Origin of the sequence: Galbibacter sp. (genome assembly GCF_048266365.1) — a bacterium.
Lineage (GTDB): Bacteria > Bacteroidota > Bacteroidia > Flavobacteriales > Flavobacteriaceae > Galbibacter.
Genome location: NZ_JBLWZP010000007.1, coordinates 115344 through 173014, shown reverse-complemented (window position 1 = coordinate 173014; position 57671 = coordinate 115344). Strand labels below are relative to the sequence as shown.

53 protein-coding genes and 1 tRNA gene (2 of these 54 cut by a window edge) are annotated in these 57671 nt (G+C 38.8%); 21 read left to right on the top strand and 33 right to left on the bottom strand.

Annotation, left to right across the window (positions count from 1 at the left end; genetic code table 11):
• The 3 genes from ACN0TV_RS11895 to ACN0TV_RS11885 form a co-directional block, all read right to left on the bottom strand.
• Positions 1-2145, bottom strand: the 5' portion of a protein-coding gene (locus tag ACN0TV_RS11895) for a DPP IV N-terminal domain-containing protein (protein ID WP_417363137.1). Its footprint begins 39 nt before the window's first position; 2145 of the gene's 2184 nt are visible here — the first part of the coding sequence; it begins with the start codon at positions 2143-2145; the stop codon falls past the left edge of the window.
• Positions 2146-2229: 84 nt separating this feature from the next.
• Positions 2230-3621: an aminopeptidase P family protein gene (locus ACN0TV_RS11890; RefSeq protein WP_417363136.1), complete on the bottom strand. Its 1392-nt coding sequence runs from the start codon at positions 3619-3621 to the stop codon at positions 2230-2232.
• Positions 3622-3785: 164 nt separating this feature from the next.
• Positions 3786-5174 (bottom strand): dipeptidase, encoded by a 1389-nt coding sequence (locus ACN0TV_RS11885; RefSeq protein ID WP_417363135.1) that lies wholly within the window; start codon positions 5172-5174, stop codon positions 3786-3788.
• Between the two features lie 108 nt (positions 5175-5282).
• Here ACN0TV_RS11885 and ACN0TV_RS11880 point away from each other — a divergent pair.
• Positions 5283-5364: transfer RNA gene (locus ACN0TV_RS11880), tRNA-Leu, on the top strand.
• A 234-nt stretch (positions 5365-5598) separates the two neighbouring features.
• On the opposite strand, the gene ACN0TV_RS11875 is transcribed toward ACN0TV_RS11880, so the two are convergent.
• The 5 genes from ACN0TV_RS11875 to ACN0TV_RS11855 all read right to left on the bottom strand — a co-directional run bounded on the left by ACN0TV_RS11875 (position 5599) and on the right by ACN0TV_RS11855 (position 9827).
• Positions 5599-6378, bottom strand: coding sequence for a nucleotidyl transferase AbiEii/AbiGii toxin family protein (locus tag ACN0TV_RS11875; protein WP_417363134.1), 780 nt, complete (start codon positions 6376-6378; stop codon positions 5599-5601).
• Between the two features lie 105 nt (positions 6379-6483).
• Positions 6484-7248 (bottom strand): type IV toxin-antitoxin system AbiEi family antitoxin domain-containing protein, encoded by a 765-nt coding sequence (locus tag ACN0TV_RS11870; protein WP_417363133.1) that lies wholly within the window; start codon positions 7246-7248, stop codon positions 6484-6486.
• A 485-nt stretch (positions 7249-7733) separates the two neighbouring features.
• Positions 7734-8606 carry a pirin family protein gene (locus ACN0TV_RS11865; protein ID WP_417363132.1) on the bottom strand — a complete coding sequence of 291 codons (873 nt, stop codon included), beginning with the start codon at positions 8604-8606 and terminating at the stop codon, positions 7734-7736.
• Between the two features lie 20 nt (positions 8607-8626).
• The gene (locus ACN0TV_RS11860) at positions 8627-8980 is read right to left on the bottom strand and encodes a hypothetical protein (RefSeq protein WP_417363131.1); all 354 of its coding nucleotides are present in this window, start codon (positions 8978-8980) and stop codon (positions 8627-8629) included.
• Positions 8981-9239: 259 nt separating this feature from the next.
• A complete protein-coding gene (locus ACN0TV_RS11855) occupies positions 9240-9827 on the bottom strand; it encodes a Crp/Fnr family transcriptional regulator (RefSeq protein ID WP_417363130.1) in 588 nt (195 codons plus the stop codon).
• 503 nt (positions 9828-10330) lie between these two features.
• Between ACN0TV_RS11855 and ACN0TV_RS11850 the strand changes: the two genes are divergently transcribed.
• The 8 genes from ACN0TV_RS11850 (at position 10331) to ACN0TV_RS11815 (ending at position 17481) form a co-directional block, all read left to right on the top strand.
• On the top strand, positions 10331-11596 hold the full coding sequence (locus tag ACN0TV_RS11850; protein WP_417363129.1) for a chloride channel protein: 1266 nt from the start codon (positions 10331-10333) through the stop codon (positions 11594-11596).
• Positions 11597-11666: 70 nt separating this feature from the next.
• Positions 11667-12494 (top strand): helix-turn-helix domain-containing protein, encoded by an 828-nt coding sequence (locus ACN0TV_RS11845; protein WP_417363128.1) that lies wholly within the window; start codon positions 11667-11669, stop codon positions 12492-12494.
• 142 nt (positions 12495-12636) lie between these two features.
• Positions 12637-13035 carry an OsmC family protein gene (locus ACN0TV_RS11840; protein ID WP_417363127.1) on the top strand — a complete coding sequence of 133 codons (399 nt, stop codon included), beginning with the start codon at positions 12637-12639 and terminating at the stop codon, positions 13033-13035.
• Positions 13036-13048: 13 nt separating this feature from the next.
• The gene (locus ACN0TV_RS11835; protein WP_417363126.1) at positions 13049-13621 is read left to right on the top strand and encodes a DUF417 family protein; all 573 of its coding nucleotides are present in this window, start codon (positions 13049-13051) and stop codon (positions 13619-13621) included.
• A gap of 23 nt (positions 13622-13644) precedes the next feature.
• Positions 13645-14472, top strand: a complete 828-nt coding sequence (ygiD, locus tag ACN0TV_RS11830; RefSeq protein ID WP_417363125.1) for a 4,5-DOPA dioxygenase extradiol — start codon at positions 13645-13647, stop codon at positions 14470-14472.
• A 22-nt stretch (positions 14473-14494) separates the two neighbouring features.
• Positions 14495-15127, top strand: coding sequence for a trimeric intracellular cation channel family protein (locus tag ACN0TV_RS11825; protein ID WP_417363124.1), 633 nt, complete (start codon positions 14495-14497; stop codon positions 15125-15127).
• 114 nt (positions 15128-15241) lie between these two features.
• The gene (gene glpK, locus ACN0TV_RS11820; RefSeq protein WP_417363123.1) at positions 15242-16735 is read left to right on the top strand and encodes a glycerol kinase GlpK; all 1494 of its coding nucleotides are present in this window, start codon (positions 15242-15244) and stop codon (positions 16733-16735) included.
• Between the two features lie 11 nt (positions 16736-16746).
• Positions 16747-17481, top strand: coding sequence for an MIP/aquaporin family protein (locus ACN0TV_RS11815; protein WP_417363122.1), 735 nt, complete (start codon positions 16747-16749; stop codon positions 17479-17481).
• On the opposite strand, the gene ACN0TV_RS11810 is transcribed toward ACN0TV_RS11815, so the two are convergent.
• The 10 genes from ACN0TV_RS11810 to ACN0TV_RS11765 form a co-directional block, all read right to left on the bottom strand.
• Positions 17476-18090 (bottom strand): nucleotidyltransferase family protein, encoded by a 615-nt coding sequence (locus tag ACN0TV_RS11810; RefSeq protein WP_417363121.1) that lies wholly within the window; start codon positions 18088-18090, stop codon positions 17476-17478. The two genes, ACN0TV_RS11815 and ACN0TV_RS11810, sit on opposite strands and share 6 nt — an antisense overlap.
• 28 nt (positions 18091-18118) lie before the next feature.
• Positions 18119-19153 carry an XdhC family protein gene (locus tag ACN0TV_RS11805; protein WP_417363120.1) on the bottom strand — a complete coding sequence of 345 codons (1035 nt, stop codon included), beginning with the start codon at positions 19151-19153 and terminating at the stop codon, positions 18119-18121.
• A 20-nt stretch (positions 19154-19173) separates the two neighbouring features.
• Positions 19174-20364 carry a molybdopterin molybdotransferase MoeA gene (locus ACN0TV_RS11800; RefSeq protein ID WP_417363119.1) on the bottom strand — a complete coding sequence of 397 codons (1191 nt, stop codon included), beginning with the start codon at positions 20362-20364 and terminating at the stop codon, positions 19174-19176.
• 11 nt (positions 20365-20375) lie between these two features.
• On the bottom strand, positions 20376-21164 hold the full coding sequence (locus ACN0TV_RS11795) for a sulfite exporter TauE/SafE family protein (protein ID WP_417363118.1): 789 nt from the start codon (positions 21162-21164) through the stop codon (positions 20376-20378).
• On the bottom strand, positions 21148-22221 hold the full coding sequence (locus tag ACN0TV_RS11790) for a ThiF family adenylyltransferase (RefSeq protein ID WP_417363117.1): 1074 nt from the start codon (positions 22219-22221) through the stop codon (positions 21148-21150). The genes ACN0TV_RS11795 and ACN0TV_RS11790 overlap by 17 nt, the downstream gene beginning before the upstream one ends.
• Position 22222: 1 nt before the next feature.
• On the bottom strand, positions 22223-22828 hold the full coding sequence (locus ACN0TV_RS11785) for an NTP transferase domain-containing protein (protein ID WP_417363116.1): 606 nt from the start codon (positions 22826-22828) through the stop codon (positions 22223-22225).
• Complete coding sequence (gene moaC, locus ACN0TV_RS11780; protein WP_417363115.1) at positions 22812-23285, bottom strand: cyclic pyranopterin monophosphate synthase MoaC; 474 nt, start codon at positions 23283-23285, stop codon at positions 22812-22814. The genes ACN0TV_RS11785 and moaC overlap by 17 nt, the downstream gene beginning before the upstream one ends.
• A 42-nt stretch (positions 23286-23327) precedes the next feature.
• Positions 23328-24311 (bottom strand): GTP 3',8-cyclase MoaA, encoded by a 984-nt coding sequence (gene moaA, locus ACN0TV_RS11775; protein WP_417363114.1) that lies wholly within the window; start codon positions 24309-24311, stop codon positions 23328-23330.
• A 54-nt stretch (positions 24312-24365) separates the two neighbouring features.
• On the bottom strand, positions 24366-24605 hold the full coding sequence (locus tag ACN0TV_RS11770) for a MoaD/ThiS family protein (RefSeq protein ID WP_417363113.1): 240 nt from the start codon (positions 24603-24605) through the stop codon (positions 24366-24368).
• 97 nt (positions 24606-24702) lie between these two features.
• Positions 24703-25482 carry an HAD-IIA family hydrolase gene (locus ACN0TV_RS11765; RefSeq protein ID WP_417363112.1) on the bottom strand — a complete coding sequence of 260 codons (780 nt, stop codon included), beginning with the start codon at positions 25480-25482 and terminating at the stop codon, positions 24703-24705.
• Between the two features lie 132 nt (positions 25483-25614).
• Here ACN0TV_RS11765 and ACN0TV_RS11760 point away from each other — a divergent pair, with 132 nt between their 5' ends.
• The 11 genes from ACN0TV_RS11760 to ACN0TV_RS11710 all read left to right on the top strand — a co-directional run bounded on the left by ACN0TV_RS11760 (position 25615) and on the right by ACN0TV_RS11710 (position 36677).
• Positions 25615-25950 carry an arsenosugar biosynthesis-associated peroxidase-like protein gene (locus ACN0TV_RS11760; RefSeq protein WP_417363111.1) on the top strand — a complete coding sequence of 112 codons (336 nt, stop codon included), beginning with the start codon at positions 25615-25617 and terminating at the stop codon, positions 25948-25950.
• A 32-nt stretch (positions 25951-25982) separates the two neighbouring features.
• Complete coding sequence (gene arsS, locus ACN0TV_RS11755) at positions 25983-27044, top strand: arsenosugar biosynthesis radical SAM (seleno)protein ArsS (RefSeq protein WP_417363110.1); 1062 nt, start codon at positions 25983-25985, stop codon at positions 27042-27044.
• A gap of 4 nt (positions 27045-27048) precedes the next feature.
• Complete coding sequence (locus ACN0TV_RS11750; RefSeq protein WP_417363109.1) at positions 27049-27657, top strand: TIGR04282 family arsenosugar biosynthesis glycosyltransferase; 609 nt, start codon at positions 27049-27051, stop codon at positions 27655-27657.
• A gap of 2 nt (positions 27658-27659) precedes the next feature.
• Positions 27660-28475, top strand: a complete 816-nt coding sequence (locus tag ACN0TV_RS11745) for a purine-nucleoside phosphorylase (protein WP_417363108.1) — start codon at positions 27660-27662, stop codon at positions 28473-28475.
• A gap of 28 nt (positions 28476-28503) precedes the next feature.
• Positions 28504-29403, top strand: a complete 900-nt coding sequence (locus ACN0TV_RS11740; RefSeq protein ID WP_417363107.1) for a sterol desaturase family protein — start codon at positions 28504-28506, stop codon at positions 29401-29403.
• A gap of 30 nt (positions 29404-29433) precedes the next feature.
• Complete coding sequence (locus ACN0TV_RS11735) at positions 29434-29976, top strand: ClpP family protease (protein WP_417363106.1); 543 nt, start codon at positions 29434-29436, stop codon at positions 29974-29976.
• A gap of 181 nt (positions 29977-30157) precedes the next feature.
• Positions 30158-31453, top strand: coding sequence for an NAD(P)/FAD-dependent oxidoreductase (locus ACN0TV_RS11730; protein WP_417363105.1), 1296 nt, complete (start codon positions 30158-30160; stop codon positions 31451-31453).
• Positions 31450-33045: a 4Fe-4S binding protein gene (locus ACN0TV_RS11725; protein WP_417363104.1), complete on the top strand. Its 1596-nt coding sequence runs from the start codon at positions 31450-31452 to the stop codon at positions 33043-33045. Before ACN0TV_RS11730 ends, ACN0TV_RS11725 begins: the two co-directional genes overlap by 4 nt.
• 69 nt (positions 33046-33114) lie before the next feature.
• A complete protein-coding gene (locus tag ACN0TV_RS11720) occupies positions 33115-33807 on the top strand; it encodes a glycosyltransferase family 2 protein (RefSeq protein WP_417363103.1) in 693 nt (230 codons plus the stop codon).
• Complete coding sequence (locus tag ACN0TV_RS11715; protein WP_417363102.1) at positions 33804-35288, top strand: cellulose synthase family protein; 1485 nt, start codon at positions 33804-33806, stop codon at positions 35286-35288. Before ACN0TV_RS11720 ends, ACN0TV_RS11715 begins: the two co-directional genes overlap by 4 nt.
• A 3-nt stretch (positions 35289-35291) precedes the next feature.
• On the top strand, positions 35292-36677 hold the full coding sequence (locus tag ACN0TV_RS11710; RefSeq protein WP_417363101.1) for a glycosyltransferase 87 family protein: 1386 nt from the start codon (positions 35292-35294) through the stop codon (positions 36675-36677).
• A 15-nt stretch (positions 36678-36692) separates the two neighbouring features.
• Here ACN0TV_RS11710 and ACN0TV_RS11705 read toward each other — a convergent pair whose 3' ends face one another.
• From ACN0TV_RS11705 to ACN0TV_RS11680, 6 genes are all read right to left on the bottom strand, one after another.
• The gene (locus ACN0TV_RS11705) at positions 36693-39839 is read right to left on the bottom strand and encodes a DUF3427 domain-containing protein (RefSeq protein ID WP_417363100.1); all 3147 of its coding nucleotides are present in this window, start codon (positions 39837-39839) and stop codon (positions 36693-36695) included.
• Positions 39836-40216: a (deoxy)nucleoside triphosphate pyrophosphohydrolase gene (locus tag ACN0TV_RS11700; protein ID WP_417363099.1), complete on the bottom strand. Its 381-nt coding sequence runs from the start codon at positions 40214-40216 to the stop codon at positions 39836-39838. The genes ACN0TV_RS11705 and ACN0TV_RS11700 overlap by 4 nt, the downstream gene beginning before the upstream one ends.
• A 236-nt stretch (positions 40217-40452) precedes the next feature.
• The gene (locus ACN0TV_RS11695; protein WP_417363098.1) at positions 40453-41328 is read right to left on the bottom strand and encodes a pseudouridine synthase; all 876 of its coding nucleotides are present in this window, start codon (positions 41326-41328) and stop codon (positions 40453-40455) included.
• 120 nt (positions 41329-41448) lie between these two features.
• A complete protein-coding gene (locus tag ACN0TV_RS11690) occupies positions 41449-42354 on the bottom strand; it encodes a geranylgeranylglycerol-phosphate geranylgeranyltransferase (RefSeq protein WP_417363187.1) in 906 nt (301 codons plus the stop codon).
• A gap of 14 nt (positions 42355-42368) precedes the next feature.
• Positions 42369-43304, bottom strand: coding sequence for a mevalonate kinase (locus ACN0TV_RS11685; RefSeq protein WP_417363097.1), 936 nt, complete (start codon positions 43302-43304; stop codon positions 42369-42371).
• A 32-nt stretch (positions 43305-43336) separates the two neighbouring features.
• Entirely contained in the window at positions 43337-44419 is a 1083-nt protein-coding gene (locus ACN0TV_RS11680) for a diphosphomevalonate/mevalonate 3,5-bisphosphate decarboxylase family protein (RefSeq protein ID WP_417363096.1), read from the bottom strand.
• 117 nt (positions 44420-44536) lie between these two features.
• Between ACN0TV_RS11680 and ACN0TV_RS11675 the strand changes: the two genes are divergently transcribed.
• Complete coding sequence (locus ACN0TV_RS11675; protein WP_417363095.1) at positions 44537-45010, top strand: TspO/MBR family protein; 474 nt, start codon at positions 44537-44539, stop codon at positions 45008-45010.
• A gap of 17 nt (positions 45011-45027) precedes the next feature.
• Here ACN0TV_RS11675 and ACN0TV_RS11670 read toward each other — a convergent pair whose 3' ends face one another.
• From ACN0TV_RS11670 to ACN0TV_RS11630, 9 genes are all read right to left on the bottom strand, one after another.
• On the bottom strand, positions 45028-46305 hold the full coding sequence (locus ACN0TV_RS11670) for an NAD(P)/FAD-dependent oxidoreductase (RefSeq protein ID WP_417363094.1): 1278 nt from the start codon (positions 46303-46305) through the stop codon (positions 45028-45030).
• Between the two features lie 29 nt (positions 46306-46334).
• The gene (locus ACN0TV_RS11665) at positions 46335-47087 is read right to left on the bottom strand and encodes a glycerophosphodiester phosphodiesterase (protein ID WP_417363093.1); all 753 of its coding nucleotides are present in this window, start codon (positions 47085-47087) and stop codon (positions 46335-46337) included.
• Positions 47088-47117: 30 nt separating this feature from the next.
• Complete coding sequence (locus ACN0TV_RS11660; RefSeq protein WP_417363092.1) at positions 47118-49001, bottom strand: alpha-amylase family protein; 1884 nt, start codon at positions 48999-49001, stop codon at positions 47118-47120.
• An 18-nt stretch (positions 49002-49019) separates the two neighbouring features.
• Positions 49020-50861, bottom strand: coding sequence for a glycoside hydrolase family 13 protein (locus ACN0TV_RS11655; protein WP_417363091.1), 1842 nt, complete (start codon positions 50859-50861; stop codon positions 49020-49022).
• A 2-nt stretch (positions 50862-50863) separates the two neighbouring features.
• The gene (locus ACN0TV_RS11650) at positions 50864-52972 is read right to left on the bottom strand and encodes a glycoside hydrolase family 97 protein (protein ID WP_417363090.1); all 2109 of its coding nucleotides are present in this window, start codon (positions 52970-52972) and stop codon (positions 50864-50866) included.
• A 1-nt stretch (position 52973) separates the two neighbouring features.
• A complete protein-coding gene (locus ACN0TV_RS11645; RefSeq protein ID WP_417363089.1) occupies positions 52974-55280 on the bottom strand; it encodes a glycoside hydrolase family 65 protein in 2307 nt (768 codons plus the stop codon).
• A 1-nt stretch (position 55281) separates the two neighbouring features.
• Complete coding sequence (gene pgmB / locus ACN0TV_RS11640) at positions 55282-55941, bottom strand: beta-phosphoglucomutase (RefSeq protein WP_417363088.1); 660 nt, start codon at positions 55939-55941, stop codon at positions 55282-55284.
• Positions 55942-56022: 81 nt separating this feature from the next.
• Positions 56023-57396 (bottom strand): MFS transporter, encoded by a 1374-nt coding sequence (locus ACN0TV_RS11635; RefSeq protein WP_417363087.1) that lies wholly within the window; start codon positions 57394-57396, stop codon positions 56023-56025.
• Positions 57397-57595: 199 nt separating this feature from the next.
• A protein-coding gene (locus ACN0TV_RS11630) for a LacI family DNA-binding transcriptional regulator (protein WP_417363086.1) crosses the window boundary here: on the bottom strand, positions 57596-57671 show its end. Its footprint extends 947 nt past the window's final position; 76 of the gene's 1023 nt are visible here — the last part of the coding sequence; its start codon lies off the right edge, out of view; it ends in the stop codon at positions 57596-57598.

Sequence of the window (57671 nt, the reverse complement as noted above, 5' to 3'; positions counted from 1 at the left end):
GTAAAGATGTAGAGAGGTGTTTTTTCCCTCGTAAATACCGTGAGAACGATTCGGGTAAGACATCATGTCGAATTGTTTGTTGCTGCGGATTAATTCATTGATGAGGTGCTCAGCGTTCTGATAATGAACATTATCGTCTCCTGTACCATGAATTAAAAGAAGATCACCCTGCAAGTTTTCAGCATAGGTCGCTGGTGAACCCGCTATATAATCCTCCATGTTATCCTTAGAAAGCCCCATATAGCGTTCCTGATAGACGTTATTGTACAATAACTGGTTTGAAACCGGAGCTATTGAAATTCCAGTTTGATAAAGTTCTGGATATTTAAACATCAGGTTAAGGGTCATTGAGCCTCCACCGCTCCAACCCCACACGGAAATCCTTTCCTTATCGACAAAAGGCCACTCCAGCACCTCTTCTGCAGCAAGAGCCTGATCTCTGGTATTGATCACCCCTACTTTTTTATAGATCGATTTTCTCCAGTCACTCCCTTTTAGAGATGGCGTCCCTCTGTTATCCATTTTTATGATAACAAAGCCTTTGCTTGCCAAGTAAACATCAAACATCCCAATCCAACTATCAGTAGCCAATTGTCCCCATGGTTCTCCATAAACGTTAAACACTATCGGATACTTTTTAGCTGGATCAAAATTTACTGGCTTAGTGATTCGTCCATCGACTTGTATACCTTCACTTGTGGTTACTTTAAAAAATGAAGTCGTTGGTAATTGTAATTTTGCCAACTCCCCTTTCAGGTGTTCATTGGAAACCAATGTTGTAACCGACTGGTGTCCTGGTAAACGTACAAGTCGCGATGTGGTTGGTGTTTCAGTATTGGTATGCTTATGAATCGCATATTTCCCATTTGGTGAAATTTTATAAGTATTGATTCCACGGAAACTCTCAGGTGTTATCCTTTTTAATTTCCCTTTTCCACTTAACGGCACACTGTACAAATAGCGTTGTGTTGCGTTATTTGGGGATGCGCTGAAGTACAAGTCACGATCCGAGAGCGCATATATAGTAGCCACATCGTAATCGCCAGGCGTCAATAAGGTTTTCTCTCCTGTGACAATATTGATCTTATATACATGGCGCCAATCCCCGGTTTCTGTCATTCTTAAAAATGCGCTATTGGAATCTGTCAATAATAAATCATTCCCATCCCATTGGTTGGAGGACGCATCAGGATACCTCAAATCCACCCATGCACTGTGCTTTTCAGTATACACTTTTTCGAGCTTACCGGAATCCACCTGATAACTGTAAACGATAAGTTGATTTTGTTTTCTATTGAGCTGTTGGATCAGTAGTAAATCTTCATTAACCCATTGCATCCCTGGAAGATAATGCTGTACTGGATCCCCTGGGACCGGTATCCAATGTATGGCGCCATCTGTGATGTTTATGATGCCAACCTTAGTTTTGGAAGGTGGCTGCCCAACCTTTGGGTACTGAATTGGAATCGGCTTTGAATACACAGAATCCGTGTTATTGATCATATAGAAAGTCCCTGTATGAGAAGCATCTAATTGCCAAAATGCAATACGCTGATCGTCGGGACTCCAGGAAAATCCATCTCGCATCCCGAATTCTTCCTCATACACCCAATCAAAGGTTCCATTGATATGGGTAGTACTTCCGTCGACAGTCAGCTGCTGTATTTCTCCAGTGCTTAAGTTTTCTGTGTAGACATCAAAATCATGAACATAGGCCACCTTGAGATTATCACTTGAGAATTTTGCGAACATTAAGGATGATGCGGGGAATTCTTTTCCTATCTGGCTGAGCTTTGATTGCTTAAAATCGTATACCCAATAATCCCCTTTGGTATTCGAGCGCCAGACTTTACTTGAGTTTGTAAAAATCAACACCTTTGTCTGGTCATCACTCAAGCTGAAAGCCTCAACATCTATGGCTCTTGTCGCTCCCGATGGTGTAAGTGCCTCGGATGATAAAAAAACACTTGTGTCGTCGTTTTTACTTTTATGCTTTATAAGCTGTTTTTCTCCATTGGCACTGGTTGCAATGGTGATATAAGCATCCCCTTTTGAGATCCAAAAAACCGGACTTTGATATTCACTACGGTATCGGGATGAATTGAAAATAGCCTCCAAGCTAAGCTCCTCTTGCGACTGTACCATAAAACAGCTAAGAAGAAAAACACAGAAAAGACTTTTTAATTTATATACATGCATATTACAATGATATCTTCTTTAGGGTTACTATTATTTAGAAGCGTTTATTAATTCCTCAACATCTGAGACTGTTTTAGCCAATGGTCCACCTAATAATTGACTAGAAGTTGAAGTAATCAGGAAGTCTTCTTCTATGCGTATTCCACCAAAATTTTTAAATTTCTCTACTTCCTTATAATTGATAAATTCACTCAATTTTTGCTCTGCTTTCCACGCATCTATCAAATAAGGATTGAAATACAAACCCGGTTCTACAGTAATTACAAAACCTTCTTTGAGCTCTTTTCCTAATCGTAGTGACCTCAATCCGAAGACATCACTTTTCTTTAAGGTATCTGTATATCCTACATAGGGCTCTCCAAGGTTTTCCATATCGTGAACATCTAAGCCCATCATATGCCCAAGACCGCATTGGAAAAACAATGTATGTGCTCCTGCAGCAACCGCATCTTCTGTATTTCCTTTGACAAGTCCTAAACCTTTCAAGCCTTCAACCAGTCTAGTGGAAGCCAATAAATGCACGTCCAAGAATCTTATACCGGGCTTCAAAGCTGCAATGGCTGAATTATGAGCATCAAGAACGATATTGTATACTTCTTTCTGTAAGGCAGTAAATTGTTCTGCCACAGGAAAAGTTCTTGTCATATCCCCGGCGTAACCCATTGCTGTTTCTGCACCGCAGTCACATAACACGAGCTCCCCGTTAACCAGTTTCTTCTCAGAAGCATGGTTATGCAGATATTGTCCATTAGCTGTAAGTATGATTGGAAAAGATATATTTCCACCGCCACCTATGGCAATGGCTTGAAGATCGCCAGCAATTTGTTTTTCTGTTTTACCTGCTCTCGCATTCTGGATAGCGTAAGTGTGCATGGCTGCAGTAATATTTACAGCCTCATGTAATTGCTCTACCTCCACTGATTCCTTAATTTCTCGTTGTTTTACAACGGCCTTTATCAAGGCAATCGAATGTTTGGTACTTACCTCGGCTATCGACAGACCAAGAAGCTTGTGTAGCGTTACGCTAGTCTCTCCTCTATATGGAGGTAGAAAATGAACTTGATTTTTCCGAGACGCTTTGGCAAGATAATCTGCAAGTTCGCTTAAAGGTTTTATGTTTTTAATTCCTGAGGCCTCCGCCAGTTCTCTCAGCGGAGTAGTCGGTCCTATCCATACGATTTCTTCAGGAGTCGGATCATTTCCAAAAAGTATTTCTTGATCTTCCTCAATATCAATAACGAAATAGACATCGGGTATATTAATCCCTGTATAGTATAGAAAAGTACTGTCCTGTTTAAAAGGATACCAGTTGTCTTTAAAATTCATTCCGCTTTCTCCATTTCCCGGGAACAAGATTGTGCCTTTTCCTAAATTCTTTTTTAGTTCAGCTCTTCTGCCTATATAAACTTCTCGTGTAAACATTACAATTTAATTTATGAGTCCAAATTTGATGATAATTGACGAATATTACAATTCTCTATTAAAAAACGGGTAATATGATACCAACATAAGATAATATTAAAACGCTCCCTAGGTAAGTAAGGAGCGTTTAATTAGGTATGCTTTTATATATTTAATGCTAATACTTATTTGTTTAGCTCAGTAAAATATTTGTAAAAGTATGGTATGGTTTCTATTCCTTTAAGGTAATTCCAAATACCGTAGTGTTCATTTGGGGAGTGAATCGCATCACTATTAAGCCCAAATCCCATTAAGATAGTTTTGCTTTTAAGCTCCTGTTCAAACAATGATACTATCGGAATACTACCACCGCTTCTTTGTGGAATTGGAACTTTTCCGAAAGTCGCTTGATAGGCTTTACTCGCTGCTTGATACCCAAGGCTATCAATAGGGGTCACATAAGGATATCCACCATGATGCGGCTTAACGATCACCTTGACTCCTTTTGGAGCCAAGCTCTCAAAATACGCTTGAAATAATTCACTGATTTCCTTCCAGTCTTGATGTGGCACTAATCGCATAGATATTTTCGCATAGGCTTTACTTGGAATCACCGTTTTAGCACCTTCTCCAATATAACCTCCCCAGATGCCATTAACATCTAAAGTTGGACGAATGCTGTTTCTTTCATTTGTAGTGTATCCTTTTTCTCCATAGACATCTTCAATACCGATAGACGACTTATAAGTCTCCAAAGAAAAAGGTGCCTTTGCCATTTCTGAACGCTCTTCAATAGATAATTCTTCTACCTTATCATAAAAGCCAGGTACCTTAATACGGTTATTTACATCGTGCAGTCCAGCAATCATTTTATTGAGGATATTGATAGGGTTGGCTACTGCTCCGCCATATAATCCACTATGTAAATCTCTGTTGGGACCAACCACCTCAACCTCAACGTAACTTAATCCTCTTAAGCCTGTTGTAATAGAGGGAACATCATTGGCAATCATTCCGGTATCCGAGATTAGAATAACATCGTTACTTAATTTTTCGCGGTTATTCAAAATAAACCATTCCAAACTCTCAGAACCAACTTCTTCTTCACCTTCAATCATAAACTTCACATTACAGGGCAGTTGATTGTTTTGGGTCATGTATTCCAAAGCCTTTACGTGCATAAACATCTGACCTTTATCATCACAGGCACCTCGTGCGAAAATTGCACCATCTGGATGTAATTCTGTTTTCTTAATCACAGGCTCAAATGGAGGAGAATCCCAAAGCTCTACCGGATCTGCCGGTTGGACGTCATAATGTCCGTATACCAGAACAGTCGGCAATGTCTTGTCAATGATTTTTTCTCCATAAACAATAGGGTAACCAGGAGTCTCACATACTTCAACATAATCGCAACCCGCGTTATCTAAAGCTGTTTTAACGGCCTCTGCAGTATTAAGTACATCGTGAGAGAATGCAGGGTCTGCACTTACAGATGGCATTTTTAATAATTCTATGAGTTCTGAAATGAATCGATCCTTGTTCGTATTGATATACGACTTTAAATTTTCCATGAAGTAAATTGTTACAACTTCAAATGTACCAAAAAAAGAAGATTTTTTTTAATTATTAAGTTTGATTTTTAAAAAATAGATTTATATTTGCACCCACAAAACGCACAGGCGGGTGTGGTGGAATTGGTAGACACGCTAGACTTAGGATCTAGTGCCGCAAGGTGTGAAGGTTCGAGTCCTTTCACCCGCACAAAAAGCTGAAGAGAAATCTTCGGCTTTTTTTATTAAAATCAGAGTCAATTCTTCGTTACTTTATTGCTCAGGTACAACATTTGGGTATTTTTGAGATTAAAATATGGTTTGGTGGCAATTGATGTTTTTAGAATAAGAATATTATAGGGGGTCAATCATAAATAGTACTTATCTTATTTTCATATTCACTTTGTCCCAAAAATAGAATGAATTTGGGACAGTAAAAGATCAGTTAATAAAGTACACTTTTTAAATCAGAAACTAAATCATCATATTTTGATGGATTGTTATTTTTAAGTTTAGTAAGGTTCCGTAGTTTCCATTGTACGGCAGGAAACCGTTCAAAATTATAGATGCTCCAATCTGGTGTTCCTTTGCCAAAATTCAATATGAATTCCCTGTCTGTGTCCGTCAAGTTCTGATGGATTACATTTACCAATTCCTTCCGGCTTTTTTTAAAATCCTCATATGTAAAGGTTTCAGGACTCATGCCTTCAAATTGGTTGACCAATGTTTCCCTTTGGTCGATAAAATTGGGATGCAACATTTCGTGTAGGGGACGGTTACTGCTCAGAAGGAACAATATGAAACCCTTTTTGATTTCGTCGGTAAATCCTTCATTTTGCAACAGGTATTTTACATCGAACAAATCCCTGGGGTGTTGGCGGTCCAATGCGGCACAGATTTTTCCACCGTACAACTGTCCTAAAGGAACTATCGGAACTGCACAGAAAACGTCAAATTCTTCTTGGGCTGTTTCACACAGGGGCAACTTTACTATTTCATCCATCACGCCCCTGTTGATTTGGTTCACTTCTATTTTTATCTGTGCTTTTACAGTAGTGATTTGAAGTTTTAAAGTTTTCTCTTTTAAGGTAATTGCAGCTTCTGGCAGAATTTTTTCTAGCTTGATTTTTATACGGTCGAGTCCATCGATAATATTCACAAAGGACGTTTTTCTATCCTCTATGGGTGTGTAGGTCAATTCAATATCCACAGACAGTCTGATCATATCCCTTACAAATAAGTTGATGGCTGTCCCCCATGCAGTGCAAAAACTGGTTCCTTTGCCACTTCCGGTAACACCTGTAACAATAGCGAAACCTGTTGTTTGTAATTACTCATAATTTTCTAATGCTTTAGGGACAGTAATACGGTATTTGGATATATACACACCATCTTTTACCAAGGAGCGCTTCCCTTTTCCAAGGTCGATTATCTCCAAATCGATATATTTAAACCAATCGTGCCGCGCCTTTTCTGCCATATACAAGAAAAGTCGCTTTACTTTTATGGAGGTACATTCCCCCAAAAGTTCTTGTACCTGTTTTGGCCGGAGGTTGTTTAACCCTTCCATTATTTCGTAGCACTCGACCAATTCTTGCTTTTTGGGCGTTAGGTACAGGCATTCCATCAAGGCCCTTGTGGGGCTTGACACCAACAGCCTGAAAGCCCCCTGTTCCAAAATTTGCAGTCCTTTTTTGGGTGGTAGGAAGGAGGAACTGAAGTAGTTCACTTTTACCCCCCAGTCGTATTTCGAGAACCAAGCGGGCAAGCTCTCTTCACTTCCCCCGAACAACGTTATTTGTTTTGTGGACAGCTCCAAATAATGGGCCTTCCCCAATAATGATAAGGCGGTTTTTCCTCCAGGATGAATATTCAGTTCAGCTTGTCCTTGCAATGCGAACAATGCACCCTGGTAAGTAGGCTTATCACCAACCCGAATCCAAGCTCCTGTTCCTATGGAATATATCCAATTGCTGTTCTTATATCGGTTCAGCAATTGCGTGGAGAACCCATTTTTCGTTAACCACGAACTTAAATACACAACTCCTAGAGGCTGTGAATTAAGAAGACGGTTTATTTTTTGCTCTTTTTCCAAACTAATAGTGTCTGTTATCGACTTTTTTTAAACTATAAAAAATAGTTTGGTTTGTTTTTATACAAATATACAAACTAAAAGTTTGTATATTAAGATATTTTTAAACTTTATTATATCCAAATGATGGTATTTCCATGAAAAACATGATGTGAATACCAATGAGTGGTTAAAATATATCTTAGAAAACATCATGCCCCACTTTGGATCAATCTCAAAAGTTGTGTTTTTATTAATAATCAAATTCAGGTGTATGTTGAAAAAGCAAGCATCAACACTTCACTGTTACGCCAGTACGTAACGGGTATCCAATCCCTCCGAAGAAAGAGTAAAACAGATTGAAAAAGCTGTCCATGAACTCAGCGAAGAATTATTGTCGGTTTCATTCTAAGAACTTGATTTCATAACTCACTTAAATTGAAATCTTTTAAACCACCCGATATGGGTGGTTTTTTTATTTAATTTAAATCCCGTATGGTCAATTTAGATTAATCTTCCAAATACCCAAATTTACCCATATTGAAATCCTGAAAAGCTTCTACCAGCTCTTCTTTTGTGTTCATTACAAACGGACCATGTGATGCAATAGGTTCTTTTAAAGGTTCTCCGCTCAATATTAAAATTACGGTATCAGTCAAAGCCTCAATGCTAAAACTTTCACCATCGTCACTGAACATTACAAAATGATCCTGTGGCGCTTCAGCTGTATCATTTACCTTGGCGTCTCCTTCAATCATCAACATTGCTGTAGTGTAGTGTGCAGGAAACGCAAGATTAGTTTTGGCTCCTTTTTTCAATCTAACATTGTACAAATGCACAGGGGAGAAAGTAGATGCAGGCCCTTTGTTACCTTGGTAATCTCCTGCAATTACTTCTACTTCACCGGCATTATCCGGTAAATCCACCTTGGCCATCTGACTTTTGGTTATCGCTTGGTATCCAGGTGTACTCATTTTGTCCTTTGCAGGTAAATTGACCCACAGTTGTACCATTTGAAATTCACCTCCTTTTTTACTCCATTCTGTTTCGTGAAACTCTTTATGAAGTACTCCGGACGCAGCAGTCATCCATTGTACATCTCCCTCTCCGATCACACCGCCACCACCGGAACTATCAGCGTGTTCAACACGACCTCTATAGGCTATGGTAACCGTTTCAAAACCACGATGGGGATGGACTCCCACACCTTTTGGTTTATCGGTTGGAGGGAAGATGAATTTACTATTGTAATCCATCATGATAAATGGGTCCATACGTTGCATTGTAGATGTTCCGGGAATAAAATTATGCACTCTAAAACCATCCCCTACAAAGTGAGGTGTAGCTGGTCTTGTTACTTTTTCTATACTTCTACTTTTCAATGTTATAGTGTTTTAAATTTTTAATTCATTTTTAATTTCGAAGCCAATTCCAATTCGAAGGCGTTGTCCATATAATTATGTTTCAATGATGCCATTTTTTGAATCCTAAAGGCAGTCATTATATTGTCCGATAATTCTTCTTCAGTGTTATACCTTACGATCGAAACTGCATTATTGAATAACTTAGCAATTGCTTCCAATTTTTGTTTTTCAGCTTCTGCAATAGAATTGTCAATGGCAATTATCCTGTAATCTTGTTGTTGAATAATTACCAAAGCGTCTTCTACATTGTGTATCACATCCAATTTCCAGTTCAGAATTTTGGCAGATACCTTTTTGTCTGAGATAACCAGTGCTTTTAAATGTTTCATCATATTATTCTTTTTTAATACAGTAAAATTACGTGAACAAGAAAGGGTGTGCATTGACCTATGGTAAGAAGTTATAATGTACTGAATTCTCTACAGTGATTTATTCACGGATCTTAAATGGATGCTTTTAAAGCGCCCACTTACCACTTTGGTTATGTGAAAATCTGAAAAAATGTACTATGAAGCTGATGTTGCAGAACAGGATATTACTTAGGTATTGTAGTTTTTTGAAATGGGATTTCCGTTAGGCCTTGAAGGAATGCTATTTTCCGAAATTCTTTTTCGCCAAAGCTCTCCTGACCCTACTTAAGCTTTCCGGGGTAATTCCTAAATACGATGCAACCATCCATTGTGGAACACGCAACAAAACATCTGGATAAAGCTCTACGAATTTTAAATATCTTGATTCTGCGGAGTCACCTAACAGGGAGGTAATTCTTTTGTTTAGATGCCTAACGTGGTTTTGTATCAATTTTTCATTGAACCTACTAAAAACAGGCGCTACTTCTAAAATTAGATTAGTAAACTTTTCATCTAGGACAATTGCGGTGGTGTCTTCAATGGCATCTATATAATATACCGACGGCAGGTTAAAATAATAGCTACCTCTATCGGCAGCAATCCATCCTTCCGTAGAAAATTGAAGAATGTTGATCTCTCCTTGATCGTTTAGTGAATAGGTTCTTAGCAAGCCTTTTTGAACAAAGAAAAATCTATGGCAAACCTCGCCAGCTTTTAAAAGGGATTCTCCTTTCTTCACCTCGATCGTGGCAATCTCATTTTCAATAGTCTTGTATGCACTTTGATCAACTCCTCCCTTCTCTATTAAAAAAACTTTAAAACTATCCATAATAATGAAAAATATAACTGCGCGTAATTACATAGGTAAAGTTAAGAAATTGGCGATTACCAAAAATCGGTATTTCTGACATGCAAGTATGGTCTACTATTGCTTTATTAAATGACACGATTATAAGGCAATAGTATGGATGTCCTTGAGAAACCACAGCTATGCAAGTCTAATACATCATCTCTAATTAAAAGTTTTAAGAAATTCAACAATCGGAATATAACGAGAAGACCATTTTAGATAATCTAAAAAATTAAAGCCGTACAACTCATCAGTAAGTAAACTACGAGACTTTAAATCACTAAGTGTTAACCAGATAATATACTAATTTTCATATCTCACATCTTAGTTTAATAACTCTCCAAAAGAATTCTAGTACTGGTAAATGGATTCCGAAAACAAATCCTTAATTTTGCCCGTCAAAGACAGACAACATAATATAACGCTTTAATTATCAATTAAATATATTAAAGCAATTCTAGAAAGTAAAGAACGACAACATAGTGAAACTAAAACGAAGAAGAAAATTAGTAACTTATTTAGGTATTTTAGATCAACCGGTTAAATTTAATCCATTCGTTTTCAGCAGAAACTTTGTCCTTTGGGCTCTCCTCGGTCTACTTGGAGGAGTCATTGCAGGAGTTTATTGGATTACACTGGAGTTCTTAACGCATCAATTCGCCTTTTTTACCGGCTGGGCCGTCATTCCTCTAATGGCATTTTGCGGTCTCGGAGCAGGCTTGATTATTCACTGGATCGGTGATCCCGGTGAAATTCATTTGATTGTAAACAATATACGGTTTAATAAAGGAAAGTTAGATCCTAAGAACAACCCTTCCATGATCTTATCTTCATTGCTTTGTGTAGCATCAGGGGGTAGTCTTGGCCCTGAGGCTCCAATGGTGCAAATCACGGGATCAACAGGGACTTATATAGGTAAATTATGCCGACTAAAAGGTGAGGATCTAAGATCCATGAGTATTGCAGGGATGGCTTCAGGTTTTACAGCGCTATTCGGAGCTCCTTTAGGTAGTAGTTTATTCTCTTTAGAAATTTTGCACCACAAACACGCCGTAGAATATTATAAAGCTATAATACCGGCTTTCGTTGCGAGCTGTTTTAGTTATTTAGTTTTCGCACTCATAGTCCATTTAGGTTTAGGTCCACTCTGGGATTTGTCTGCCTATCAGTATTCAGGTATTTTTGACTTTGCATACGCGGTATTATTTGCCATGGTTGGAGCAGCCTTTGGTTGGGCGTTTATATTTTGCGCCAAGTTCTTTAAAACCTTGTTTGAAAAACGACCTATCCCTATTTATGTCAAAACCACCATCGGAGGAATTTTGATTGGTATTATTGCTTTTTACCTTCCTATCACCAGGTATTATGGACATCATGAAATTAACGAATTACTTTCTGCTAATTTTTCCTTAACTTTATTAATAGCAATTTTAGTGTTTAAGATTATTGCCATTGCAATAACTGTAACTTCGGGTTGGAGAGGAGGATTCATCATCCCCCTATTTTTCTCCGGAGCTACAATTGGATTAATTATTCATCAGTTATTCCCTTCGGTCAATTTGACATTAGCGATTGTGAGCTGTATGGCTGCTATTAATGCTTGTGTCACAAGAACACCGATGAGTACCACTATTTTATTGGCAACATTAACTGGATTTGGACATTTCATTCCTATATTGTTTGCAAGTTTAACGGGTTATTTTTTAGCACCGAGAATCCCATTCATAGGCTCGCAAATGGAAAAGTAAAATAACTGCCGGTTAATTAGGGATAGTTTAGGGGACTTATCGCATTGGATGTGGTTTTAAAAATTTTCTAATGAATCAACTTTTCGAAATATTCAAATTAGGAACTCAGCAGGCTAAACAAATATCAGCGGCTCCGGACCCACCTCATTTTCATAATTACGAAGAATTAATTATTGGAATTCACGGGAAGCTTGAGCACTTTATCGATTTTAAAACTGTTGAATTAAAGGCTCCTCTAATTAGTTTCGTAACCAAAGGAAAAACACATCGTGCAATTCCCAAAACATACAATGGAAAATGCGAAATGTGGGTGATTCGTTTTAAAAGTGAATTTATTCCGGAAACCATTTTTCAGCTGTATTCTAACTACCACGAGAATTCAACCCTAAAGTTAGAACCTGGACCTCGAGTTGACCATTTTGATGTCTTATGTCAAGTCATAGATCAAGAAATGCATTGTAAGAACCCTGATATGAGCGTTATTAGACATCTTTTAAGCGCCTTGTTCTCTATGGTGGAATCTGAAAAAAGTAAAACCACAGTGGACAATGATCCGATGGATTCTAAAAGCACTACACTACAAAGTTTTTTAAAAATATTGGAGGACAACTACCGAAGGCCGTTAGGGGTAGATTATTATGCGGAGAAGTTATTTATGTCGTCTCGTAACCTCAATCTGATTTGTAAAAGTATTCTCCAACAAACGGTAACCGAAACCATCGAAACTAGAAAACTCATTGAGGCAAAGAACCAATTACTCCACAGTGATAAAAATATCTCCGAAATAGGATATGAAATCGGTTATAGCGACAAGACGCACTTTACCAAAGTCTTTAAAAGAAGGACGGGACAGACTCCCAGTGAATTTAGAGCGCAACTATCAGCCTTGATTTCCTAAAGGGACCACACATTTTCCTAATACTGTTACCCACTCTCTTTAGATAATTTACATCTTTGTATAAATCATTGTTGTATTATTTTGAGGTTTTAAACCGACACCCTTTGATAACGATAAGATTATTAACTAAACATGAATTACAATGGCAAAAATAACTTCTATTATTGAAAATCAAGCCTATAAAGTAGTTTTGACTTCTAAAACAGGAAATACGCTTATTGCAGACGAACCTCAAGAACTAGGAGGCCAAGACTTAGGTTTTTCACCAAAAGAACTTCTGGCCGCATCCTTAGCAGCTTGTACTTCAGCTACACTTAAAATGTATGCCGGACGTAAAAATTGGGACTTACAGCAGGTTAAAATCAGTGTTGAATTGGATTATGACGCCAGTCAACACAAAACTACTATCAAAAGAGATTTGGAATTTGTAGGAGATCTAGATAGCAAACAAAAAGATCGTTTGTTGCAGATTGCCAATCGTTGTCCGGTTCATAAAATGCTCGAAAACACTGTACATATAGATACCCAATATAAAAATTAATTTAACCCTACCTATGGAAAATATCTTAGAATTCTTAGCAAAAGGACAGACAAATTTCATCAATCTAATGCGCATCTCCATCTTTATCGTAATGATTTGGATTGGAGGATTAAAGGCTTTTCAATATGAAGCTGACGGCATTGTGCCCTTTGTAGCAAACAGCCCTCTTATGTCATTTTTCTACTCCAAGGAAGCACCAGAATATAAGGACTATAAAAATCCTGAAGGTAAAACAGTACAAAAAAATATTGATTGGCATAAAAAGAATGGCACCTATATATTTTCTTATGCCCTAGGAACGTTCATTATCCTTATTGGATTAGTGACTTTATTGGGTATTTGGGCGCCAAAAATAGGTCTCGTAGGAGGACTGCTCACCTTTGGAATGTCTTTGGTAACTCTTACATTTCTAATTACAACCCCGGAGGTTTACGTTCCGAACTTAGGCGGCGACTTCCTTACACCACAACATGGTTTTCCTTATCTTTCAGGAGCAGGTAGATTGGTCCTAAAGGATGTTATCATGTTGGCTGGAGGATTGATTTGCGCCTCAGATTGCGCAGGCAGATTGCTAGCAACTCGTTAACAACTATTAAACCGGAGGATATTATGAACTTAAATGACCTATCTAAAATGACGGCTTCTTTGGAGCACACGCCCAAGATGCCGTTATTGTTCCTCGGACATGGTAGTCCGATGAATGCTATAGAAGAGAATGAATTTGTTCAAGGGTTTCGTAAAATTGCCAAGCAGATCCCAGAGCCTAAGGCTATTCTTTGTATTTCTGCACATTGGGAAACCAATGGAACCTTTGTAACCGCGATGCAGAACCCTCCGACCATTCACGATTTTGGAGGATTCCCTCAGGCGTTATTTGATGTCCAATACCCTGCCCCCGGTAGTCCGGAGCTGGCTCAACAAACCAAGGAGCTTATCCATTCTACTGCTGTGATTTTGGATGACAATTGGGGATTGGATCACGGAGCTTGGAGTGTGATACGCCATTTGTATCCCGAAGCAAACATCCCGGTAATTCAAATGAGTATTGATTACAACAAGGGACCTAAATATCACTATGATCTGGGGTATCAGATTAAATCTCTACGTGAAAAAGGAGTACTTATTATTGGAAGCGGCAACATCGTTCACAACCTAAGAATGGTTGACTGGAGGAGTATCAATACAGCTGGTTCAGGATATGATTGGGCTATTGAGGCGGACGAGAAAATGAAAAAATTCATAGTAGAGGATGACCATAGTTCACTTATAAACTTCAAATCACAAGGTAGAATTTTTGATCTGGCTATCCCGACTCCAGAACATTATTTACCCTTATTATACATCTTAGGTTTGAAAAATTCTGACGAAAGCGTAAGTTTGTTCAATGATAACACACTAGGTGGCTCTTTAAGTATGACCTCTGTGAAAATCGGATAATACACAACAAACAAACATTATATTGGAATTCAATATTACAATATTCCTTGATCTTCTCGGGACCTTTGCCTTTGCAATAAGTGGTCTGCGTATAGCCTCTGGAAAAAAAATAGATTGGTTTGGAGCCTATATCATTGCCTTAGTCACCGCAATCGGTGGAGGAACAACACGAGATCTACTCATGGATGTGAGGCCATTCTGGATGGAGAACTCGATGTATTTCATTACCACAGGAGTCGCTTTTGTGTCAGCCATTCTATTTAAGGATAAATTGTTCCGTTGGGGAAGTACCTTATTTATGTTTGATGCCATTGGTTTAGGAATGTTTACTGTGGTCGGCATTAGCAAAAGTCTTGCCATGGGATTACCAATGTGGGTTTGTATCGTTATGGGAACCATCACGGGATCTCTTGGTGGTGTTTTTCGTGATGTTCTATTAAATAAAGTCCCCTTGTTATTAACCAGGGACATTTATGCTCTGGCAAGTTTGTTTGGAGGCCTTGTTTACTTCTTGTTTTACAAACTTGGCTTTTCTTCCAACATCACGGAGTCAATGACGGCCATAACAGTGATTATTGCTCGATTAATAGCCGTTAAATTTCACTTGCAATTGCCCTTACTTAAACCCATTAATGAAAACTCAAATAAAAATTAAATTAAGGGTAAATCGTACATTCTTCGTAAATTTTTAATGGCAATTTTAAAGAATATTGGATTTTTTTGACGAAATTCCACTAATCTATCATTAACCAAATTGCAATTTACCCGAATGACACAGTATATTTTAGCTATTGACCAAGGAACGACCAGCTCTCGAGCTCTGGTGTTTGACAAAGAAGGTAACACCAAATCGATTGCACAAAAAGAATTTAAACAATACTTTCCAAAACCCGGCTGGGTTGAACACGATGCCAATGAAATTTGGTCCTCTCAAATGGCAGTAACCATAGAAGCTGTATCCAAAGCCAAACTACAAGCTGACCATATTGCAGCCATAGGCATAACAAACCAACGAGAAACCACCATAGTTTGGAATCGAAAAACTGGTGAACCTATTTATAAAGCCATTGTTTGGCAAGATAGGAGAACTGCAGATTACTGTGATCAGCTGATCAAAGAAGGTTGGGAAGATAAAATTCGAGAAAAAACAGGTTTGGTTATCGATGCTTATTTTGTAGCCACAAAGGTGAAATGGATTCTTGACAATGTGGAAAATGCACGTGATGCTGCAAAAGCGGGTGATTTGATTTTCGGCACTGTTGATTCTTGGTTGATTTGGAATCTTACGGGAGGCCAAAAACACATCACGGATTTCACCAATGCCTCTAGAACACTATTATTTAACATACATACCCTTGATTGGGATCAAGAGCTGCTGGATCTCTTCGACATTCCAAGATCAATGCTGCCGGAACTTTGTGATTCAAGCGGCGAAATCGCACATACCTCCGGAATGCTTTTTGCCAAGAAAATACCCATTACCGGTGTCGCAGGGGACCAACATGCAGCACTATTCGGTCAAATGTGCACCAAAGAAGGTATGGTTAAAAATACCTATGGCACCGGGTGTTTTATGCTTATGAATATTGGTAAAAAACCTTTGGTGTCCAAAAATAGACTCATAACCACTATCGCTTGGAAAATCGGTAATGATGTCCAATATGCTTTGGAAGGAAGTATTTTTATTTCCGGTGCCGTGGTACAATGGCTTCGGGATGGTATTGGACTCATTAAATCCGCCAAGGAATCTGAAAAATTAGCAAAGCAAGTCGAAGATACAGATGGTGTATATTTCGTTCCTGCCTTTACGGGATTAGGGGCACCATATTGGAACCAACACGCCAAGGGAACTATGGTCGGAATCAGCAGAGGAACCTCAGCTGCCCACATCGTAAGAGCTTCCTTGGAGAGTATTGCTTTTCAGACCTATGATGTTCTCAAAGCCATGGAGGCCGATTCAAATATCACGATCAAAGAGTTAAGAGTAGATGGAGGAGCCACTGAAAATGACTTTTTGATGCAATTCCAATCCACAATTCTAGGTGTCAGTATCGTAAAGTCCAAAACCATGGAAGTAACAGCTTTGGGAGCGGCATATTTAGCAGGGCTCGGGGTCGGCTATTGGAAGAATCCACAAGAGATCATGGAAAAATGGAAGGTCGATAAAACCTATTCCCCGGAAAAAGACAGCAGTGTTCCAAAGCAACTTAAATCATGGAAAAAAGCAGTACAGACTACAAATTATTGGACTAACCCCGAATAAATCAAATTATAATGACAGCCTTTACAGCAGAAATTCTAGGGACATTTATGCTCATTCTCCTGGGTAATGGAGTGGTAGCTAATGTGGTTTTAAACAAAACGAAAGGACATGATTCCGGATGGATGGTCATCACAACAGCATGGGGTCTAGCCGTGTTTACAGGTGTCGTTATCGCTGCACCCTATAGTGGAGCACATTTAAATCCAGCGGTAAGCATAGGCTTGGCTACAGCCGGCCTGTTTGAATGGGCTTTGGTTCCTTCATATATTTTAGCGCAATTTATCGGAGCCATGTTAGGGGCTGCCACGGTCGCTCTTGTATACAGGGATCATTATCTAGCAACTCCGGATCCTGTTTTAAAGCTGGCTACCTTTAGTACCATTCCGGCCATTCCAAATCCTCTAATCAATCTGGTTAGTGAAATTGTGGGCACCTTCGTTTTGATTTTTGTGATATTTTATTTTACGGATCCAGTAATCAGTCTCCCAACGGAAACACCTATTGGAATGGGATCCATAGGAGCCTTACCGGTGGCATTTTTAGTTTGGGTAATTGGTCTATCCCTAGGGGGTACTACGGGCTACGCTATCAACCCTGTTCGTGATCTAGGCCCTAGAATTGTACATACCATATTGCCCTTAAAAGGGAAAGGCAGCAGTCAATGGCATTATGCTTGGGTACCCGGTATAGGCCCGGTTATAGGAGCCGTTTTGGCCGCAGGCTTACAATTAATTTTAGTTTCATAAATCCGATGGAGTAGCACCAAATTCAGCCTTATGAGCATCTCGATAATCCTCTAAAGTGTCAATATCTCTCACATACCGATCTGCATCCAATTTCAGCACCTTATCTACGTGCATTTTGATTATCTGTTTTGCACCTACATCGGCATTTAGGGTTTCTAACTCATTGAAGTATTCCGAAGAGAATATGGCAGGAACGCCTAGGTTTCCATTAAATTTCGAGACAATTATCGAAGATGTATTTTCCTTAAAGTGTGCTCTCATTTCTTCGAGATAAGTGCTGCTTATAAAAGGTTGGTCTGCGAGCAAAAATAAGATTCCATCTAGCTTATCATGCTCTAGGTTCTTGACTGCAAAAGCAATGGAACTTCCAAGTCCGGTATCCCAATATGGGTTTGTATGTACATGAATATGATCTCCACTTGGCAAAGCCTCCTGAATCATCCTGGAATTTGCTCCCAAAACTACATGTATCTGAAGATCCATGGTAGATGCAGTATGAATCACATGATTGAGAAGTGATTTATTGCCCCAGGGTAATAATTGTTTGGGAACTCCCATTCTTGTAGAAGCTCCTGCTGCAAGAATCACTACGGCTACTTTAGGTATCATGCGCTGTTTTTTTAAAGCTTATAATGAATTACGAATGTATTCTTCCTTTTTTATCTTTCAAGGAAATGATCTGTTGCTCCCGGAATACCGAAAGCATTTCGGATAGGATAGAAATAGCTATTTCTTGAGGCGTTTCAGCGCCGATATTGATGCCGGCAGGTCCGTGAATGGAGTCAAAAAACTCCTCAGAGACCTGTGGCCTATGTTCCATGATTTCATTCAAAACACGTTCACGCCTCTTAGCAGGACCTAATAGACCGATATAAGGAATCACGATTCCCTGTTCTAATCTTAACAGGTATTTGAAGTCCTTGGAGTAACTATGCGTCATCAGCATTACTGCGGTCCGATCATCGATCAGATCCATTTCAAATAATTCGGCTCTGGTATTGATAACCGTCTTGGCGCCTGGAAAATTTGAAATTTCTTTAGGATCAGAATCCGTAGCTATCACACAGACATCCCAACCACTTAATGCGGCAAAACTACATAGTTGGACTGCGTCGTGCTCCGCACCGATAATGACCAAATTTAAAGCTGGGGGTAAATCTTCATGAAATACCTCCAAGGCTTCAAGCCGCAGAGCATCGGGAGTATTCATACCACTATTCATTGGAAAAGAAATGCCATTGGCAAATTCAACGCGTGTTCCAAAACTTAAATCCAATTGTTGATCCTGCTTTGTAAAATAACTAGTAAGACCTAAAGGCTCACGATTTTCCAAGCATTTTTCAAAGCCTTGTATAAAATCCTCCGAGAGTTGTATGGGTTCAATTAAGATATATAAAATCCCTTCACAACCTAAACGAAACCTTCCATCATAGGTCATTATTTTGGGAATACCATCCTTAAATACGGATTCACTTTGTCTGTAAATTTCCTTTTCTACACAACCCCCACTCACTGCTCCAATCATCTTCCCATCCACATTGATAAGCATCCGAACCCCCGGTTTACGATAAGAAGTCCCCTCCAACGCAACCACGGTTGCCAATACACTAGCTTTTCCTTGTAGCTTGTTCTGTTGGTAGGCTGTAACAATATTTTCAAATTCATGTATCATAATGATAAGCTCAAGTCTTTTTAAAGTCGTGTAGGGACATAATCTATTACATCCCCTTTTTCCAACACATCACTTTGTGGTGGCAAGACAATAAAACCATCTGTTTGTACCATGCTTATCAGATCGCCGGAACCATTCTCTTGTACTAAATAGACGGTATTTACTCCATTTTCCACTTTTAAATATACGTTTTTAAAAACGGTTAGTGGGATTTCATTAAAAATGGACTGTCCTAATACGGCCTGATGTAGAGCCTGTTTGATTTCTAAGCTATGGTGTAGCCAAGTTTTAAAATACAAATGGTAATTCACAAAGGTGGATACAGGATTCCCGGGAAATGAAAACACTAGGGTATTGGTTTTGGGATAAATTCCAAACCAGAACGGTTTTCCCGGTTTTTGTTTTACTCTATGAAAACATTTTTTAACCCCTAAATGCTCCATGGCATCAGGAATATAATCGAATTTCCCTTTTGACACACCACCGCTAAGCATTAACACATTGTTAGTGCTGAGCAAAGTATCCAAGGCATTAATTATAGATTCCTTATCATCATCAAAATGATGATGCTTTGCAGGTATTTTTTCCTGCTCTAAAAGTGCATGAAGGGTATGCATATTGGATTCCCTGATTTGATGTGCTAAAGGAGTTTCATGCACAGCAACCAGCTCATTGCCTGTTGAGACTAAGCAAATCTCAGGTAACTTTTTAACCATTAATTGCACCGATCCTACGGCTGCGAGTATACCAATTTCAGCAGCACTTATAGTAGTGCTCTTTGGAATAACAACCTCGCCTTGAGCTCTATCGCTTGCCCTATGGTGAATATTTTGACCTTTTCGAATTTTGGTTTGTAGGCTTGCAATACCGTCTGTGATTTGAATGTCCTCATACATCACTACAGTATCTGCACCCTGTGGCACTACTGCTCCGGTCATAATTTCCACACATTGTGTTTTATCTCTTAAAGAAATCTGAGGCGTCCCTGCCGCTACTACGGCAGCAATTGTAAGTTCACTCTGCCCATGCATACCATCAAAACAAAGTGCAATACCATCTTTGGTAGCTCTGTCAAAGGCAGGGAAGTCTCTATCTGCTTTTATATCTTCAGCCAAAACTCGTCCCAAACTTCGAGTAAATGGAACCTTCTCCACTCCATAGTCCTGCTTGTGGCTTTGTACAATCTCAAATGCCTCTTTATAAGGTATCATCTCCATAGTTTTTAAAAATTAATCACTCCTAATCCATTATTTAACAACACTCTTAGTCCCACTATAAACACCAGTATTGCGGTTAGTATTTTGATCCCGGCTCCACTTAATTTATGAAGACTTATCCGAATTCCTAACTGCCCTCCAAGTAACACTGCTCCTAACAAAACAAGGCCGAGTTTCCATGGAAAAACAAACATGTCGTTTATGATCAGACCGGAGATTCCCGAAATGGAATTCACCAGAATAAAGAAACTCGCCAAGGCCGCAATTTTAATAGACAAGTCCCAGCGCATGTGATTTAATATGGGCGCCAAAAAAATACCGCCGCCAATCCCGACCAAACCGGATAAAAAACCTATACCGGCGCCTAGGATTACAGTAACCCATAAGGGGTACTTTTTGGTGTCTTGCATTAGGCTTTTCTTCTTTCTACCTAGACTTTGAGTAAACAGTAAAACAGCAGAAACCATCAGCGCAATCCCTAAAATAATGAAAAATACATATTCCTCCAACCGAAAAGACGCACCGATAAAAGCCAAGGGTATACTTGCAGCTACAAAGGGCATAAATTTTTTAATTTCAAAATGTCCGTTTTTATAGTACAAGTAAGTACTCCCGGAAACTACCATTAAATTACACACCAAAGCAACAGATCTGATGACAAAAAAACTACCGACAAACAAGGTCAGAATCGCTAGATAACTACTACCCCCACCAAAGCCTACAGAGGAATACAGAGTTGCTATAACAAAAAAACACACGGCTAATAATAGTAGTGATTCAGTGGTTATCTCCATAGTGCGTATAGTTCTGTAATCCTCCTTCGAGTTGATAGATAGTGCATTCAAACTGCTGGTTTAAATAGTTTAAGGCTTTTTCACTTCGTATTCCCGACTGACAGATCAGAACAACTTCCCTGTTGAGATCCACCTCATCAGTGCGATTAGGAAGTTCTTGCAATGGGATGTTTATGGAGTCTTCAAGGTGAAAATCAGAAAATTCTTCTGGACTTCTCACATCTACCAATTGAAATTGTTTCGGGTTGTGCAGCATCTTTTCAAATTCTTCCACACCGACCGAAGCACTGAGATCACAACTTATATGTTCATAACGCTCTTCCAATTGGGTTCGCAATTTATTCTCCGGATTCGTCTTGAAGCTGACTTGCTGAATTTTCTGCGTTAATCCATCGTATAATAACAATTTACCAGAGAGAGGTTCTGCAATTCCAGTAAGTATTTTAATCACTTCCAAGGCTTGGAAATTTCCAATGATTCCAGGAATAATTCCTAAAACCCCATTGACATTACAATCCGGCATTTCATTCTTACCCGGCATTTGAGGGAACAAACATCTATAGGTTGGCCCCAATTGGTAGTTAAACACACTTACCTGGCCTTCAAAGGCATGTAAAGCTCCATAAACAAAAGGTTTGTTTAGAATCACACAGGCATCATTGATCAGGTATCGTGTTGGAAAATTATCCGTTGCATCAACGATAACATCATAAGGTTTGAGTATTTCCAAGGCATTTTGCGTGCTTAAAAACTCGGCATGACAATGAAAGATGGTCGTAGGATTTTGAGCTTGTAATTTTTCTATGGCTACCTTAATCTTAGGTTTCCCTATGTCTTGTTCACTGTATATCGGTTGTCTTTGTAAATTACTCAGTTCTATCTTGTCGTTTTCTACAATTCCTATGGTTCCTACGCCCATTGCATTGAGGTATTGCAATACCGGGACACCTAAGCCTCCGGCTCCAACTATAAGGACACTCGAACTTTGGAGCCTCGCCTGCCCCGCTGCCCCAAATCCCTTTAAGGTGGTTTGTCGTATGTATCGATTGGCACTCATATTACGATTCTGATTTTTCTTTGATTTTATTGAGGATGCTTTGGTAATCCTCTGTATCGTTTATATTTAAAAGTACTTGATCAGATAATGGATTCACAATTTCAACCGTACTTTGACTTAAAAATTTAACAGGTGAACAGCTATCCCCGTTCTTTAAATAGTCTTGTGCTGCGCTTAAACCTTCGGGTTCCCATATCGCAAAAAGTGGTTCAGGAAATGTCTGATGACTTGCCTGATAGGCTGTGGCATTTTTTAATATCGCTCTTTTCTCAATTAGTCTTGAGATTGATTCCCGATCTATTAGCGGCATATCACAGGCCAATACCAACCACGCCTTATCTGGATGCTCTACATGAGCACTCATCAGACCATTAAATGGTCCAAGATGATTATTGTGATCCACAATACACAGGGTCTCGGAGTTAAATTCTTCTTGTTGATCCTCACGAATACTCATATAAACCTGTTCACAAAACTCATTGAGCAAATCGTATATGAAGAATCGTTGCGGTTGATTGTGGTAGTCCAGCAATCCTTTGTCCGTTCCCATTCGACGGCTTTGTCCTCCAGCAAGCACCAGTCCATTGAGCTTAGCGATTGAATTCACTTTTACCTCCAGATTTATGGTTGAGTTGAATGCGATCGATTACAATTTCATGTGATAAAGCTTTGCACATGTCATATATGGTAAGTGCACTTACAGAAACACCAGTTAAGGCCTCCATTTCAACCCCAGTGCGTTCATTGCATTTAACTGTACAGGTGATTTCTAAACAATTCTCCTTAGGTTGAATATCGATATGGATTTTCGATAAAGCCAACTGATGACACAGTGGTATAAGATCTGCTGTTTTCTTTACAGCTTGTATTCCTGCGATCACTGCGGTTTGAATAATACCGCCTTTTTTATTGGTGAATTGTCCTTCTTTTAAGATGTTAAATACATCTTCAGGAAAAACGACCAGACCTGATGCCACAGCTACTCTGCTACTTACTGCCTTGGCAGAAACATCAACCATGGCGGCTTCTCCTCGTTGATTTATATGTGAAAGTTGCTTTTCCATGCGTACTTTTCCTAATTAGTGGTTTGCAATTCGTAGGTTTTGCTAGCCTCCGATAGAGGTCATTGAGTTTTTGAACACATCCTCATAGCGTTGCTGTTCCTCAAAACCTGTTTTTGATCTGCTGCCTATGGCCCTTGCGATCTCCGCCGTAATTTTAGATTCGGAGTTTTCCTCCCTTAATAACTCTCGTATGTTCATTCTTGGTTTTCCGTATAAACAGGTAATTACATCACCCGTAGCAGAAATCCGTAGACGGTTACAGCTTCCACAAAAAGTGCGAGAGAATGAAGGAATGATTCCAAAGGTACCAATGTGTCCCGGAATTTTATAATTAATCGCTGTGGAAGTGGCAGGGGATTCTAATTCCTCAATACCATCGAAGTGTTTTGAGATATGTTCGTAGATGGCCTTATAGTCCCAGTGTATTTTGCTAAATTCTTTTGTGCCTCCATTAAATGGCATTTCTTCCAAAAACCGAACCGATACATTATGATACTTGGTGAGTTCTAATAGTGAAAGAATTTCCTGTTCATTTTGACCTTCCAGGACGATACAATTAATGCGAAGTTTAAAGTTTTTCTCGATAAGTTTCAACATATTTTCATATACGGTATCGAACTGCTTTCTTCTGGTAATGCGTTCAAAAGTTTCTTTTGTTACCGCATCCATACTCAGATTGACATCCTTAATTCCAAGGGTTTCCAATTCATCAATATAGGGGCCAATGAGGGTTGCATTGGTGGTTACAGAAATTTCTTTGAGTCCCTCAAGGGTTGCCAAATGTCTGAAGAGCTGCATAATGTCTTTACGAACAAAAGGTTCTCCTCCGGTTAATCTTATTTTATCTATACCCTGTGACACCATAATGGTGCTGAGTTGACACAACTCCTCTATAGTGAACAAATCGGATCGTTTGGCAAAATTAATACCCTCAGCGGGCATACAATAATTACAGCGCAAATTACAGCGATCGGTAATTGCCAATCTCAAATAATTGATGACTCTATTGTGATTATCTATCAGCATAACTCTCTTCTAATTTTGCGTATGTATTCCTTAATTGATCCCGGTGTTATTTAATCATCCACCACTCACCGGAGGAATCAGAGCAAGCTCATCCGTGGGCTTAATCTGAACATCCTCTTCGGCATAAGCACTATTCACGGCCACCGCCAAGGATGATAGTTGTCCCAGACCGGGGTATTTTTGTTTTAAATACGATTTTAATTGACCTACATCCATTATGTTTTCACTCTCAGGAATATCCAAGGCATCCTGACTTGTAATATCTTTTGTCACACCAAACAGTAAAACTTGCATAGTATCAGTAATTTTCAGTGTTCAACATTTAGGTGATAAGTTAGCCAAATTTACCACAATACAAGTGGCGTTCAAGGCTATTTAACATCCAAAATACTTACTTGAGTTCAAGTGCTTTTTTTAAATCCAATTCCGCAACGGATTTTATGATCATATCAGGCTTAAAGGCATAGTTGCTTAATTCTTCCTTCTTGGATACCCCGGATAATGTCAAAATCGTAGTATACCCCAACTGAACTCCTCCTAAAATATCGGTATCCATAGTATCTCCGATAATAATCGTTTCTCTAGCTTCCAATCCCAGATATTTTCGTGCAGAACGCATCATCACAGGACTTGGTTTTCCTACAGAGAATGCCTTCTTATTGGTCGCCTCTTCTATCATGGCCACAATTGCCTTAATCCCAAGATTGGACCACCCTTGTTTCATAGGGGATGGGTCAAGATTGGTAGCAATTAATTTAGCACCGGATAGTATCATATCCACTGCGTTATTGACCATTTCCAAGGTAAAGTTTCGCCCCTCACCAACGACCACAAAATCCGGGTTCTGATTCACTAAAGTGTATCCATGCTGATGTAAACTGGATATTAGTCCACCCTCACCTAACACATAAGCAGTACCGTTGGGATTCATAAATGATAAAAAATAAGCTGTAGCCATGGCACTGGTGTACACGTTATCTTCAGTGATCTTTATCCCCATTCTGGCAACTTTGTTGACAGTATCCAAAGGAGTACGCTGTGAGTTATTAGTCATAAACAAAAATGGGATGTTTTCCTTTTGCAGGGTTTTGATAAAAGTATCTGCTCCAGGTATTAGGGTGTCATTTTCATAGATAACCCCGTCCATGTCTATTAGAAATCCTTTCTTCATAGTATATTCTTCTTTACCTTTACTTGTGAAACCCTAAATTACAATTTAAAAATTAGCTGTGTAAGTAAATAGGGTCAAATCACATTACAAGGAACGTATAAATATCAATTTAACACTACAATCTTTTAAACAATGGAAAAAACATATTATAAACCCGAAGATTTAAGGAAATTCTCAAACATCACCCAATGGAGCGAAGAACTTGGAGAAAAGTTCTTTGATTACTACGGGAAGGTTTTTGAAGAAGGCGCACTCAGTGCTAGAGAAAAATCGTTAATTGCACTTGCAGTAGCTCATGTGGTCAAATGTCCTTATTGCATCGATGCATATACCCAAGATGGTTTACAAAGAGGAATAACCAAAGAAGAAATGATGGAAGCGGTACATGCGGGTGCTGCCATTGAAAGTGGTGCGACCTTGGTACACGGGGTACAAATGATGAATAAGTATGAAAAACTTTCGATGTAATTGGGAGTTTGAAATTTAAAGAAAAAGAATAAATGTCAATACAATCTTTACACAAAAGAGCAAACGAACTGGCGGATTCTCAAAGGCAGTTAAACCTGTTGTCTGAGGGGATTTTTGCAGATGGAAGTCTTCCCAAGTTTAAAGATAAACTCACAGCACTAGGTCAGTTTCCAATACGTCCTGAACCGCTGGAAATATTACAGATCAACCTTGGTTATATGTGCAACCAAGTGTGTTCGCATTGCCATGTGGATGCCGGACCGGATCGTCAAGAAATAATGACGAGGGAAACCATGGAATATTGCTTGCGTACCATTCAATCTACTGGAATTTCCACTCTTGATTTAACCGGAGGAGCTCCTGAGATGAATCCCGATTTCCGATGGTTTGTAGAACAAGCTTCCCAAATCGGAATCAAGGACTTTATTGTTCGAAGTAATTTAACCATCATTGAGGCCAATAAAAAATACAATGACCTCCCTGAGTTTTTTAAAACGCATAAAATTCATGTCGTTTCATCTATGCCCCATTGGACTATGGGTAAAACTGACAAGCAAAGGGGTAAGGGTGTCTTCAACAAATCGATATCGGCTCTAAAAAGACTAAATCAAGTGGGTTACGGTTTAAAAGGAAGTGACTTAAAACTTGACTTGGTTTACAATCCTTCAGGGGCATTTTTACCTGGGGATCAGTCTGCCTTGGAAGCAGATTTTAAAAAAATGCTATTCAAGGATTTTAATATTGAATTTCACCAGCTCTTTGCACTTACTAATCTACCCATCTCAAGATACCTCGACTATTTGATAGCTTCGGAGAATTATGAGGATTATATGTATGCCTTAGTCGAAGCTTTTAACCCTAATGCATTAATGAATGTCATGTGTACCAATACCCTATCGGTTGGATGGGATGGCTGGTTGTACGATTGTGATTTTAATCAAATGTTACAGCTCAAAGTCAACAGCAATTCACAACACATAAGGGATTTTAACATGACTGACTTAAGCAATAGAACAATCATCACCTCTCAGCATTGCTATGGATGTACTGCCGGAGCAGGTAGCAGCTGTCAAGGAAGTATTATTCAATCATAATTGCATGTCAACAGATACCCTACTAATCATTTTTACACGAAACCCCGTTTTAGGCCAAGTTAAAACACGATTAGCAAAGAGAATTGGTCCTGAAAAAGCATTGGAGATCTATCAAATATTACTGGAGAAAACCGCTGCGGTCACCAAAGCCGTCCAAGTAGATAAGTGGGTCTATACAACTCCTGTGATCCTTGAAGGCGAACCGTGGAATACCTGCAGTTTTAATATAAAATCACAGAAAGGAAAGAATCTTGGCCAGCGAATGATGAACGCATTTGTGGATGCATTTGATGCAGGTTACAAAAGGGTGGTACTTATCGGTAGTGATTTGTTTGAATTAACTCCTGAAGATTTAGAGATGGCATTTGAAAAATTGTCAGATCACCAAGTGGTAATCGGTCCGGCTGAGGACGGCGGATATTACTTAATCGGATTAAAGGCAATGCATTCAGGATTATTTGAAAATAAAAATTGGGGAACTAACACGGTTTTAAGAGATACATTAGCACATTTTAAAAGCCATGATGTAGCTTTGTTAAATCAATACAATGATATTGACATTTACGAAGATCTGGAACAGCATTTGGTGTTTCAAAAATATTTAAACCACTAAAAATGATTAAAGAACAATTAATAGAGACAACTCAGTATTTGATCAAAAGAGGTTTTGATCAGCCTGAGGTTGGAATAGTCCTAGGGACGGGTCTTGGAAAGTTGGCCGATGAGCTAAGCAATCCAATTGTAGCTCCTTATAGCCAAATTCCTCATTTCCCATTAGCCACGGTGGAATTTCATAGCGGAAAGCTGATTTTTGGTGAAATAGAGGGGGTTAAAACTGTGGTGATGCAGGGAAGATTTCATCTGTATGAGGGTTACGATTTCATGCACATTACCTACCCTATTCGGGTGATGCATAGTCTGGGAATTAAAAAATTATTAATATCCAATGCCGCAGGATCCATTAATTTGGATCTCAAGAAAGGCACTTTAATGTTAATTGACGATCACATTAATTTACAAGGTGGTTCTCCTTTGGCATTCAAAGAGGTAGCCCTGTTAGGGGAGCGCTTCGTGGATATGAGTCAACCTTATGACCCGGACTTATCAGCCATCATGGTGGATGCTGCCGAAAAACAAGGAATTAACCTTAAAAAAGGGGTGTATGCTTCGGTTATTGGACCACAATTGGAGACCAGAGCCGAGTATCGTTATTTGAAGATGATCGGAGCTGATGCTGTAGGTATGAGCACCGTACCAGAAGTTATAGTAGCGAATCATTTAAAGCTACCTGTAGCTGCAATATCAGTGATTACCGACGAAGGAGACCCGGATAATCTGAAGCCGGTAAATGTAGAAGACATTATCAGGGTGGCAGAAGAGGCTGAACCCAAAATGATGCGTTTATTTAAACAGGTCATCAAGAGTCTGTAAAATTTAGATCCATATAGATAGCATCGCAATGGAAAAGTATTTTGAAATTTTCTATAATTCTTACGCAGGGTATTTTTATTATTTACGCTCTGAAATCTACAGCTTTCACTGGGAAAACTACTTTTATGGTTTGCTGGTGATTTCTCTAGTAGTTTGGGGATTAGAACTACTTTTTCCATGGCGAAAAAATCAAAAGGTATTCCGAAAAGATTTCTGGCTGGATCTCTTTTATTTGTTCTTCAATTTTTTCTTGCTCAATTTGATTGTTCTCATCGCTCTTTCTAATACTGCGGAAGCGCTGTTTATCGATCTGTTGGCAAATTTTGGAATTACTTTGGAACGCATTCGGATTTTTGACCTTTCCGATTTTCCTTGGTGGGTTTCCTTAATACTGTTTTTCTTAGTCACCGACTTTGTGCAATGGGCAACTCATATGGGATTGCACCGAATACCATTCTTATGGAACTTTCATAAAATCCACCATTCTGTTAAAGAAATGGGGTTTGCCGCTCACTTTAGATACCATTGGATGGAACCCGTTGTATACAAATCAGTCTTGTATATCCCACTGGCCCTTATAGGTGGTTTTGATATAGAAGCAGTAGCATTGGTACATTTTTTTAACATTACCATCGGACATTTAAATCATGCGAATATCGGTTGGGATTACGGTCCTTTGAAGTACCTGCTGAACAATCCAAAAATGCACATTTGGCACCATAGCAAAGAAATACCCAACAGCTATGGCGTTAATTTTGGCATCAGCTTAAGTCTGTGGGATTACCTTTTTAAAACCAGCTACATTCCGTATAGTGGGAGAGATATCGAACTTGGATTCACAGGTGAAGAAGAAATCCCAAAAGATTTTATTCATCAGGAATTATATCCACTTCAGAAGAAAAAACAAGGAGATTTGAATGCAAATTAAGTATATTTGATCTGGAAAAAATTGTAAACTATGTCAAAAACGAAGATTCAAGATAAAATTGATGCGGCCCACTTAGAGCAGCGTACTGTATTTTTATGGGGACAGGTAGATGATAGATCAGCCAAACATGTAGTAGATCGTCTGATGTATTTAGACAGCTTGAATGACCAAGAAATCAAGCTTATCATCAATAGTCCGGGTGGTTATGTAACCTCCGGATTTGCAATACACGACACCATGAAATCTATAAAAAGTCCAATTTCTACCATCTGTACCGGATTTGCAGCCTCTATGGGCTCAATCATTTTATCAGCCGGTGAAAAAGGAAGAAGATTTATTTACCCTTACGCTCGTGTGATGATTCATCAACCTAGTGGCGGAGCTCGCGGACAAGCTTCCAATATAGAAATTCAGGCTAAAGAAATTATAAAAACAAAAGAAATAAGCGCCCAAATTCTAGCGGATAATTGTGGACAACCATTTGATAAAGTCATGAAGGATTTTAACCGTGACTATTGGATGGACTCTGATGAATCCCTAGAATACGGTATCGTTGATGGTATTTTAAAATAATACCTAAGATTTAATTTAACCGCATAGCTCTAAATGTCAACCAATTGGTTGGCATTTTTTTCTTTTTTAGCTTGCGATAGTGTTCAGCCAAATCTCCAACACCCGAATTTAACGGTACTCCGAGGTTATTCGTTTTGAAGTTCTTATCTTGCAAGTACGCTTTCAGCCACTCGAATATAAGATGAAACATATTGTAATTATTGGAAATGGAATCTCAGGTATTACTGCAGCACGCCACTTGAGAAAATTAGGTGACTTTAGAATTACAGTCATTTCTTCTGAATCGAAATATTTTTTTTCGAGAACAGCACTGATGTATGTCTATATGGGACATATGAATTTCGAGCATACCCAACCCTATGAAGATTGGTTTTGGAAAAAGAACAATATTGATCTTCTAGAAGGACAAGTTATAGAACTCAAGTATGAAGAGAAACAAATAATCCTAAGTGATGATTTTATTTTTGATTATGACGAATTAATTATTGCCACAGGGTCCAAACCTGCCTTTTACAATTGGCCCGGAAGTGATTTTAAGGGTGTTCAAGGCTTTTATTCAAAACAGGATTTAGAATTATTAGAAACTAATGCACCAAACAACAAACTTTGTAAAAGAGCGGTTATAGTTGGAGGTGGTCTGATTGGAATCGAACTTGCAGAAATGTTACATTCCAGGAATATAAATGTGACCATGTTGGTGAGAGAAGATGTGTATTGGGGAAACATCTTAACTAAAAAAGAAGGAGAGCTTCTCGGTAAACACATAGCATCCAAAGGCATTGATTTAAGATTTAATACAAACCTGAAAGAAATTAACCCAGATACCGATGGACGTGTTGCCAGTGTAACCACAACTATGGGTGATACAATTCCTTGTGATTTTGTAGGCCTTAGTACTGGAGTGGTGCCTAATATTGATTTTCTAAAATCAAGTGGATTAGAAATCGATAGTGGAATTTTGGTCAATGAATATTTAGAGACCAATATCCAAAACATTTATGCTATCGGTGATTGTGCCCAACAAAGAGTGCACTTGCCTAATCGTAAATCTGTGGAGGCCGTTTGGTATACAGGAAGGATTATGGGTGAAACGGTTGCCAATACAATTGCCAAAACAAGAACACCTTATCGTCCCGGAGTGTGGTTTAATTCTGCTAAATTCTTTGATATCGAGTATCAGACCTATGGCAAAGTAAGTGCTACTTGCTCTGGATCTGAAGATCAACTTTATTGGGAAGATACCTCTGAAAAAAAGAGCATCACCCTTGCCTTTGATAAGGATTCACTTGCTTTATTAGGCATTACGGCCTTAGGCATTCGTTTAAGTCATTCGCTGTCGGATCAGTGGATCTCTCAGAAAAAGGATATTACTTATGCGATTGACAATTTACCGAAACTGAATTTCGATCCTGAGTTTTACCCTAAAGTTATTAAGGGTGCAGCTTCTAAGTTTAAAGAACAATTTCAATTCCTATGAATTCGAAAGTAACGCATAGCATGGCTCTGTCAGGAGAACCTCCTGTAGGGATGAATACAGCGCAAAAAATCGCGGTTTTTATTGGAGTATTTGGTTTAATGGTACTGCTTTTAGCTGCCTTTAATCTGAATTTTCCAAACAAAACGACCTGGCTTTCCATAGCCCTATTGTCGATCACTTCGGGTATTGTATTTTATGCCTATGGAAGTTATGCCACTCAATCTCCTGGTATTAAAAACGATGGTGTTTGGTTTAGGTCCTTAACCTCAAGAGGAATTTTAGCATGGGCTTTAGGGATTGGAATTACCGGGTTCTATGTTATTTTGTACTTCTTCCCACAGTATTTAGGACTCCAAAGTGAGGGAGCAAACACCGGTCTGATTGCACTATTTGATCCTTTAAGCAATCTTTTGAGCGGGAACCCTGCTAGTCAATGGTTTGTTTATGGAACCTTATACACGCTTTCTATACTCGCCTTTGGTGTGAAGTTCCTTTGGAAATATCGGGGCAATCGTTATCAGGTATTGCGAACCATTAGTGTGATGTTATTCCAGTTGTCGTTTGCCTTCATTATTCCAGAGCTTATGGCGAGGCTAAACGGGGAAAAAGGGTATAACCTGCCATATTACGACTTTAAAAATATATGGCCTTTAAACTATTATAATTTTGACCAATATCGAATCGATGGCTTTATAAGTTCCGGAGACCTCGGCCTAGCCTTATTAATCTTCGGTATTGTTTCTATTTTAATCATCACCCCTATATTCACGTACTTTTATGGAAAGCGTTGGTATTGCTCTTGGGTCTGTGGGTGTGGTGGACTTGCCGAAACCACTGGTGATGCATTTAGACAATTGTCAGACAAAAGATTGATTGCCTGGAAATGGGAACGTTGGATGGTACATAGTGTGCTGGTATTTAGCATACTGATGACCACCGCAGTGGTCCATAGTTATTTGAGTTATGATTCGGATAAATACTGGTTAGATAAGGATGCTTTTCTTATTGCCGTAGCCGTTGGACTCAGTATTATTTTTGCGCTCATATGGCGATTTAAAAAGGCTGAACTCAAACAGGATGCACGCTACGGTTCCATTGGATTCTTATGTCTGATCGTGGGATTGATAGGCATTCATTTTATCTTTGGAAACAGTGTGTTTATATTTAATCCGGAAACCATTAGAAGTACCTACGCCTTTATGATAGGCTCTATCTTTTCAGGTGTAATCGGCACAGGTTTCTATCCCATTTTTGGAAATAGGGTTTGGTGTAGGTTTGGCTGTCCTATGGCAGCAATACTCGGATTACAGCAACGCTTGTTCTCAAGATTTAGAATCACCACAAATGGGGGACAATGCATCTCATGTGGGAACTGTTCAACCTATTGCGAAATGGGAATTGATGTAAGAGCCTATGCACAAAAAGGAGAGAACATCGTTAGAGCCTCCTGTGTAGGATGTGGAATCTGTTCATCCGTATGTCCAAGAGGGGTGTTAAAACTAGAAAACGGTTCTTTAAAGGGTAGAATTAATACCAACATCATCGCCAACGAAAATGATTTTGACCTCGTAGATCTTAGCAAAAGAAATTAAAACGGCCAATCGAGGCTGATAGTTAAAAGTGTTGCCTGTATATTTGCCGTGCACCAAAGATCATTTTCAATGCAAGTAATAAAAGTTATTATTCCTGCCTATAACGAAGAAGCTTCCATAGGTTTGGTCATCGCTGATATTCCTAACATAGTAGATCAGGTGATCGTGGTTAATAACAACTCTACCGACCACACCGCATTGGTGGCGTACATGGCTGGTGCTACCGTTTTAAACGAAACCAAAATGGGGTATGGCTATGCGTGTTTAAAAGCTATGGATTATATCGCACAGCAGGAGGATGAACCGGATATCATTGTTTTTATGGATGGTGATTATTCCGACTATCCAGAAGAGTTGATCAAAATCATAGACCCTATCTTAACCCAGGATATCGATATGGTTATTGGGACAAGAAATGCCGCAGGCAGAGCTAAGAATTCCATGACACCTCAACAACTTTTTGGAAATTGGTTAGCCACTTTTTTGATGCGCTTATTTTTCAATGCAACGTATACGGATCTTGGACCTTTTAGAGCGATCAAGTACCCTAAACTATTAGCTTTGCAAATGCAGGACAAGACTTATGGTTGGACTGTTGAAATGCAGCTAAAAGTATTAAAAAAGAAATTTTCATATACTGAGGTTCCTGTAAAATACCGAGAACGCATAGGTGTATCTAAGGTATCCGGAACGCTGAAAGGCACGGTAATGGCCGGGGTTAAAATATTGGGTTGGATCTTCAAATACAGCTTGAAAAAATGATAGAAATCATCACCTATATTGTATTTAGTATATATCTATTAGCGCTGCTATTAATTCTTTTCTATAGCCTTGCCCAGCTGAACTTACTGATTAATTATCTACGCTCTTCAAAACAGCAAATTAAGGCTCCTGTATTTGATTTCAACGATTCCTCACAAATTCCTTTAATCACCATACAGCTCCCAATCTACAACGAGGCCTACGTGGTTGAGCGGCTATTGGATAATATTGTGAAAATGGATTATCCATTGGATAAACTTGAGATTCAGGTATTGGATGACTCTACAGATAGTTCACTGGAGAAGACGGCGAATAAGATCGATCAGCTACAATCAAAAGGCCTCGATATTGTACATATTCTTCGTGACAATAGGGCGGGGTTTAAAGCAGGTGCATTAAAAGAAGGTTTGGCAGTTTGTAAAGGGGAGTATATCGCAATTTTTGATGCTGATTTTTTGCCCAAACCGGACTGGCTTAGAAAAACTGTGCCTTTTTTTAAGGATGACAGCATTGGGGTGGTACAAACCAGATGGGGACACATCAATCGAGACTACTCAATACTTACAAGGATTCAAGCCTTTGCACTTGATGCACATTTTACCATTGAGCAAGGGGGCAGAAATGCTCGAGGTCACTTTATCAACTTTAACGGTACGGCCGGTATATGGCGAAAAGCCTGTATTTTAGACGCAGGAAATTGGGAAGGAGATACCCTTACCGAGGATTTGGATTTAAGTTATAGAGCACAGCTTAAAAAGTGGAAATTCAAATACCTTGAAAAGGTAGAAACACCCGCTGAACTTCCTGTTGTTTTAAGTGCAGCTCGAAGTCAACAGTTTCGCTGGAACAAAGGAGGTGCAGAGAATTTTAGAAAAAGTTTACCGAAGCTTTTAAGTTCAAAAAATATTCCACTAAAAACTAAAATTCATGGAATACTCCATCTGCTAAACAGCTCGATGTTTCTTTGCGCTTTTTTGGTGGCTATATTAAGCATCCCTGTTTTATACCTCAAACAGCAGCCTTCCTTTCCAAAATGGATCTTTGATGCCAGTGTTGTTTTTTTACTGAGCACCCTGATTCTGTTCGTATGTTATTGGTTCACTTATAAGCAGCTAAGAGGAAACAATGTCAAAAACTTCTTCGGATACTGCGCCTTGTTCATTGCTTTTTTCACCGTCTTACTAGGCTTTACACTTCACAATAGCTTTGCAGTACTCCAAGGACATTACGGGAAAAGGACGGACTTTGTACGAACGCCTAAATTCAACATTAACTCTCTTAAAGATCAGTGGAAAGGGAATACTTATATCTCCGGTAAAATTTCAAAAAGTGTTGTATTGGAAGCCCTTTTATTACTGTATTTTCTTTTTGGAATTCTAAGTGCTTTTGTATTGAAGGATTACAGTCTGCTAGCATTTCACATCATGCTTTTTTTTGGATTTAGTTTTGTACTTTTCCATTCCGTTAACTTTAAATCCTAAACATTGCACTACTTCAAGGCTCATAAGTTTCCCATTTTATTTATTATTTCCAGCCTGTTGTTTTATATGGCCTTTGCGTATGATTTACAGCGTACTGACACTGTAAAATTGATCAGTCTGTATGCAGCATTATTCTTTTTTTATTATAAGATTCTACAGTTTGAAAAGGGGAATCTTAAACTGCTATTCTGTTTTGGAATTCTATCAAGACTTGTTTTTATAGTAGCGATACCAAACTTATCACAGGATTTTTATCGTTTTCTGTGGGATGGACAACTCATCAATAACGGAATCAATCCGTATCTACACACCCCTGAAGAACTCATCGCCTCAGGAGAGTCTTTGTTTCCGACTGCACAACAACTCTACAAAGCAATGGGTGCCCTAAGTGCAGGACACTATAGCAACTATCCTCCCCTAAGTCAGCTCTTTTATTATCTGAGTTCCTTTTTCGGACAACAGAATATCATGGGAAGTATTATATTTCTACGCCTGAGTCTTATTGCGGCTGACGTTGGAATACTCATAATTGCCCAAAAGATACTAACGCTTTTAGGGCAGGATAAGCACAAAGCATATTGGTATTTCTTAAATCCATTTATCTGCATTGAACTCGTTGGAAACTTACATTTTGAGGGCTTGATGCTATTGTTTTTCCTACTTGGAATCTATCTTCTACTTGAGCGAAAATGGACGGGATCAGCAATAGCTGTTGCCTTATCTATTGCGACCAAGCTAATTCCCTTGTTATTCTTGCCTGTACTTCTTCGCCTGTTAGCAAAGGGAACAAAGGCAATGAAAACTAAAAACAAGGTCAATATGCAGCATTGGAATTTTCTTAGACCGTTAGGCTATTACAGCCTAACAATAGCTGTTGCAGTGGCTACTTTCATACCATTTCTTTCTTCTGAACTAGTGCAAAAGTACTTGGGGACCATTGGACTGTGGTTTCATAATTTTGAATTCAATGCAAGTTTTTACTACCTGATTAGGGAGATAGGGTTTTTGTACAAAGGATATAACATCATAGATCTCGCCGGTTTAAAAATGGCTGTGGTAGTATTGGTGTTTATTCTGCTGATAAGTGTTATAAGAAAGAATGAAAAACCCAACATAGTAATGAGCACCATGTTGTTTGCCATAACATTTTATTTGGCCTTTACAACAACGCTGCATCCTTGGTACGTGGCAACTCCGCTCTTGTTATGTGTGTTTACCAACTATAAATTTCCTGTGGTATGGAGCTTTATTGTGGCCTTGAGCTACCTCGCATATTCACAACCGAATTTTGAAGAGAACCCTTGGATACTTACCTTGGAATATCTTGTCCTCTACGGATGTTTTATCAAAGAGGTCTATTTGAAACAACCCATATTAAGGCATTTATAGGATATATGTTCAATATTATCCAATTGCCATTTTAGCCGATGAAGCCCAAAGATATTCAGGGATCGGATGCTGTAATTCCCAGGTTATAGACATTGGTTTTGAACCACTATAGTTCTTAAAATTAGCCAAGCCTACAAATACATAACCCTGGGTTCTATTATATTGATCATTCTTTGCCTCCCGAATAAAGAGTAGGATGTTCTTTTTGTTATTTATGTGATTCATATAGGACAAACCTTTGGGAGAACTGTCGGATGTGCTGTTTTGTGATTGCCAATGAAACAAGGTTTCACTGATTGCATAATCCTCATACATGGTCGTAGGAGAAAAGTCTTCTTCTGATTTTTGTAGATTGACAAAGAGTAATTCAATGTTCAAATCTTTATTTTCTGCAACGCCCTCTCGATTTGTACTCATTTTCTCCACTGTAGTTAGGCCAAATGCAACTAGTATTTGATCCCTAGTATATCGAGCATGTAATTGCAGAGGCTGATCATATTCGAGCTCTACACATAAACTCTCCTGAAAATCTACAAGATCAATACGCATCCTTAAATAGGCCTTTATCTCCTCTACATAAGTCTTGTTTTTACCGATTTCACCAATGGTTTCTTTAAGTGGTCTATCGCTGGCTTGTTGCCAAAAATCGTAATGTAACATCGTTAGAAACAATTGATTTTTTTGATTGTTTCCTACGATATCCACATCAAAATTGTGTTCTGCCAAAAGGAGTATGAATTCAAAATAACTTAACGAATTTGTTGCTGCCCATTTGTTGGTAAGCATGCTCTTGTAACGTTTTTCGTTTTTTTCATCGTAATGCTCTAAAACCCTAGCTTGATAACAAAGATGTGACCATGTTCCACGAAGGTAAAGTCGCTCAAAAGGGATTTGAGTGATTTTCAAAAAGTTCGATAGTGTGAATGGTAGATAGGTTTGATTTGGATACTGTTGAATTTTCTTGATTAGGTCACTTTTTCGCAAGGAAGTCGCCTTTCTTATATTGTTCAAGATTACATTCTTGGCTTTTTTTTCCATCAATATGGAGCACCCTAGTGGAAGATGAATAAAATCATTTTCTATTTCCTTTTGAACTGTGGTGTTTGTCTTTCCTATTAGCGCCCTAAATTTACTTTCAAAATCATAATTTACATGGGCATTACCAACAAAATCCAGTACGGTTAGTGAATCTTTCCCCTGGTACAAGCGAAGTCCGCGACCAAGTTGTTGCAAGAATACAGTTAAGCTTTCGGTCGGTCGAAGAAATAGAACAGTATCAATCTCCGGAATATCGACACCTTCATTAAAAATATCAACAACAAATAAATAGTTAATATTCCCCTTTTTGAAATCGTTTAAAATATCAGCGCGTTCATCACTGTTTATACTGGTTAGCGACTGAGCTTTTAGGCCAGCTCTAGTGAACTTATTCTTCATGAACTCTGCATGGACAATACTTACACAAAACCCGATTGCCTTTACCTGAGTATAGTCTTTTGTATACTCTTCGAGCTTATACAAAATATCTCGTGCCCTTTGATCAGATTGTGTATATACCTTGGTGAGTTCACTCTGATCATAATTACCTTTTACCCAACTTAATTTATCAAGATCCACGCTGTCTGAAACTACAAAATATTGAAAAGGGCACAATAATTTGTTGTTCATTGCATCTGGAAGTCTTATTTCCGCAGCAATTCTATTGTTAAAATCCGGAAGAATACTTTTACCGTCGGCACGCTCCGGTGTGGCAGTCAATCCCAGGAGAATTGTAGGTTTAAGAAATTCGAGTACCTTTTGATAGCTTTTTGCTTGTGCATGGTGTACTTCATCTAGAACTACAAAATCGTAATAATCGGCACTAACATAGTCTCTCTCCAACTGATTCGAAAATGATTGAATAGTGCCAAATACTGCGCGTTTGTCATTCGGCACCTCTCCATTGCCTAGCAGCTCACCATAATTTGAATCTCGAAGTATGTTTCTAAAAGTATTTCGCGCCTGAATTAAAATCTCAATCTTATGCGCTAAAAAAAGTAATTTGCTCTCTGGATGTTCTATTAAATAATTCTTAAAATCAAAGGCAGAAATAATAGTTTTACCGGTTCCGGTAGCAGCCACCACAAGATTATGATAACAATGATGAACATTACGCTCAACAACTAACTTCTCTAAAATCTCCAATTGATAGTGGTAAGGCTTTAGATCAAAAAAAGTCGCCAATCCATCTGAGGACTTGCCAATTTTATTGCGTGTTAGGGCCTTGTGCAAATCCTTAAAATGTCGGGAATCATCATAAACTTCGAACTCAGGTGTTTCCCAGTATGTATTAAAGGTCTTCTGAAATTTGTCTATTATATGTGGAATTTCTTTGGTGGTAACCTTAAGATTCCACTCCAATCCATCAGTTAAGGCCGAACGTGAAAAATTAGAGGATCCAATGTAAGCCGTATGAAAACCCGTATTGCGATGAAAATAATACGCTTTAGCATGTAAGCGTTCATTGGTGGTATTATACGAAATCTTTATTTCTGTATTCTTTAATTTAGACAGTTCTCTAATGGCTTTGGCATCCGTAGCACCCATATAAGTGGTCGTGATTACACGAAGGCTACCTCCTTGATCCGTAAATTCTTTAAATGCAGATCTGAGCATCACTATGGCTTTCCATTTAATAAATGAAACCAGTAGGTCAACACGATCTGCAGATAGGATTTCTTTTTTTAGTTCCCCTTCCAATGTCAATCGTACATTCCCACCTGTAAATAATTCACTTTGGGTTAAGCGCGTAATCGGAGTAATCTCCTTAAGCCTAAGATCAAGATCCGTGTAATGCGAGTCTATTTTATTAAATACCGCATTCAAAATTTCACCCTTATCATCAATTAAATCTTCTTGAAAATCGTAATGGTCAATCTCTTGATGCAAAAATTCAATGAGACGATTACTTATTTCAATTTGCCGTTCGAGTCTTAGGTCCCTTTTCAATCTAATATTTTGAAAAGCTTTCTGTATTGAACTAAGCAAATGCATGGATAGGACTCGTATTGCTTCTTCTTTATCAACAGCGGTCTTATTAATAAAATAGGACTGCTCAGGAAGATCTTTTAATTTAACAGACAAGGATTCTGTTATGAGTGATTCGTAGATTCCTGGACTCATTGGGATAAGTATTCTTTAACTATAGGAATGTCCGCAGCAGCCCAATCGTAATTTAACATTTCTTCAGAAGAAACCCATTTTAACTCAGCGTGTTCAATCGCTTTGGGCTCCCCTGAGTCAAGAGTTGCCAAAAACGGATATAGGCATATCGAAAAATCATCGTATTTATAACTGACCATTTGTAATTCACCCTTTACAGTAATTTCAATATCGAGTTCTTCTTTGATTTCTCGGACCAAACAAGCTTCTTTGGATTCTCCTTCTTCTATTTTTCCACCGGGAAATTCCCACTTTAACGGCAATTTCATCGTCGAGGATCTCTGGCAAATAAGTATTTTTCCTAGATGCTCAATTAGAGCACAACTTACGTGTATCATTCCTTAAAGATAGTAAAATATACTCAGCTTTTTACTAAAGTGAAATGGATGAAAACCTTTCTGAAAACAGGAATTTAAATGGGTGTACTCATGCCGTATAGCACTACTTAGGTCAACCAATTATAGAAAGAAGATTAGTGGCGATGCTTTTTTTTAATTATTGACTTAGACACTTAACCACTAAAGCTTTTGAAATAGCATGGAGCCGTATTCATCATCATCCTTCATTTTGACACTTACAGCATTTGAAGATTAATCACCTCCTGTTTAGTAAGATGACGCCAAGTTCCTCGAGGCAAATCTTTCTTAGTAAGTCCTGCAAAAACAACCCTATCCAATTTGAGCACCTCATAATCCAAGTGTTCAAAGATTCGATGTACAATTTTGTTTTTATTACTGTGGATTTTAATTCCAACTTCATTTTTATTCCCACCTTCAACCATGGAGATTTCATCTACCTTGATCACGCTGTCATCGATTTTCAATCCTTCTTTAATAGCGTATAAGTCTTTCGTTTGGAAAGATTTATTTAAGGTAACTTGGTATATTTTACGAACGTCACGACCACTGTTTGTGAGCTTTTTGGAAAGATCGCCGTCATTGGTGAACAACAATAGTCCTGTAGAACTGCGTTCTAACCTTCCAACCGGAACAATTCTGGCTTTCGTAGCCTTGGCCACTAAGTCCATAACCGTCTTACGTCCCTTTTCATCACTAGTCGTGGTTAAGAAACCTTTTGGTTTGTTGAGCAAAATATAAACTTTCTTTTCAGGGTTAATAGCTCTTCCGTCAAATTTCACAACGTCATTAAGCTCAACTCTATATCCCATTTCAATAACTACTTCGCCATTGACAGTTACATTCCCGGAGGCGATATAGATATCAGCATCCCTACGAGAGCAAATCCCGCTATTGGCAATATATTTATTCAACCTGATTTGATCAGGAGACATTTGTGTCTTTTTTGTTTTATGTTGATTCTGAATTGGAGCATTCCCTCGAGAATAGCTTTCTTTTTTAGGCTGCCCACCTTGTCTTCCAGAGCGTTTTTTATTTTCACCACCTTGTCTGTCAAAACTTTTCCCCTTTTTTGAATTATCTGCTCTGCCCATTGTTTAAATTTTAAGCAAAGATATATTAATTCTACACAATTATTACAAAACAATTTCGCTCACTTTGCTCAGAGAATTAAACCATCAGCGAAATCTTAATCTAAACTATCACGATAGTATTCAATGGATTCGGTGTAACACCAAATTGATATCAATTAAAAGTATACTCAAAACTCCCGAGATGATAATAAACTTGAGGATATTGTGCAATACCACATAATGTATTTTAGTAGAAGATCTCCACAAAATAAATAAGAAGACTAGCAACAAAAATATACACGCATAAAAGAATAAATACATATGGCCGACCTCAAACCTAGCAATAAGAAGGTATGCCGGAACGAACGACAATAAGGTGAACAAGGTAATTATGGTCTTCGAAATCCGCTCTCCATATACAACTGCAATGGTCTTGTAGTTTTGTGCCAGATCTCCTTTAATGTTCTGCAAATCCTTTACCAATTCTCTAATCAAGATGATTAAAAACAAGAATACGGCATGGACAAATATGACCAATTGGAAGTTTTTGTAGTACACAAAAATAGCAAAGAAAGGAGCAATAGCCAGGGTTGCAGATACTAAGTTACCCAAAAAGGGTATCCGTTTTAATTTATGAGAGTAGAACCAGATTCCAAAAATATAACTAGAGAAAAATACCACGGATCGAAAAGAAACGTAGCTTGCAAAAATAACCGACACAAAGTTCAGTACAAAATATGTTGTCAGCTTAAAACGCTGACTTACGATACGGTCCAATAAAGTCTTTGTAGGCCGGTTTATCAGATCCTTTTCGGCATCGTAAAAGCTATTGATAATGTATCCGGAGGCAATAGCAATGGCAGAAGCTGCAACAATACAAAACAGGTAGGGGTCAAACAAAATGGTGGCCAGCGCGCTATCCGGGGCAAGTATATAAAGTGAGGTAAGATACTGTGCCAGCGCGATCACCAATACGTTGTATCCCCTAATTACCGAAAAAAGGCTTAGGAACTTAAGAAGTAAAAGTTTCTGCCTTCGGCTAATTATCATAATGTCAATCCTTAGAAATTATAAACAACTTCAAGCTTATATCCATCCAATGCCTTTCTGGCCTTATCAATATCTTGTGTAAACCCTAAGAAATATCCTCCACCTCCTGAGCCACAGAGTTTCAAGTAATAATCATTGGTGTCAATACCATGCTTCCATAATTTATGGAATTCTGCAGGAATCATTGGTTTAAAGTTGGTCAGAACCGTATTAGAAAGTTGCTTTAAATTGCCGAACAATGATTTTACATCACCTTTCAAAAAGTCCTCAACGCAGGCATCTGTATGCTTGATAAACTGGTCCTTTAACATTTTTCGAAAACCTTCCTGCTTCATACTCTCCATAAAGATCTGTATCATCGGGGCAGTTTCTCCTGTGGATCCACTATCCAGTAAAAAAACAGCTCCTTTACCATCAGTTGTTTGTGATGGAATACCTGTAGGCTGAATATTGTCTTTTGAATGAATTAAAATTGGAAGACTCAAATAACTATTTAAAGGGTCAAGACCTGAAGATTTTCCGTGAAAGAAAGACTCCATCTCACCAAAAATGTGCTTTAACTTCAATAATTTTTCTCGAGTTAAATTTTCAAGTACCGTGATTTTTTCATGAGCGTATTTATCGTAAATAGCTGCCACTAGTGCTCCACTACTGCCTACACCGTAACCCATAGGTATACTACTGTCAAAATACATTCCCTTCTCCACATCCGCCTTGAGTTGCCGTATGTCAAAACTGACCATGGTAGAATCTTTTTGAAGATTATCCAAATACTCCGCGAAGCGCCTCAAGCTATCATTCGATTTCTTAGCATCTTCAGTTAAATTATCACTGAGCTTTAAAGCTCCCTTATAGAAATTATAGGGTATGGATAATCCTTTGGAATCTTTGATGATTCCATATTCGCCAAAAAGCAAAATCTTTGAATAAAATAGTGGTCCTTTCATGTATACCTCTGTTGTGCTGTGCTTCTACTAATTTACAGTTTTTTAGCACCAAATCCAATCTGGTCGCAAATATACTGCTCGTTTTTACAATACACAACCAGTTCATTCTTAATAAATTGTAAAACCGATTCTTTTTCTGCCTCAGGATATAACAAATGGACATTAGCCCCGGCATCCAAGGTAAAGCATAAATTACTAGATGAATTAGCTCTGTATTCCCATATTTTCTCTATAATTCGAAGTGTATTTGGTCGAAGCAATAAATAATACGGTTGAGAACTCATCATAATAGCATGAAGTACCAAGGCTTCACTTTCTACTACCTTGACAAATGCTTCTAAATCACCATTTTTTAAAATCACTAGAAGCTCTGATAGATTTTTATGTGCTTGCTCAAATCGAGCAGAAGCAAAGGGATGTCCATTGACAAGGTCGTGCCCCACGCTGCTACTCACCTTTTTCTCTCCGACATCCACTAATAAGACGGTGTCTTGATATTTTTTAAAATTGTCGTGTAGTTCCCCTGTATACTTAACTCCATAAAGATTTGAGCTCTGTGATATATCTTGGTGCTGTCCAAAAACCATTAACGGTCCTTCGATACTTCGACAAGCACTTCCAGATCCTAATCGGGATAAAAAAGATGCTTTTTTGAAGAAAAACTCCTGATCCATATCAGGTATCAAGGTATTCTCCATACTCATAAAACATAGTGCCAAGGCACTCATTCCACTGGCAGAAGAAGCAATCCCACTACTGTGTGGAAATGAATTGGTAGTCCGGATTTTAAAATGATAGGCATTTACAAAGGGCAAATAAGGTTGAACCCGTTTGAAAAATGTTTCTATTTTCGGTGCAAAATCAGGTTTAGCAGCACCATCCAACAAAATTTCGAAACTAAATTCGTTCTCCGTTTGAGATTTAGCACTTACCTGCACCCAAGTCTTGGTATGACAGTTATCCAAGGTAAAACTTATAGATGGGTTAGCCGGAATCTGAATTTCTTTCTTACCCCAATATTTAATAAGCGCTATATTGCTCGGTGACTGCCAGCCAAAGTCTGCTTCCTCTAATTGGCCTGTATATTCTTTAGGAATAAAGTCTTTCTGAATCATGAATCAATTACAGTTTACGCAAAGATAATGCAAAGCATTAAAGTGGCTATCATTTCCTTAAAGTATGCGTTAACATTGCAAATTAATTCGTTATTTTAGTGCTCCTATAGTAAACTTATGTCTAAAAGTCTAACAAAAATAGTGTTATCCATACTAGTTTGTCTCTTTGTAGGCATGCTCTGCGCTGTTGCTACGCAAAGCACTATAGCGCAATGGCACACCAACTTTAACCAACCAGTTTTTCAACTTTCCTCCACCGTATTTATTGGCCTTTGGATTGTTCTAGATATTGTGATAGGGATCTCAGCCGGTATAGTTTGGACTAAAGGATTTTATCATAAATGGGTAAAGACTGCACTTTATCATTTTGGGTTTCAATTACTCTTCAGTGCGTTGTGGTATATGTTGCTTTTTGGATTCCACAAACCACTATGGGCTTATGTAATCATCCTTGTACAATTCATCTTAATCTTATTAACCTATAAGTGGTTTAGAGTGGTAAATCACTTGGCAGCCTATTTGCTAATCCCCTATATAATTTGGGTGTGTTACCTAGCTGTATATACTTTTTATGTATGGCAGCTGAACTAGTCAGCTATGGATAAAGTTCAATTCCGGGAACTTTCCTTATTTCGTTTCTCAGAAATCGCATTTGCGACAATAAACCCTCCTGTCCAGGCATTTTGAAAGTTAAAACCACCAGTCACAGCATCAATATCCAGTACTTCTCCTGCCAAATAAAGTGAACTACATATTTTACTTTCGTAGGTTTTAAAGTTAATTTCTTTGAGATCTACACCTCCCGCAGTTACAAACTCTTCCTTAAAAGTACTCTTCCCGTCAACCTTAAATTGGCATTGGGTGAGTTGTTCTGCCAAACTTCGCAGTAAAGCCTTACTCATATCTGCCCATTTGGTTTGTGTTGAAATCCCAATAGCTTCGAGCAATTTTAACCACAAACGTTTTGGAAGATCAAAGGGGCGGGTGTTGTGCACTTGCTTTTTGGCCTGTTCTTGCTTTAACTCAGTCAAACGGGAAACCATAGTTTCTAAATTGTATTGTGGTAACCAATTCACACGAATCTTAAACTTGTAGTTTAAATGATGAAGAGCCCTAGCACCCCAGGCAGATAATTTGAGTATTGCCGGACCGCTCATCCCCCAGTGAGTAATTAACAAAGGACCGATGGAGGTCGCTGAATTAGGGTTTCCAAGATCAATTGTCCTGCCGGCATCATCCAACAAACTCACCTCAGCATCAGTGGACAATCCCATAAGACCTTGAATTCTATCATCCTTAATATTAAAAGTAAAAAGTGAAGGCACTGCCGACACAATGCTATGGCCCATATTTTCCAGAAGTGCCCACATTTTGGGATTGCTCCCTGTGGTCACTACGACTTGGGCAGTTTGAAAATCTCCTTGGTTTGTTACTACGTTCCAAAGCGCTGTTTGAGAATCTGTTTTCTGAATAGTTTTTACGGCACAGCCGGTGTTTAGTTTGACACCCAGCGAATTGATTTGATCCAAAAAACAATCGATGATGGTTTGAGAGCTATCACTCACCGGAAAAACCCTACCATCCTCTTCAATTTTAAGAGACACTCCACAGGATTCAAAAAAAGCAAAGACGTCTCCACTACAAAATTTGTGAAAGGGTCCTTTGAGTTCTCTTTTACCTCTAGGGTAAGCATTTACAAACTCATTAGGATCAAAGATAGCATGGGTTACATTGCAACGACCTCCACCAGAGATTTTCACCTTGGTTAACACTTGTTTTCCTCGCTCTAGAATTAGAATCTTTTGCTCGGGTTGTAATCTAGCTAATTGTATTGCAGTAAAAAAACCTGCTGCTCCCCCTCCTACAATAATAACGTCAAAATCCATGACGCAAAATTAGGTTTAATTTGCGGGTTTTACTTAATTCGATCAGGATAGTCTGTAATAATTCCATCCACCTTAAAGGTCTTCATGGCATTAATATCCGTCGAATCATTGACAGTCCATGGGTAAATTTTAAAATTCTTTTGATGCATCAGTGCAACATTTTCAGAAGTTAACATTTTAAAGTGAGGGTGGATGGCTACAGCATTTAGCTTCTCACCTTCTGCAATAGCGGTATCGATATCCTCACTGGTAAGAATGCCGATAGGCATTTTAGAATCCAAGGCTCTCATTATTTCCAATTCATCCCATTTAAAACTAGAGATGATAAAGTCTTCTAATTTCCAACCCTTAGTATCGATATAGGATTGTAGTGTTTCATAGACGGGTCTAGCAGTTCCCGCTCCTTTCAACTCTACATTTAACAGCACCTTAGAATCAATCAAATCTAAAACCTCTTGTAGGGTAGGAATTTTAACCCCTCCTTCTAATGACAAGGTATCTAAGGTTTCTTTGGTATACTTTTCTATAGGACCGGTCGCATCGGTTAACCGATCTACAGTATCATCATGAAAAACAATTAAGGAGCCATCTGCTATTTTAAAAACATCGATTTCAATAGCGTCTGCGCCCAGATCCATTGCTTTTTGAATGGATGGTAAGCTATTTTCTACTACATGACCACGAGCACCTCTATGACCTATTATAATGGGTTCTTTTTCCATTTCAGTACAACTTAATACGCTAACCAAAAGTAGTGTTAATAGTCCTTGTTTTTTTAACATGATTGAAGTTTTTTATGTGGATAAACCACATCAGTGTACCTCAAAAATAAATGATTGCAAAGGATTAATCCTAATTTTTGCTTGTCCAATATCGTTTCTTAACATTAATTTGTTACTCTGGCCATACAACAAATCTTTTAGGGAATACTCAGACTTATCAAGATTCCATTTAGCCACAAGATCACTAGGTAGTTGAAGTTCAAATTCATAGGTCTTTTCAGCATCAAAATTTGAAATCACTATTAATTTTTGATCTGCAGTATACCTCACAAAGGCCAAGATATCTTCATTATAGCCTTCACTATTTAGAATGTTGTACAAGTGGAGGTTTTGAGTCTCTCCCATTATCGCAGGCTGACTGATAGCCAGGTTGAGAAGGCGTTTATAAAAATCCCGTAGTTCCTTTTCTTCCGCAGTGGATTGTCCAGCATCAAATTTGCCATTATTCATCCATCTTTGATGGTGTGGAACACCAACGTAATCAAAAATCGAAGTCCTACTGGGTTTACCAAAACCTGCATCCTGAGCTCCCGGTTCTCCTACCTCCTGACCGAAATAGATCATCACAGGTCCTGTACCTATTGTAGCTAAGACAGTCATTGCAGGTTTGGCAATTTCCGCTGATCCTGCAAACTCAGCACTAGCGATACGCTGCTCATCGTGGTTTTCTAAAAAGTATAATAAATGTGGAGCAATGTCCTTAGTCTTCTGACGAACCTGGGCTATATAACTCGTCTTGCCATTATCTTTCATGATTTGTTTTATAGAATCATACATGGCGACCTTATCGTAGAGATAATCCATCTTACCTTTGTAGATATAATCATGATATAAGCTTGGGTTATACACCTCAGCTAATAAAAAAGCCTCCGGGTTTTCCATCTTAATGGATGAGTTCATATAACTCCAGAATTCAACGGGAACCATTTCGGCCATATCATAACGAAAACCATCGACTCCCATAGCAATCCAATACAGGGTGATATCCTTGAATTTCACCCAAGAACTAGGTACATCTTTGCCTTTCCAGAATTCAAAATGCTTTTGGAACGGCAGATTCTCATAGTCATTGGGTAAGGAATCAAAATCTCGTTTACCATCAGGAGAAATACCATAATTGACCTTAACGGTTTCATACCAGTCGTTCTGATCAGGTTGGGAAGCACGTGCACCATTGCCTGTCCATTTTGCAGGATTTTCATCAAAGTACCCATCTATCAACGGGTGCTTTTCTCCTCCTAGGGGGAGGTAACCGTCTCGCCATTTCGGCAGAGTGAAACCCTGGCCTGGATTGTAATAATAATTATTATCCTTGTGATATTGAACAGTTGTGTCATCAGTTGCTCCAAAGTCTTCAACACCTTCAGGTGCCGATATACTGTGATAATTTCTAGCGACGTGATTTGGAACTATATCGATAATCACTTTCATTCCAGCCTTATGCGTACGCTGTATAAGAGCTTTAAATTCGTCCAATCGCTTTGCTGGCTCTGTAGCTAGATCCGGATTCACATTGTAATAGTCCTTTACAGCATAGGGTGATCCGGCCCTACCCTTAATAACTTCAGGGTCATCATTACTGATTCCATACTGGGTATAATCATAAACTAGTGCATGATGTGGTATTCCCGTATACCAAATATGGGTGACCCCTAAGTCCTTGATTTCATGTAATGCCTTGGGGGTGAAATCCTCAAATTTACCAAGGCCGTTTTCCGCTATGGTTCCCCATGGCTTATTAGTAGTGTTGGTGTTTCCAAATAGTCTGGTAAACACCTGATATACCACTTTTTTAGATTCAGTTTTAACCGGCTCTTGGGCAGCATTAGCATTATCGGTAGTCGCTGTTGTACAACTCATTAAAAATGACAAGGCCAACATCGGCAATACGCAAACCAAAAACTTCTTAATCATTTTAATCACTCTTAATTACTACAAAATTTCTATAATATAACTTGTTTTACCCGCAATTTTAAGGGTGTCGCCAAGGGTGAATTCACGACCACTCAATATTTCTTTTACTGTTTTGGCTTCCTTTAAATTTTCTTCATATCTGCTTAACTCCAGGCTTCTTTCTTCTTTACTATTGTTGATGACAACCATTACTTTTTGCTTGTCATTGTACCTAAAGTAAACATAGACCTCATCCTGTGGTAAATAATGGGTTGTTTTACCATTGTGAATAGCGGTAGCCGTTTTTCTCCAATTAAATATCTTGGCTGTCACATCAAAATAGGCTTTCTCTGATTCCGTTCTTTGATCAGCCAAAAATGCGTTATGAACATCGTTTTTCCAGCCTCCGGGAAAGTCTCTTCTAATGTCCCCATCACCTTTTCCTTTATCTCCTTTCATTCCGATTTCAGAACCGTAATAAAGTTGTGGAATACCACGAACCGTTCCTAGAAGCGTCATGATAAGTTTATAATCTTCTATGGAGTTGTAAATTTGATTGATGCGCTGGGTATCATGGTTTTCTGCAAACACCAGGATATTATCAATATCAGGGTACAAAAAGTCATTGACAAAATTTTCATACACCTGTATCATTCCTTTGTCCCAAGTAGGCTGCTCTACTTGAAATGCAGCGGATATAGCATCGTGCAACGTAAAATCCATCACCGATGGAAGGTGGGTGTTGTAGTCTTGAATAGCTGCAATTTTACTATCCTTTTGCCAATAGGCAATTTGTGCTTGGTCGTGTAACCAAACCTCCCCGACAATGTTGAAATTAGGATATTCATCCATAACAGCTTTGGTCCATTTGGCGATTCCTTCCTTATCGTTATAAGAATAGGTATCAACTCTAAACCCATCCAAATCGGCATATTCAATCCACCAAATTGCATTTTGAATAAGATAATTAAGAGCCAACGGGTTTTTTTGATTAAGATCAGGCATGCTTCTTACGAACCATCCATCCATACAGTAATACGCATCGATTGCTGAGGCGTTAGGATCCATTTGTGTACTCATTCTGTAATTGGTCTGACCATATCCGGGAAATTGGTGGATCCAATCATAGGTGGGTAAATCATCCATCATCCAGTGGGTTATTCCCCAGTGGTTAACCACATAATCCATGATGAGTTTCATAGATCTTTTGTGAAGTTCCTCACCCAACCTTTTGTAGTCTTCATTGGTTCCATAACGAGGATCTATTTTATAGACATCGCTCTGAGCATAGGTGTGGTAGGAATAAGTGGAATCATTATCCTCATTTAAAGGGGTGCTCCAAATTGCTGTGGCACCTAAGGACTCTATATAATCCAAATGATCTATGATACCTTGAATATCACCACCGTGACGTCCGCCTTGATGCTCTCGATTTACTTTTTCTACAACATCTTTATGGCTATCATTAGAAGGATCTCCGTTGGCAAAACGATCCGGCATTAATAAATAGATCATATCGGAAGAATCAAAACCTTCACGCTGAGCTGACGCATCTTTTCGCTGCTTCAGTTCATAGGTTTTTGCGAGCTTACGTTTTCCGTCCTTTTCAAAAACAATTTTAAACTTTTGAGGCTCTTCATTTTGAGTATCCAATGTTATAAATAAATAATTTGGATTCTCAGTTTTTTTCACCTCTAGAATGTTAATACCATCGATCTTTGGATTCAACTCGGCTATGTTTTCACCGTGCACCATAAGTTCTAACTGTGAATGTTCCATCCCACTCCACCAAAATGGAGGTTCAATTCGTTGGATTTGCGCACTGACTGATTGGAGTAGCAGCGCAAAAATTGCTGTGATTACAAATGTACTTTTCTTCATATTTAATTTTTTATAATGCTAATTGCAAAACCTCCTCCGGGAGCTGATCTCAACTTCAATTTACTATTTTTCTTTACTTTAACGATGCGAACTTTAATTGCCTGGGGATTTTCTTTGTAATGTGCATCCTTTGCATCTTCATAAATACGAGCGGTATAGCCTATCCCTTCTTCTAAAAAGTCCAATTCAACAGTGGTTTTTCTAGACTCAAATCCATTGACATTTCCGATGAACCAATCCTGCGTTCCTTTGGCTTTTCGAGCAACAGTCACATATTCACCCGGCTCTGCCTCCAGATAAATTGATTCGTCCCAATCCAGTGCAACATCCTTTATAAACTGAAAGGCCTTTGGAAAGCGCATATAGTTCTCAGGAAGGTCAGCCGCCATTTGCAATGGGCTATACATGGTCACGTATAAGGCCAATTGGTTGGCTATGGTTGAATTGACGTGTGAATTGTTATTGGGATTCAATTTACTGATATCCATCTCAAATATACCAGGGGTATAATCCATTGGTCCACCGATAAGTCGTGTAAAGGGCAATACAGTGACATGATTTGCTTTAGAACCGCCAAAGGCTTGATATTCGGTTCCCCTTGCAGATTCATTAGCGATTAAATTCGGATAGGTACGACTGATTCCTGTAGGTCGAACTGCCTCATGCGCATTGACCATAATTTCGTATTCAGCAGCCTTTTCCAAGGCATACTGATAGTGATTCACCACCCATTGGCTGTAGTGGTATTCCCCTCTAGGTAAAATATCACCGACATAGCCACTTTTGACGGCATTATAACCGTGATCCTTCATAAATTGATAGGCCGTATCTAGGTGTCTTTCGTAATTTCTGATTGACCCCGAGGTTTCATGATGCATGATCATTTCTACTCCTTTTTGTTCTGCATACTCTTGGATGGTTTTCACATCAAAATCAGGATATGGACTCACAAAGTCAAAAACATAATCTTTAGAATGACCGTACCAATCCTCCCAACCTTCATTCCATCCTTCTACAAGAACACCATCAAAACCGTGCTTGGCTGCAAAGTCAATATAAGATTTAACATGAGCAGTATTGGCACCATGAGTCCCGTTTGGCTTGGCTGAAGAATAATCAGTTTTTCCCAATTGAATCGATGGGAAATCATTCGTATATGCCCAACTACTCTTGCCGGTAATCAGCTCCCACCATACACCGATGTATTTCATAGGTTTGATCCAATCGGTATTCTCAATTTTAGAAGGTTCATTTAGATTCAATGTTATTTTTGAATCCAAAATATCTCGGGCATCATCACTGACTATGACAGTTCTCCATGGGGTATTAAATGGAGCTTGCACATGTCCTTTATCTCCATTAGCGTCAGGGGTCAGCCAAGATTGAAATACCATGTTTTGATCATCCAAGTTCAAGTGCATGGTTGAATAATTGATCAGAGCAGCCTCGTGAATATTGATATACAAGCCATCTTGAGTCGTTAGCATCAGTGCTGTTTGTACTCCTGTAGGAGAAAAGGGAGTTTGTGAAGAAATCGGAGTAATGGCTGCTTTCATTTTTTCTCTGATTTCTGATAATTTACTTCTTGTATAGTTATACTCCTGTGTATCGTAATCGCCTGGAATCCAAAAAGCCGTATGATCCCCTGTCATGGCAAACTCTGTAAGCTCTTCTTTGATGACAAAATAAATCAGTGGTTTTTGCTCCGGAAATTCATAACGGAATCCCAAACCATCATCAAACAATCTAAAGCGGATATCCAGCTTTCGCTCAGTTCCTTGTTGTTTCAAATGCACTAACAATTCATTGTAGTGATTTCTAATGCTGCTTGCTTCTCCCCAAACAGGCTCCCAGCTTTGGTCAAAGCTTGAGCTTTGGGTATCTGTTACCACAAAATTGTCCTTGAGTGATAGACTGTCGTCTTTGATCAGAAATCCGAGTTTACTCTCTTTAATAACTTCTTTTTCTTTGAAATTTAGAATATAGGTAGGCACACCGGAAGTGCTAAGAGCAAATTCCATTTCCAAATTTCCATTGGGAGATTTTAGGGATTGCCCGTAAATCTGCCCAACAAAAAGAATACTTATACTATATAATAGGTGTCTAATCATCTTATAAAACTATTTTATTATCTGGTTGAAGCAGGGTACTTTGCCCATTAATCAGGATATTTAACTCCTGATCTCCTTCTAATTTAAAGGTGGTTCCACGGTGTGAAACTTCCACTTTAAGGATCTGGTTTCTAAAATTAACTTTAAAACTAAATGCTTCCCATTCTTTCGGAATTTTAGGATCAAATGATAAGGTGTCATTTTTCACGCGCATTCCTCCAAATCCTTCCACCACACTCATCCAAGTACCTGCCATGGAGGTGATGTGTAATCCTTCGTGAACTTCCTTATTGTAATCATCTAAATCCAGTCGAGAAGTTCTCAAGTAAAAGGTATAGGCTTGATCCATACGATTAAGCACTGCGGCTTGAATACTATGTACACATGGTGATAACGAAGACTCATGTACCGTAAATGGTTCGTAAAAATCAAAGTGGCGCTCCAACTCTTCTTTGCTAAAGTGATTTTCAAAAAAGTAGAAGCCTTGAAGAACATCAGCTTGTTTAATATATGGTGAACGCAAAATACGATCCCAAGACCATTTTTGATTGATTGGTCGTTGAGACTTTGGAAGGTCCGCAACTGGAACCAATTCTTTATCTAAAAATCCATCTTGTTGCAAGTACACATTCAATTTCTCATCATAGGGGAAATACATATTTCCGGCAACTTCGAGCCACTTTGCAACTTCATCTTCGGAAAGATTGGTCTTTTTCTGAATTCTTTGAAAATCATCAGCGTAATTCTCTTTAACCATTTCAATGGTCTCAGCGGTATATTCCATACACCACTTGGCAATATAATTGGTGAACCAGTTATTATTAACGTTGTTTTCGTATTCATTCGGGCCGGTTACACCAAGGATAACATACTTATTTTTATCCGTTGAAAAATTGGAACGTTGTTTCCAAAAACGAGAAACGCCTATCATAACCTCTAAGCCCATTTCCGGGATATAGCTGGTGTCACCTGTAAATCGAGTGTAGTTGTAAATTGCAAACAACATGGAGCCATTACGGTGAATTTCTTCAAATGTAATTTCCCATTCGTTATGACATTCTTCTCCATCCATGGTCACCATCGGATATAGCGCAGCGCCACCGGTAAAACCTAGTTTTTCGGCATTCTCTATTGCCTTATCCAATTGATTGTAGCGATAGGTAAGCAAGTTTCTCGCTACCTTTTCATCCTTGGTAGCCATATAAAATGGTATACAATAGGCCTCAGTATCCCAGTAGGTACTTCCTCCGTACTTTTCACCTGTAAATCCTTTAGGTCCTATATTTAACCTGGAGTCCTTTCCTGAATAGGTTTGATTGAGCTGGAAAATATTAAAGCGTATTCCTTGCTGTGCTTTTACATCGCCTTCAATGGTGATGTCAGCCATTTGCCAAATTGAATCCCAAGCCTCTATTTGTAATTCCAAAAGTGCGTCAAAACCAAAACCCCTGGCCTTGGTCAATATTTGTTCTGATTCTTGAACAAGTACCTCTGACCGGTGGTTTAAGCTCGTTACATACCCACCGAATTTTTCTAAGGTCACCTTTTGACCTTCAGCCAGTGTTAGACTGTATTTCAATCCTACTTTTCGAGTTTCCAAAACAACTTCTCCTTGGATATCGAGCTTTTGGTCCTCGAGATACACCTCATTGAGCATTCCACTACAAACATCAAATGCTGTTTTATTTGTCATTGATCTGACATAAGCAAAATCACCTTTGGTGTTCACCTGATTAACTTGCCAAAACGCATCGTCCCAGTTACTGTCCTCATTGGTAATTCCTCCATCCACATAAGGTATAAGAACAACCGCTGCTTTGCGATTCAGTGGGGTAATTTCATATTTAATAGCACCCACTTCACTTAAGGTCATACTTAGAAACCGGGTTGCTTTTACTTTAAGATCTATACCGTTTGCCATACTGGCTACAAAACTTCTTTGATACCAACCTTGTTTCATGTTTAGTTCACGACGGTAGTTTGTCACCTTAATACAAGTATTCAAATCCAAGGTCTCCCCTTCGACCTGAACGTGAATTCCGATCCAATTCGGTGCGTTTAATACCTTGGCAAAATATTCTGGATATCCATTTTTCCACCAACCAACTCTTGTTTTGTCCGGATAGTATACTCCTGCGATATAGCTTCCTTGGAAAGTTGCTCCACTGTAATCTTCTTCAAAATTGGCACGTTGCCCCATAGCTCCGTTTCCTATACTAAATAAGCTTTCCGAAGACTTTACCTTTTGCGGATTAAATCCTTCCTCTATCAATGACCACTCATTTGGCATTATATAATCCTGATTCATTTTATTTAGATTGAAGTTGTGTTAAAAAATCGATTGTAATTTCAGTAAATGTGTTGAACACATAGTCAGCATGACTCAATATTCCAGGGTCCCCCAGGGCTATGGAAGTCATCCCTGCACTATTGGCTGCAGTAATACCTGCATGGGCATCCTCAAACACTATACAATCCTTTGGGGCTACTCCTAATTGATTAGCCGCTTGAAGAAAAACCTCCGGATCCGGCTTAGCCTTGCTCACGCTATTGCCATCTATGATGACATCGAACTGATCAAAGAGCCCCACTTTTTGTAAAATACCAGGTGCATTTTTACTAGCAGAACCTAAGGCAATGGGATAGCTCCCTGATTTTAATTTTTCTATGGTGCTTTTCACCCCAGGTAAAATATCTTCCGGAGTCATTTGGGCGACGTAGGTTAAATAATTTTCATTTTTAGACCATGCAAAGCGATCAAATTCTTCTTGAGAAATTTCGACACCTGCCCAATTCAATATTTTGTTTAAGGAGTCTACTCTACTGACTCCTTTGAGTTGTTCATTTTGTGCTTCGGTGAGTTGAAAATTGAAATTCTCACCCAATTTTCTCCAAGCCAAAAAATGGAACTTAGCGGTATCTACAATGACGCCGTCCAAATCGAATATAAACCCTTTTTGTTGTTTCATTTTCCTTATACGCCTATAGTGCTCAGCCTACAGACTTATTTTTAATGTTGTTTCCTAGTTTGAATCTTGAAATCGGATCAGTTAATCGATCGTATAGGCAATCGCCTTGCGATTGGTGATTAGTAAATTAGCAAATGCAGCCATCAGTAAACATATCCCGGCTATAATCATGGCGTTGATCGTTTGATCTCCCAATAGTTTATAGCTTAAATTAATTCCCCCTATGGCAGCAACAATCTGCGGCAGTACAATAAACATATTGAACAATCCCATGTAGACACCCATTTTCTTGGCATCAACGGCACTGGACAGCATGGCGTACGGCATGGAAAGTATACTTCCCCAAGCAACCCCTACAAGCAGAAAACTTCCGTAAAGGTGCCAGATATTGCTCGCGAAATACATGGAAATAAATCCAAGCCCGCCAATGATTAAAGAAACCATGTGAGTAAACTTCCTATTGACCCTGAATTTAGAAGAGATATAGGCCAGTACCAGGGCAAATCCCATAGATGAAAGTCCATAGATTCCCATAGCTGATCCTACCTTATCAGAGGCATCTTGATATTTTGCATTAGCGGTATCAAACTCTTCCAGCTGTCCCTTATCACTAAAGTCATAAGCAACCTCCATTGGTGCCGGTGCCTGATATACGTGTTCAGTCAAAGCAGGCATGGCCATACTCCACATGGTAAAAAATGCAAACCAACTAAAGAACTGCACTACTCCCAATTTAACCATGGTAGCCGGCATTTTCCCAATGTTCTCCACGATATCTTGAATGAAACGCCCCTTACTTTCAGCCTTCATTTTTTCAAAGGCCTGCATGTCTTCCGGGGGATATTCATCGGTGGTGAATATGGTGTAAAGTATACTGGTGATAAACACTATAGCTCCTATACCAAAGGCGACCTTAACGGACATGGGAACGATCCCGGGAGCAGCTTCATTACTCACTCCTAAAATATTAACAAGCCATGGTAAGTTACTCGCAATTAAAGTACCTACTCCAATGATTAATGCTTGCACCACAAATCCATACGATCGTTGAGATTCGTGTAATTTATCCGCTACCAATGCCCTGAAAGGTTCCATGCTAATATTAATGGACGCATCTAATATCCATAAGAAACCGACGGCCATCCATAGGGCAGAAGAATGTGGAGCCATAAACAGCGCTATTGAGCTCAGTATAGCACCAATTAAAAAATAAGGACGACGCCTTCCGAGTCTGGAATGCCAAGTCTTATCACTTAAATACCCTATGATAGGCTGGACGATCAGACCTGTTAAAGGAGCTGCAATCCACAACAGCGGAAGGCTCTCTTTGTCTGCACCCAGTGTTTGAAAAATTCGGGACATAAAACCGCCCTGTAGGGCGAACCCGAATTGTATTCCTAAAAACCCGAAACTCATGTTCCAAATTTCCCAGAATCCTAAAATACGCTTTTTCATTATCGTAGTTTGTTAATTCTTAATACGATAAGCGCTACGACTTATCAAAACTTACCTGTGTTTAATTTTGAGAAGTAAAAATAAGTTTTGATGTTGGCGAATATACAATTTTTTTGGCACCGACAAAGCATCTATTTACCAGATTAACATTTTAACAGCTTCATACAACACTAGTTACGAAACTTTTTCGTAAAATCTACTAAACGGGTTTCGTAGATTCTCTTTGTAAGATTGAAGTCTTTATAACTTCCATTTTAAAGGAATCATCATCTTGA

What these genes read in the sequence shown, in the direction of transcription:
- ACN0TV_RS11890 (WP_417363136.1), bottom strand. Translation starts at nt 3,621, where the DNA reads ATGTTTACACGAGAAGTTTATATAGGCAGAAGAGCTGAACTAAAAAAG.
- ACN0TV_RS11885 (WP_417363135.1), bottom strand. Translation starts at nt 5,174, where the DNA reads ATGGAAAATTTAAAGTCGTATATCAATACGAACAAGGATCGATTCATT.
- ACN0TV_RS11875 (WP_417363134.1), bottom strand. Translation starts at nt 6,378, where the DNA reads ATGATCAGACTGTCTGTGGATATTGAATTGACCTACACACCCATAGAG.
- ACN0TV_RS11860 (WP_417363131.1), bottom strand. Translation starts at nt 8,980, where the DNA reads ATGATGAAACATTTAAAAGCACTGGTTATCTCAGACAAAAAGGTATCT.
- ACN0TV_RS11855 (WP_417363130.1), bottom strand. Translation starts at nt 9,827, where the DNA reads ATGGATAGTTTTAAAGTTTTTTTAATAGAGAAGGGAGGAGTTGATCAA.
- ACN0TV_RS11845 (WP_417363128.1), top strand. Translation starts at nt 11,667, where the DNA reads ATGAATCAACTTTTCGAAATATTCAAATTAGGAACTCAGCAGGCTAAA.
- ACN0TV_RS11840 (WP_417363127.1), top strand. Translation starts at nt 12,637, where the DNA reads ATGGCAAAAATAACTTCTATTATTGAAAATCAAGCCTATAAAGTAGTT.
- ACN0TV_RS11835 (WP_417363126.1), top strand. Translation starts at nt 13,049, where the DNA reads ATGGAAAATATCTTAGAATTCTTAGCAAAAGGACAGACAAATTTCATC.
- ygiD (WP_417363125.1), top strand. Translation starts at nt 13,645, where the DNA reads ATGAACTTAAATGACCTATCTAAAATGACGGCTTCTTTGGAGCACACG.
- glpK (WP_417363123.1), top strand. Translation starts at nt 15,242, where the DNA reads ATGACACAGTATATTTTAGCTATTGACCAAGGAACGACCAGCTCTCGA.
- ACN0TV_RS11815 (WP_417363122.1), top strand. Translation starts at nt 16,747, where the DNA reads ATGACAGCCTTTACAGCAGAAATTCTAGGGACATTTATGCTCATTCTC.
- ACN0TV_RS11810 (WP_417363121.1), bottom strand. Translation starts at nt 18,090, where the DNA reads ATGATACCTAAAGTAGCCGTAGTGATTCTTGCAGCAGGAGCTTCTACA.
- ACN0TV_RS11805 (WP_417363120.1), bottom strand. Translation starts at nt 19,153, where the DNA reads ATGATACATGAATTTGAAAATATTGTTACAGCCTACCAACAGAACAAG.
- ACN0TV_RS11800 (WP_417363119.1), bottom strand. Translation starts at nt 20,364, where the DNA reads ATGATACCTTATAAAGAGGCATTTGAGATTGTACAAAGCCACAAGCAG.
- ACN0TV_RS11795 (WP_417363118.1), bottom strand. Translation starts at nt 21,164, where the DNA reads ATGGAGATAACCACTGAATCACTACTATTATTAGCCGTGTGTTTTTTT.
- ACN0TV_RS11790 (WP_417363117.1), bottom strand. Translation starts at nt 22,221, where the DNA reads ATGAGTGCCAATCGATACATACGACAAACCACCTTAAAGGGATTTGGG.
- moaC (WP_417363115.1), bottom strand. Translation starts at nt 23,285, where the DNA reads ATGGAAAAGCAACTTTCACATATAAATCAACGAGGAGAAGCCGCCATG.
- moaA (WP_417363114.1), bottom strand. Translation starts at nt 24,311, where the DNA reads ATGCTGATAGATAATCACAATAGAGTCATCAATTATTTGAGATTGGCA.
- ACN0TV_RS11770 (WP_417363113.1), bottom strand. Translation starts at nt 24,605, where the DNA reads ATGCAAGTTTTACTGTTTGGTGTGACAAAAGATATTACAAGTCAGGAT.
- ACN0TV_RS11765 (WP_417363112.1), bottom strand. Translation starts at nt 25,482, where the DNA reads ATGAAGAAAGGATTTCTAATAGACATGGACGGGGTTATCTATGAAAAT.
- ACN0TV_RS11760 (WP_417363111.1), top strand. Translation starts at nt 25,615, where the DNA reads ATGGAAAAAACATATTATAAACCCGAAGATTTAAGGAAATTCTCAAAC.
- arsS (WP_417363110.1), top strand. Translation starts at nt 25,983, where the DNA reads ATGTCAATACAATCTTTACACAAAAGAGCAAACGAACTGGCGGATTCT.
- ACN0TV_RS11750 (WP_417363109.1), top strand. Translation starts at nt 27,049, where the DNA reads ATGTCAACAGATACCCTACTAATCATTTTTACACGAAACCCCGTTTTA.
- ACN0TV_RS11745 (WP_417363108.1), top strand. Translation starts at nt 27,660, where the DNA reads ATGATTAAAGAACAATTAATAGAGACAACTCAGTATTTGATCAAAAGA.
- ACN0TV_RS11740 (WP_417363107.1), top strand. Translation starts at nt 28,504, where the DNA reads ATGGAAAAGTATTTTGAAATTTTCTATAATTCTTACGCAGGGTATTTT.
- ACN0TV_RS11735 (WP_417363106.1), top strand. Translation starts at nt 29,434, where the DNA reads ATGTCAAAAACGAAGATTCAAGATAAAATTGATGCGGCCCACTTAGAG.
- ACN0TV_RS11730 (WP_417363105.1), top strand. Translation starts at nt 30,158, where the DNA reads ATGAAACATATTGTAATTATTGGAAATGGAATCTCAGGTATTACTGCA.
- ACN0TV_RS11725 (WP_417363104.1), top strand. Translation starts at nt 31,450, where the DNA reads ATGAATTCGAAAGTAACGCATAGCATGGCTCTGTCAGGAGAACCTCCT.
- ACN0TV_RS11720 (WP_417363103.1), top strand. Translation starts at nt 33,115, where the DNA reads ATGCAAGTAATAAAAGTTATTATTCCTGCCTATAACGAAGAAGCTTCC.
- ACN0TV_RS11715 (WP_417363102.1), top strand. Translation starts at nt 33,804, where the DNA reads ATGATAGAAATCATCACCTATATTGTATTTAGTATATATCTATTAGCG.
- ACN0TV_RS11705 (WP_417363100.1), bottom strand. Translation starts at nt 39,839, where the DNA reads ATGAGTCCAGGAATCTACGAATCACTCATAACAGAATCCTTGTCTGTT.
- ACN0TV_RS11700 (WP_417363099.1), bottom strand. Translation starts at nt 40,216, where the DNA reads ATGATACACGTAAGTTGTGCTCTAATTGAGCATCTAGGAAAAATACTT.
- ACN0TV_RS11695 (WP_417363098.1), bottom strand. Translation starts at nt 41,328, where the DNA reads ATGGGCAGAGCAGATAATTCAAAAAAGGGGAAAAGTTTTGACAGACAA.
- ACN0TV_RS11685 (WP_417363097.1), bottom strand. Translation starts at nt 43,304, where the DNA reads ATGAAAGGACCACTATTTTATTCAAAGATTTTGCTTTTTGGCGAATAT.
- ACN0TV_RS11680 (WP_417363096.1), bottom strand. Translation starts at nt 44,419, where the DNA reads ATGATTCAGAAAGACTTTATTCCTAAAGAATATACAGGCCAATTAGAG.
- ACN0TV_RS11675 (WP_417363095.1), top strand. Translation starts at nt 44,537, where the DNA reads ATGTCTAAAAGTCTAACAAAAATAGTGTTATCCATACTAGTTTGTCTC.
- ACN0TV_RS11670 (WP_417363094.1), bottom strand. Translation starts at nt 46,305, where the DNA reads ATGGATTTTGACGTTATTATTGTAGGAGGGGGAGCAGCAGGTTTTTTT.
- ACN0TV_RS11665 (WP_417363093.1), bottom strand. Translation starts at nt 47,087, where the DNA reads ATGTTAAAAAAACAAGGACTATTAACACTACTTTTGGTTAGCGTATTA.
- ACN0TV_RS11660 (WP_417363092.1), bottom strand. Translation starts at nt 49,001, where the DNA reads ATGATTAAGAAGTTTTTGGTTTGCGTATTGCCGATGTTGGCCTTGTCA.
- ACN0TV_RS11655 (WP_417363091.1), bottom strand. Translation starts at nt 50,861, where the DNA reads ATGAAGAAAAGTACATTTGTAATCACAGCAATTTTTGCGCTGCTACTC.
- ACN0TV_RS11650 (WP_417363090.1), bottom strand. Translation starts at nt 52,972, where the DNA reads ATGATTAGACACCTATTATATAGTATAAGTATTCTTTTTGTTGGGCAG.
- ACN0TV_RS11645 (WP_417363089.1), bottom strand. Translation starts at nt 55,280, where the DNA reads ATGAATCAGGATTATATAATGCCAAATGAGTGGTCATTGATAGAGGAA.
- pgmB (WP_417363088.1), bottom strand. Translation starts at nt 55,941, where the DNA reads ATGAAACAACAAAAAGGGTTTATATTCGATTTGGACGGCGTCATTGTA.
- ACN0TV_RS11635 (WP_417363087.1), bottom strand. Translation starts at nt 57,396, where the DNA reads ATGAAAAAGCGTATTTTAGGATTCTGGGAAATTTGGAACATGAGTTTC.